The sequence below is a fragment of the Aeromonas sp. R5-4 genome (assembly GCF_040908215.1).
Taxonomy (GTDB): domain Bacteria; phylum Pseudomonadota; class Gammaproteobacteria; order Enterobacterales; family Aeromonadaceae; genus Aeromonas; species Aeromonas veronii.
Window position 1 is genome coordinate 56972 of sequence record NZ_JBFODG010000002.1, and the last position, 51054, is coordinate 108025.

General features: G+C 59.1%; 45 protein-coding genes and 1 tRNA gene (1 of these 46 running past the window's edge). 21 read left to right on the forward strand and 25 right to left on the reverse strand.

Going from position 1 to position 51054, the window contains the following annotated elements:
• Window positions 1-1772: the 5' portion of a polyphosphate kinase 1 gene (gene ppk1, locus AB5Y83_RS01555; protein WP_005350671.1), read on the reverse strand. 298 nt of this gene lie to the left of the window's left edge; 1772 of the gene's 2070 nt are visible here — the first part of the coding sequence; it begins with the start codon at window positions 1770-1772; its stop codon lies beyond the left edge, outside the window.
• A gap of 74 nt (window positions 1773-1846) precedes the next feature.
• Window positions 1847-2362: a glycine cleavage system protein R gene (locus AB5Y83_RS01560; protein ID WP_005334134.1), complete on the reverse strand. Its 516-nt coding sequence runs from the start codon at window positions 2360-2362 to the stop codon at window positions 1847-1849.
• Between the two features lie 196 nt (window positions 2363-2558).
• Between AB5Y83_RS01560 and AB5Y83_RS01565 the strand changes: the two genes are divergently transcribed.
• The 5 genes from AB5Y83_RS01565 to AB5Y83_RS01585 all read left to right on the forward strand — a co-directional run bounded on the left by AB5Y83_RS01565 (window position 2559) and on the right by AB5Y83_RS01585 (window position 8510).
• A complete protein-coding gene (locus AB5Y83_RS01565; protein ID WP_368174578.1) occupies window positions 2559-3437 on the forward strand; it encodes a DUF2726 domain-containing protein in 879 nt (292 codons plus the stop codon).
• A gap of 268 nt (window positions 3438-3705) precedes the next feature.
• Entirely contained in the window at window positions 3706-5127 is a 1422-nt protein-coding gene (locus AB5Y83_RS01570; RefSeq protein ID WP_181222195.1) for a sigma-54 dependent transcriptional regulator, read from the forward strand.
• Window positions 5128-5233: 106 nt separating this feature from the next.
• Window positions 5234-6268, forward strand: coding sequence for a PAS domain-containing sensor histidine kinase (locus AB5Y83_RS01575; protein WP_368174579.1), 1035 nt, complete (start codon window positions 5234-5236; stop codon window positions 6266-6268).
• Complete coding sequence (locus AB5Y83_RS01580; RefSeq protein WP_258721253.1) at window positions 6265-7608, forward strand: sigma-54 dependent transcriptional regulator; 1344 nt, start codon at window positions 6265-6267, stop codon at window positions 7606-7608. The genes AB5Y83_RS01575 and AB5Y83_RS01580 overlap by 4 nt, the downstream gene beginning before the upstream one ends.
• Window positions 7609-7748: 140 nt before the next feature.
• Entirely contained in the window at window positions 7749-8510 is a 762-nt protein-coding gene (locus tag AB5Y83_RS01585; RefSeq protein ID WP_368174580.1) for a Nif3-like dinuclear metal center hexameric protein, read from the forward strand.
• Window positions 8511-8749: 239 nt separating this feature from the next.
• On the opposite strand, the gene purN is transcribed toward AB5Y83_RS01585, so the two are convergent.
• Both purN and purM read right to left on the reverse strand, forming a co-directional pair.
• A complete protein-coding gene (gene purN, locus AB5Y83_RS01590; protein ID WP_368174581.1) occupies window positions 8750-9388 on the reverse strand; it encodes a phosphoribosylglycinamide formyltransferase in 639 nt (212 codons plus the stop codon).
• Entirely contained in the window at window positions 9385-10422 is a 1038-nt protein-coding gene (gene purM, locus AB5Y83_RS01595) for a phosphoribosylformylglycinamidine cyclo-ligase (RefSeq protein ID WP_368174582.1), read from the reverse strand. Before purM ends, purN begins: the two co-directional genes overlap by 4 nt.
• A 176-nt stretch (window positions 10423-10598) precedes the next feature.
• On the opposite strand from purM, the gene upp reads away from it, so the two are divergent.
• The 3 genes from upp (at window position 10599) to hda (ending at window position 13198) form a co-directional block, all read left to right on the forward strand.
• The gene (gene upp, locus AB5Y83_RS01600; protein ID WP_005320172.1) at window positions 10599-11225 is read left to right on the forward strand and encodes a uracil phosphoribosyltransferase; all 627 of its coding nucleotides are present in this window, start codon (window positions 10599-10601) and stop codon (window positions 11223-11225) included.
• Between the two features lie 149 nt (window positions 11226-11374).
• Window positions 11375-12394: a DUF2066 domain-containing protein gene (locus AB5Y83_RS01605; protein WP_216955123.1), complete on the forward strand. Its 1020-nt coding sequence runs from the start codon at window positions 11375-11377 to the stop codon at window positions 12392-12394.
• Between the two features lie 102 nt (window positions 12395-12496).
• Window positions 12497-13198, forward strand: coding sequence for a DnaA inactivator Hda (hda, locus tag AB5Y83_RS01610; protein WP_013723920.1), 702 nt, complete (start codon window positions 12497-12499; stop codon window positions 13196-13198).
• Window positions 13199-13304: 106 nt separating this feature from the next.
• Here the strand turns inward: hda and aceA are convergent, their stop codons facing one another.
• The 4 genes from aceA to AB5Y83_RS01630 all read right to left on the reverse strand — a co-directional run bounded on the left by aceA (window position 13305) and on the right by AB5Y83_RS01630 (window position 17428).
• Window positions 13305-14618, reverse strand: a complete 1314-nt coding sequence (aceA, locus tag AB5Y83_RS01615; RefSeq protein ID WP_088869417.1) for an isocitrate lyase — start codon at window positions 14616-14618, stop codon at window positions 13305-13307.
• A 73-nt stretch (window positions 14619-14691) separates the two neighbouring features.
• Window positions 14692-16299 carry a malate synthase A gene (aceB, locus tag AB5Y83_RS01620; RefSeq protein ID WP_021231043.1) on the reverse strand — a complete coding sequence of 536 codons (1608 nt, stop codon included), beginning with the start codon at window positions 16297-16299 and terminating at the stop codon, window positions 14692-14694.
• A 688-nt stretch (window positions 16300-16987) separates the two neighbouring features.
• Window positions 16988-17128, reverse strand: coding sequence for a hypothetical protein (locus AB5Y83_RS01625; protein WP_005334106.1), 141 nt, complete (start codon window positions 17126-17128; stop codon window positions 16988-16990).
• Between the two features lie 223 nt (window positions 17129-17351).
• Window positions 17352-17428: transfer RNA gene (locus AB5Y83_RS01630), tRNA-Pro, on the reverse strand.
• 255 nt (window positions 17429-17683) lie between these two features.
• Here AB5Y83_RS01630 and tadA point away from each other — a divergent pair.
• The 9 genes from tadA (at window position 17684) to AB5Y83_RS01675 (ending at window position 28809) form a co-directional block, all read left to right on the forward strand.
• Window positions 17684-18232, forward strand: coding sequence for a tRNA adenosine(34) deaminase TadA (tadA, locus tag AB5Y83_RS01635; protein ID WP_368174583.1), 549 nt, complete (start codon window positions 17684-17686; stop codon window positions 18230-18232).
• A 204-nt stretch (window positions 18233-18436) separates the two neighbouring features.
• Window positions 18437-20674, forward strand: coding sequence for an ABC transporter permease subunit (locus tag AB5Y83_RS01640; RefSeq protein WP_139732395.1), 2238 nt, complete (start codon window positions 18437-18439; stop codon window positions 20672-20674).
• Between the two features lie 32 nt (window positions 20675-20706).
• On the forward strand, window positions 20707-22356 hold the full coding sequence (gene pstA / locus AB5Y83_RS01645) for a phosphate ABC transporter permease PstA (RefSeq protein ID WP_106843146.1): 1650 nt from the start codon (window positions 20707-20709) through the stop codon (window positions 22354-22356).
• A 133-nt stretch (window positions 22357-22489) separates the two neighbouring features.
• Window positions 22490-23308 carry a phosphate ABC transporter ATP-binding protein PstB gene (gene pstB, locus AB5Y83_RS01650; protein ID WP_005334102.1) on the forward strand — a complete coding sequence of 273 codons (819 nt, stop codon included), beginning with the start codon at window positions 22490-22492 and terminating at the stop codon, window positions 23306-23308.
• 85 nt (window positions 23309-23393) lie between these two features.
• Complete coding sequence (phoU, locus tag AB5Y83_RS01655; RefSeq protein WP_005334097.1) at window positions 23394-24104, forward strand: phosphate signaling complex protein PhoU; 711 nt, start codon at window positions 23394-23396, stop codon at window positions 24102-24104.
• 190 nt (window positions 24105-24294) lie between these two features.
• Window positions 24295-25614: a hemolysin family protein gene (locus tag AB5Y83_RS01660; protein WP_005334094.1), complete on the forward strand. Its 1320-nt coding sequence runs from the start codon at window positions 24295-24297 to the stop codon at window positions 25612-25614.
• Window positions 25615-25633: 19 nt separating this feature from the next.
• Window positions 25634-26176: a hypothetical protein gene (locus AB5Y83_RS01665; protein ID WP_069555291.1), complete on the forward strand. Its 543-nt coding sequence runs from the start codon at window positions 25634-25636 to the stop codon at window positions 26174-26176.
• A 305-nt stretch (window positions 26177-26481) separates the two neighbouring features.
• Window positions 26482-27384: a homocysteine S-methyltransferase family protein gene (locus AB5Y83_RS01670; RefSeq protein WP_368174584.1), complete on the forward strand. Its 903-nt coding sequence runs from the start codon at window positions 26482-26484 to the stop codon at window positions 27382-27384.
• 9 nt (window positions 27385-27393) lie between these two features.
• Window positions 27394-28809, forward strand: coding sequence for a basic amino acid/polyamine antiporter (locus AB5Y83_RS01675; protein ID WP_368174585.1), 1416 nt, complete (start codon window positions 27394-27396; stop codon window positions 28807-28809).
• A 111-nt stretch (window positions 28810-28920) separates the two neighbouring features.
• Here the strand turns inward: AB5Y83_RS01675 and AB5Y83_RS01680 are convergent, their stop codons facing one another.
• Window positions 28921-29760, reverse strand: a complete 840-nt coding sequence (locus tag AB5Y83_RS01680) for a sterol desaturase family protein (protein ID WP_368174586.1) — start codon at window positions 29758-29760, stop codon at window positions 28921-28923.
• A gap of 168 nt (window positions 29761-29928) precedes the next feature.
• Between AB5Y83_RS01680 and AB5Y83_RS01685 the strand changes: the two genes are divergently transcribed.
• On the forward strand, window positions 29929-30720 hold the full coding sequence (locus AB5Y83_RS01685; RefSeq protein ID WP_168769878.1) for a transporter substrate-binding domain-containing protein: 792 nt from the start codon (window positions 29929-29931) through the stop codon (window positions 30718-30720).
• A gap of 107 nt (window positions 30721-30827) precedes the next feature.
• On the opposite strand, the gene AB5Y83_RS01690 is transcribed toward AB5Y83_RS01685, so the two are convergent.
• The 5 genes from AB5Y83_RS01690 to AB5Y83_RS01710 form a co-directional block, all read right to left on the reverse strand.
• Window positions 30828-31571 (reverse strand): amino acid ABC transporter ATP-binding protein, encoded by a 744-nt coding sequence (locus AB5Y83_RS01690; RefSeq protein WP_058056064.1) that lies wholly within the window; start codon window positions 31569-31571, stop codon window positions 30828-30830.
• Window positions 31555-31677 (reverse strand): hypothetical protein, encoded by a 123-nt coding sequence (locus tag AB5Y83_RS01695; protein WP_265177235.1) that lies wholly within the window; start codon window positions 31675-31677, stop codon window positions 31555-31557. The genes AB5Y83_RS01690 and AB5Y83_RS01695 overlap by 17 nt, the downstream gene beginning before the upstream one ends.
• Window positions 31661-31783, reverse strand: coding sequence for a hypothetical protein (locus AB5Y83_RS01700; protein ID WP_265176575.1), 123 nt, complete (start codon window positions 31781-31783; stop codon window positions 31661-31663). Before AB5Y83_RS01700 ends, AB5Y83_RS01695 begins: the two co-directional genes overlap by 17 nt.
• Window positions 31767-32726 (reverse strand): amino acid ABC transporter permease, encoded by a 960-nt coding sequence (locus AB5Y83_RS01705; RefSeq protein WP_368174587.1) that lies wholly within the window; start codon window positions 32724-32726, stop codon window positions 31767-31769. Before AB5Y83_RS01705 ends, AB5Y83_RS01700 begins: the two co-directional genes overlap by 17 nt.
• 99 nt (window positions 32727-32825) lie before the next feature.
• Window positions 32826-33626: a transporter substrate-binding domain-containing protein gene (locus AB5Y83_RS01710; protein WP_368174588.1), complete on the reverse strand. Its 801-nt coding sequence runs from the start codon at window positions 33624-33626 to the stop codon at window positions 32826-32828.
• Between the two features lie 513 nt (window positions 33627-34139).
• Here AB5Y83_RS01710 and AB5Y83_RS01715 point away from each other — a divergent pair.
• Window positions 34140-35276: a GGDEF domain-containing protein gene (locus AB5Y83_RS01715; RefSeq protein WP_368174589.1), complete on the forward strand. Its 1137-nt coding sequence runs from the start codon at window positions 34140-34142 to the stop codon at window positions 35274-35276.
• A gap of 18 nt (window positions 35277-35294) precedes the next feature.
• Here AB5Y83_RS01715 and AB5Y83_RS01720 read toward each other — a convergent pair whose 3' ends face one another.
• The 8 genes from AB5Y83_RS01720 to AB5Y83_RS01755 all read right to left on the reverse strand — a co-directional run bounded on the left by AB5Y83_RS01720 (window position 35295) and on the right by AB5Y83_RS01755 (window position 43972).
• A complete protein-coding gene (locus tag AB5Y83_RS01720) occupies window positions 35295-36629 on the reverse strand; it encodes an MFS transporter (RefSeq protein WP_107685193.1) in 1335 nt (444 codons plus the stop codon).
• Between the two features lie 21 nt (window positions 36630-36650).
• A complete protein-coding gene (gene uhpB, locus AB5Y83_RS01725) occupies window positions 36651-38171 on the reverse strand; it encodes a signal transduction histidine-protein kinase/phosphatase UhpB (RefSeq protein WP_368174590.1) in 1521 nt (506 codons plus the stop codon).
• Entirely contained in the window at window positions 38168-38758 is a 591-nt protein-coding gene (uhpA, locus tag AB5Y83_RS01730) for a transcriptional regulator UhpA (protein ID WP_005334071.1), read from the reverse strand. The genes uhpB and uhpA overlap by 4 nt, the downstream gene beginning before the upstream one ends.
• A gap of 193 nt (window positions 38759-38951) precedes the next feature.
• A complete protein-coding gene (gene rnk, locus AB5Y83_RS01735; protein ID WP_005334070.1) occupies window positions 38952-39347 on the reverse strand; it encodes a nucleoside diphosphate kinase regulator in 396 nt (131 codons plus the stop codon).
• 245 nt (window positions 39348-39592) lie between these two features.
• Window positions 39593-40330, reverse strand: a complete 738-nt coding sequence (locus AB5Y83_RS01740; protein WP_129504291.1) for an ABC transporter substrate-binding protein — start codon at window positions 40328-40330, stop codon at window positions 39593-39595.
• 82 nt (window positions 40331-40412) lie between these two features.
• Window positions 40413-41099 (reverse strand): hypothetical protein, encoded by a 687-nt coding sequence (locus AB5Y83_RS01745; protein ID WP_304521002.1) that lies wholly within the window; start codon window positions 41097-41099, stop codon window positions 40413-40415.
• Window positions 41100-41171: 72 nt separating this feature from the next.
• Window positions 41172-42563, reverse strand: a complete 1392-nt coding sequence (locus AB5Y83_RS01750) for an alkaline phosphatase (protein WP_368174591.1) — start codon at window positions 42561-42563, stop codon at window positions 41172-41174.
• Window positions 42564-42574: 11 nt separating this feature from the next.
• Complete coding sequence (locus tag AB5Y83_RS01755) at window positions 42575-43972, reverse strand: alkaline phosphatase (protein WP_288729015.1); 1398 nt, start codon at window positions 43970-43972, stop codon at window positions 42575-42577.
• A gap of 323 nt (window positions 43973-44295) precedes the next feature.
• Here AB5Y83_RS01755 and ylqF point away from each other — a divergent pair, with 323 nt between their 5' ends.
• On the forward strand, window positions 44296-45246 hold the full coding sequence (gene ylqF / locus AB5Y83_RS01760) for a ribosome biogenesis GTPase YlqF (protein WP_005334061.1): 951 nt from the start codon (window positions 44296-44298) through the stop codon (window positions 45244-45246).
• Window positions 45247-45404: 158 nt separating this feature from the next.
• Here ylqF and AB5Y83_RS01765 read toward each other — a convergent pair whose 3' ends face one another.
• From AB5Y83_RS01765 to dinG, 3 genes are all read right to left on the reverse strand, one after another.
• Window positions 45405-46301: a histone deacetylase gene (locus AB5Y83_RS01765; RefSeq protein ID WP_368174592.1), complete on the reverse strand. Its 897-nt coding sequence runs from the start codon at window positions 46299-46301 to the stop codon at window positions 45405-45407.
• 181 nt (window positions 46302-46482) lie between these two features.
• Window positions 46483-47142: a DUF2057 family protein gene (locus AB5Y83_RS01770; protein ID WP_368174593.1), complete on the reverse strand. Its 660-nt coding sequence runs from the start codon at window positions 47140-47142 to the stop codon at window positions 46483-46485.
• A 142-nt stretch (window positions 47143-47284) separates the two neighbouring features.
• The gene (gene dinG / locus AB5Y83_RS01775) at window positions 47285-49357 is read right to left on the reverse strand and encodes an ATP-dependent DNA helicase DinG (RefSeq protein ID WP_368174594.1); all 2073 of its coding nucleotides are present in this window, start codon (window positions 49355-49357) and stop codon (window positions 47285-47287) included.
• A 395-nt stretch (window positions 49358-49752) separates the two neighbouring features.
• Between dinG and AB5Y83_RS01780 the strand changes: the two genes are divergently transcribed.
• Complete coding sequence (locus AB5Y83_RS01780) at window positions 49753-50790, forward strand: porin (protein WP_021231018.1); 1038 nt, start codon at window positions 49753-49755, stop codon at window positions 50788-50790.
• The last annotated feature ends 264 nt before the right edge of the window (window positions 50791-51054 follow it).

The window sequence follows — 51054 nt, forward strand, 5'->3', positions numbered from 1 at the left end:
TGCTCGAGGAAGCGGTCGATGATGCTGATCACCTTGATGTTGTCACTGAGGCCCGGTACGCCCGGACGCAGGGCGCACATGCCACGGATGATCATCTGGATCGGCACCCCGGCCTGCCCGGCGGCATAGAGGCGGTTGATGAGATCCTTGTCCACCAGATTGTTGATCTTGAGGATGATGCCGCTCGGCTGGCCCGCCTTGGCGTTGGAGAGCTCGTTGTCGATGAGGCGATAGAGCTGACGGCGGCTGTTGATGGGGGAGACCAGCAGGTGATTGAATTTGTAACGCTTATAGGGGTACTCGATGTATTCAAACACCCCTTCCACTTCGGCGGTGATATCCGGATTGCGGGTGAGCAGCGAGAAGTCGGTGTAGATCTTGGCGGTCTTCTCGTTGAAGTTGCCAGTACCGATATGGGCATAGCGCACCGCCTCGCCATTTTCGTGGCGGGTGATGAGGCAGAGCTTGGAGTGGATCTTGAGGCTCGGCACCCCGAACACCACCTTGACCCCGGCATCGGTAAGGATGTTGGCCCAGTCGATGTTGGCCGCTTCGTCGAAACGGGCGCGCAGCTCGACCACCACGGTCACCTTCTTGCCGTTGTTGGCGGCATCGATGAGGGAGTGGATGATGCGCGACTTCTTGGCCACCCGATAAATGTTGATGCGAATGGCGCTGACCGCAGGATCGAACGCCGCCTGGCGCACCAGCTCGGTGAAGTGGTGGAACTTGTGGTACGGGTAGTAGAGCAGGATATCCTGCTTGGTAATTGCATCGAAGGCGTTGACGAAGCCGTCAAAATCGCGGCAATCCAGGGCCGGCAGCTTGGGGTTTTCCAGATAGTCACGACCCACGTTGGGGAAGCCGATGAAATCCTTGAAGTTATGGTAACGCCCACCCGGCATGATGGCGTCGTAGGAGCTGATCTGCAGCTTGAGCTTGAGGAAGCTAATCATGGCAGCGGGCATCTCCCGCTCGTAGACGAAGCGCACCGGCATGGCGGTGAGGCGCTGCTTCAAGCCGTCACTCATCTTGTCCACCAGGCTCAAGTCCAGCTGGTCGGAGAGATCATATTCGGCATCCCGGGTCAGCTTCACCGCATAGGCGGCAATCTCGTCGTAGTCGAAGAAGCCTTTGAAGATCTCGTCGAGGCAGAAGCGGATGACGTTATCCAGAATGATGATTTGCTTCTTGCGGCGGGTCCCTTCCGGCGGCAGCTGGAAGAAGCGGGGCAGGTCATCGGTCGGCACTTCGACCAAGGCGTACTGGATCACCTGACCGTTCTTCTTCATCTCGATGGCCAGATAGGTGTACTCATCCTTGAGGAATTTGACCGGATTGACCTCTTTGTTGAGCAGGATCGGGATGATGTGACGCAGCACCTTCTCCTTGAAGAAGACCCGCAGCCACTTCTGAATGGCATCGGAGAGCTGGTTCTCGTTGACCAGGAAGATGTTGTGGCGAGCGAGCGCAATCAACAGCTCCTTGTAGGTGTTGTCGAACGCTTCACCGAGCGCCATCACTTTTTGCTGGATGGCGCGCAGCAGCACTTTCGCTTCATCGTCGCCACCATGTACTTCATTGATGAGGATGCGACGCTTGACGTCCGATACCCGTACCTTGAAGAACTCATCCTGGTTGGAGGAGAAGATCCCCAGAAAACGAACCCGCTCGATGAGGGGCACCGTCTTGTCCATTGCCTCTTGCAACACCCGTTCATTGAATGAGAGCCAGCTCAGCTCTTTCTCTTCATACTGCTTGTCGGTGCTCATCTTGTGCCTCTGTTTCAGGTCGCGTCTGCGCGGCAGTTATGGCGTTAATATATGACAAATAAATGACAGTGTTGTTACTGCTCGCTGAACGCTTCGTCGATGTCGACCACCAGATCGTCGGAGAGGGATTCCAGCGCGGTGATCAGCGTATCCATCGCGAGCCCGTCGGGCAGGGCAACCAGCGCATGGGCATAGAAGAGCGGGGCGCCGGAGTGGGGAGCCGGTTCACAGCCGGTGGTGAGATCGGCCACGTTGATCTCGAGCTGGCGCAGGATGCTGGCTACTTCATGGACGATGCCGGGGCGGTCGTTGCCGGTCACTGTCATCATGACTTGATGAGCTGGCTCGGCGGTAGGTGTCCCTTCGGCAAAGCTGATGGTCAGATCCGGTAGCAGGGCCAGTGCTTCGCACAGGCTGCGATAGTGCTCATCGGGGACAGAGACATGGAGGATACCGGCAAATTGGCCCGCCAGTTCGCTCATGGCGCTGCCCAGCCAGTTGCCCTGCTCGCGGCTGATGACTGCTGCCAGACTCTCGACGATCCCGGGTTTGTCTGCACCGATCACGGTGACCACCAATTGTTTTTGCATCCTGCTCTCCTTGAAATGGGATTTCTTGCTCTATCCCTATTGTGCCTGCTGGGGCTGGTCATATGAACCCCCGCCTGCTGACAAATAGATAAAAAGACGGGACTTTTCACTTTCTATACACGGGTCTGCTGCCTTGCTCCGTGGCGGCTGTGGTAAAGTGATTCCCCTTTCGTGTCGTGAACTGGATCGTGCTCTCATGAATACCCTTGTCCTATCGGGATTGTTGTTGCTGGCGCTGCTTGTGCTGGCGATCTTCTGGAGCAGAGGCAGACAGCAAAAGCGCCTGCCCTATGATATGCAGGAGACCCTGTTCAGTCCCGCTGAGCGATCGTTCCTTGGGGTGCTGGATCTGGCGGTGGGTGACAAGGCCCGGGTCTTTGCCAAGGTGCGGGTGGCCGATGTGCTGACGCCGCAGGCCGGGATCGGCAAAAGCAAATGGCAGCAGTACTTCAACAAGATCAGTGCCAAGCATTTCGACTATCTGCTTTGCCACCCCGCGGATCTCTCCTTTATCTGCGCCATCGAACTCGATGACAGCTCCCACCGTCACCAGAAGCGCAAGGCGCGGGATCTCTTTCTGAAAACCGCCTGCGACAGCGCCGGTCTGCCGTTGCTGAAGATCCCGGCAAGTGCCAGCTATCTGGTGGAAGAGCTGCGCGAACAGATCCTGCCGCTGCTGGTCAAAACCAGCGAACCATTGATCGACGATTTGCCGCACGGGGCGCGCCGCGAGCCGACGTTCAACCCTCTGTTGCTGGACGGCGTGGATGTCGGTGCCGGGATGCGTGGTCGCACTGCCCATGCCGAGGCGATCTCGCCTGCGTCGCTCCACGAGCCCGCCATCCAGCCCAAGGGGGTGATGGAGGCGCCACAGAGTGAGGGTGAGCTGATCGATAGCTTGTTCGCCGATGTGGAAGATGATGAAGTGCACGAGGTACACCACTGCCCTCGTTGTGATGCGCCGCTGGTGGAGCGGGAGGCGAAAAAAGGCCCCCACGCCGGTCGACTCTTTCTGGCTTGCAGCCGTTTCCCCGAGTGTCGTTACGCGGCGCCGCACCACCATAATCGCCACTGAATATGCTTCACCGTGTCCCATGCTGCCCTCTGACGAGGGCGGTTTTCTTTCCGCTTTTGGCGGCGTTTGTCAACGGCGCCAATGCAGAAAATTCCTCGGCAAAATTTATCTAATCTCCCGTTTCTGTCGATACACTTAGCCTGAATACGACAATTTTTGACAATGCGTCGGAATTTTGGCACTTTGTGTGCCAGCAAAAAGACAGTCGGTAGCTGTTTTATCATTAAATAAAACAATAAGTTAGTTCAGGACATCGCGAGGAATGGATATGGTGGAGATGGGCGTGTTGATTGTTGATGCCGATGCGCAGCGGCGCCAACAGTTGGGAACCGTGCTCTCGTTTATGGGGATCCCGTGGCAGGAGGTGGCACAAAGCGATTTGGATGTGGCCATCGAATCCTCCGGTCCGCTGCAAGGGGTGCTGGTGGGTGAGCTGACCGACCGTCCCTTGTCAGAGCTGCTGGCTGCTTTCCCCCGTACCCCCTTCCTCTCGCTGGTTGAGGCCGATCTGCCCAACAGCAACTTTATCGGGGTCGCGCTCTCGCCCTTTACCTATGAATCCCTTACCCGTCATCTGCACTTCTGTCAGGCGTTCGTCTCCTTGCATCCTCGTCAGCAGACCCATGACAAGGGTCAGGCCCTGCTGCGTTTGCTGGTGGGCAAAGGGAAGGGGATCCAGGAGGTTCGCCGCCTTATTGGTCAGGTGGCCGAGACCGATGCCAACGTGCTGATCCTTGGGGAGTCTGGTACCGGTAAAGAGGTGGTGGCTCGCGCTATCCACGAACTCTCTTCCCGCAGCAGTGGCCCCTTCGTGCCCATCAACTGCGGCGCCATTCCGGCCGAATTGCTGGAGAGCGAACTGTTCGGTCACGAGAAGGGGGCGTTTACCGGCGCCATCGCGGCTCGTCGCGGTCGCTTCGAGCTGGCGCAGGGGGGCACCCTGTTCCTCGACGAGATCGGCGACATGCCGATGCCGATGCAGGTCAAACTGCTGCGGGTATTGCAGGAGCGGTTGTTCGACCGGGTCGGTGGCGGCAAGCCCATTCAGGCCGATGTGCGCATCATAGCGGCGACCCACCGGGATCTGGAGGCTATGATCCGCACTCAGGGTTTTCGTGAAGATCTCTACTACCGCCTCAACGTTTTCCCCATAGAGACGCCGCCGCTGCGGGATCGCATCGATGACATTCCGCTGCTGCTGCAGGAGCTGCTCAACCGCCATGCCGAGCAGCACCATGGCTTTATCCGGCTGACCCAGCGGGCGCTGGAGTCGCTGATGCAGTACCCCTGGCCCGGTAACGTGCGCGAGCTATCCAACCTGCTGGAGCGGCTGCTGATCCTCTACCCGCACCAGATCGTCGATGTGGCCGATCTGCCGAGCCGTTATCGCCTGCTGCCGAGCGAGCCGCGGGATGAGCGGCTGACCGAGATGGATGAACGGGATGCGCTGGCGGCGGTGTTCCAGGATCCGCCCGAGCTGGATCACGCCCTCGCTTCGGCCCGCACCATGCAGCTGCCGGAGGAGGGGGTCAACCTCAAAGAGATGCTGGCCGACCTTGAAGTGGAGCTGATCCGTCAGGCGCTGGAGTCTCAGGACGGGGTCGTGGCCCGCGCCGCCGATCTGCTCGGTATGCGGCGTACTACCCTGGTGGAGAAGATGAAAAAGTACGGGATGAGCAAGGACGTCTAAGGGTCAAAGCCTTGACGCCAATACGCAATCCATTGTTTTAATTCATATAATTTAGTGGCATGGAAATTGAATAACCTGACCCAATAGCCAGTTTGAGGTCAGGTTTATGACAATCCAGCAGCAGGACATGCCACTCCAGTCCCACGAAGTGAGCCAGCTCTATGCCATCTTCAAGGCGCTCCCCACCGGGGTGTTGCTGCTTGACGGGGCAGGGGTGGTCACCCGCGCGAATCCGGCGGCCATCTCCCTGCTGGGAGAGCCGCTGGAAGGGGAGCTCTGGCGTCACATCATTGCCCGCTGCTTCGAGCCGCGCGAGGATGATGGTCACGAGATCTCCCTGCGTGACGGGCGCCGGGTCCAGCTCTCGACCCAACCGCTGCCGGATCAGCCCGGCCAGCTGGTTTTTATCAATGACCTGACCGAAACCCGTAAACTGCAAGACCGCATCAACCACATGAAGCGGCTGTCGGCGCTGGGCAATATGGCGGCCTCGCTTGCCCACCAGATCCGCACTCCGCTCTCCGCTGCCATGCTCTATGCCGCCAACCTGGCCAACCGCACCCTCAAGCCGGAATCTCGCACTCAGTTTCAGCAAAAGCTGATGGCCCGTTTGCAGGATCTGGAGAAGCAGATCAACGACATCCTGCTGTTCGCCCGCAATGGCGACAATCAGGTGGTCACCCCCATCTCGGTACAAGGGCTGCTGGCCGAAGTGCAGGCCGGTGCCGAGGCCTTCTGCCAGCAACAGGGCTGCGAGCTGCACATGGAGGCGCCGGAGCCCGATCTCTGTCTGCTGGCCAACAGCAGTGCGCTGGCGGGGGCTATCAACAACCTGATTGCCAATGCCCAGCAGGCAGGGGCCACCTCACTCTTGGTCAGCGCGCTGCGCAGCGGTACCCGGGTGGAGATGCGGGTCATCGATAATGGCAAGGGGATCCCTTCCCATCAGCTCGGTCAGGTATTCGAACCCTTCTTTACCACTCGCTCCCAGGGCACAGGTCTCGGGCTGGCGGTGGTGCAATCTGTAGTGCGTGCCCATCAGGGGGAGGTCGGTGTGGCCTCGGTTCCCGGTGAAGGCACCTGCTTTACTCTGTCGTTCCCCCTGCACCAGCAACCGGTGCAGCTTGGAGGTGTAGCATGACACAGGCCAGGATCCTGGTAGTTGAAGATGACAATGGCCTGCGCGAAGCGCTGGTGGATACCCTGTTGCTCGGCGGTTATGAGTGCCGTGAAGCGGACAGCGGCGAGCGGGCTCTGCTGGCCCTCTCCCGTCAGCCGTTTGACATGGTGATCTCCGATATCCAGATGGGGGGGATGGACGGTCTCACTCTGCTGGCTACTATCCGCCAGCAATATCCGCAGATACCTGTGCTGCTGATGACCGCCTACGCCAATATCGACGGCGCGGTGCGCGCCATGCGCGAAGGGGCTATCGACTATCTGGCTAAGCCGTTCTCCCCGGAGGTGCTGCTTAATCAGGTCAGCCGCTATGTGCCCGCCCAGAAGGTGGAGAAGCGCGCCGTGGTTTACGGGGATCCCAAAACTGCCGAGCTGTTCCAGCTGGCGACCCGGGTGGCCAGAAGCGAAGCGACCGTGATGGTGACCGGCCCGAGCGGGACGGGGAAAGAGGTGCTGGCCCGTTACATTCACGATAACTCCAACCGCGCCGAGCAGCCTTTCGTCGCCATCAACTGTGCCGCCATTCCGGAAAACATGCTGGAGGCTACCCTGTTTGGCTACGAGAAGGGCGCCTTCACCGGTGCGGTGCAGGGGTGCCCCGGCAAGTTCGAGCAGGCGCAGGGGGGCACTTTGTTGCTCGACGAGATCACCGAGATGGATCAGGGGCTGCAAGCCAAGTTGCTGCGGGTGTTGCAGGAGAAAGAGGTGGAGCGGCTCGGCAGTCGCAAGATGATCCCGCTGGATGTGCGGGTCATCGCTACCAGCAACCGGGATTTGAAAAAAGCGGTGCAGGATGGCCTGTTTCGCGAAGATCTCTACTATCGCCTCAACGTCTTTCCGCTGCGCTGGTCTGCCCTGAGTGAGCGGCCCGGGGATATTCTGCCGCTGGCGGAGCACCTGCTGGCACTTCATGCCAGTCAGCAGGGGCTACCGACACCACAGTTGACGGACGCCTCGCGGGAGCGGTTGCTGGCCCACCCCTGGCCCGGCAATGTGCGGGAGCTGGATAACGTGGTACAGCGCGCTCTGATCCTCAGCCCCGACGGGGTCATTGATTGTGACCACCTCATTCTGGAGGAGCTGGACGAGCAGGAGATGGAGTTTGTCAGCGTCGAGCGCAGCTATGGCGGCGATCGCCTCGGCAGCGAGCTCAAGCAGCAGGAGCACCAGATCATCCTCGACACCCTGCAAGATTGTAACGGCAGCCGCAAGGCGGTGGCCGACCGGCTCGGCATCAGCCCGCGCACCCTGCGCTACAAGCTGGCCCAGATGCGGGAGGCGGGGATCGACCTGCCAGCCTGAGGCATGTGGGAAACCGTACTGTGTGGGGGCTGTCATGGTCTTGACGGCCCGGCTCGATTATCATGGGGCCCTTGGCGCTTTGAGCCTGGGCCCTGTTTTTATTGGTAAAGCAGGGGACCGAGCCTTAATAAGGGACCCCTATGATCTCTCATCGAAAACTCGAAACCGTACTGAACCATCTGCTCGAACCGCACGCTATCAAGGATTACTGCCCCAACGGCTTGCAAGTGGAGGGGCGTGAGCGTATTCGCAAGGTAGTGACCGGTGTCACCGCCAGTCAGGCGCTTATCGACGCGGCGGTGGCTGCCGAGGCCGATGCCATTCTGGTCCATCACGGCTACTTCTGGAGCGGTGAACCGGCCCAGATCACCGGCATGAAGCAGCGTCGGCTCAAGACCCTGCTGACCCACGATATCAACCTGTTTGCCTACCATTTGCCGCTGGATGTCCATCCTGAGGTGGGTAACAACGCTCAGCTCGCCAAGCTGCTCGACATCAAGGTGCGTCGCGGTCTGGAGCCGTGGAACAGCAAGAGCGTCGCCATGGTGGGCAAGCTGGAAGAGCCGATGAGCGGAGCCGACTTTGCCAAGCTGATTGCCGAGCGCCTTGGCCGCGAACCCCTCTTTTGTGGCGATACCGGTCCCGAGCTTATCCGTTCCGTGGCCTGGTGCACCGGTGGCGGTCAGAGCTACATCAATCTGGCGGCGGAGCAGGGCATCGATGCCTTTATCTCCGGTGAAGCCTCCGAGCAGACCATTCACACCGCCCGCGAGATGGGGATGCACTTCTACGCCGCGGGCCATCACGCCACCGAGCGTTACGGCGTCAAGGCGCTGGGGGAGTGGCTGGCGACCGTGCATGGGTTGGATGTTACCTTTATCGATATCGACAATCCGGTCTAAACCTGTCCACGATCTGGCTACGAAACCGTGATCAAGGCTCATGTGCTGCTCGCTTATGTATACAGCAAAGAGTGCTTACGTATGTCCATACGCTCCGGTTCCTGGGCAGTTTGTAACCTTGTTGACGGTTTCTCGCAGCAGGTCGTGAACAGGTTTAAGCCTGTGCCTGTGGTGGGAAATTTCAGGAAATAAAAAGGAGGCCATCGGCCTCCTTTTTCACATTTCGACAAGACGTCTGCTTACTCGCAGGCGTAACCAGCGGGGCCCAGCAGGGCGCCATCCAGTTGCACGGCGCCATCTACCATCTGCAGCCTGCCTTCGCAGAACCAGCGCACCACCAGCGGGTAGATGCTGTGTTCCTGCGCCTGTACTCGTGCCGCTACCTCGTCCGCCGTGTCCCCTTCAAAGATGGGCACGCGGGCCTGCAGGATAACCGGGCCACCATCCAGCTCTTCGGTGACGAAGTGGACGCTGGCGCCGTGTTCACTGTCACCGGCATCTATGGCGCGCTGGTGGGTGTGCAGGCCCTGATACTTGGGCAGCAGGGAGGGGTGGATATTGATCATCCGCCCGGCGAAATGGCGCACCAGATCGCCGCTCAATATCCGCATAAACCCGGCCAGCACCACCAGATCCGGCTGATAGTCTGCCATCAGCGCCAGCAGGGCGGCGTCATACTCCTCTCGGTTGGCAAACTGCTGCTGGGCCAGAATGGAGGTCGCTACGCCTGCTTCTTTGGCGCGAACCAGACCATAGGCATCGGCCTTGTTGCTGATGACGCCGACCACTTCACCGGCAATCTTGTCGCTGGCGCAGTGGTCGAGGATCGCCTGCAGGTTGCTGCCGCTGCCGGAGATTAGGACGAGGATCCGCATCATTTGATGACGACCTGCTCCTCACCTTCTGCTGCCTTGGCGATATGACCGATGTGCCATGCGTTCTCGCCTTCCGCTTTGAGCAGGGTCAGCGCCTTCTCCAGCTGGTTGGCGGGCAGGGCGATGATCATGCCGACACCGCAGTTGAAGGTGCGATACATCTCGTGACGGGTGACGTTGCCAGCCTGCTGCAGCCAGCTGAACACCGCCGGCCACTGCCAGCTCTGCTCGTCGATCACCGCTTGAGTATTGGCAGGCAATACGCGGGGGATATTCTCCCAGAAGCCACCGCCGGTGATGTGGGACAGGGCGTGGATCTCGCACTCCTTGATGAGCTTGAGCACAGGTTTCACATAGATGCGGGTCGGCTCCAGCAAGGCATCTGCGAGGGTGCGGTCACCCAGCGGCTGATGCACGTCGGCTTTGGAGACTTCCAGAATTTTACGGATCAGGGAGAAGCCGTTGGAGTGAGGGCCGCTGGCGGCCAGGGCGATCAGGGCATCCCCTTCACCGACCTTGCTGCCGTCGATGATTTCGCTCTTCTCCACCACACCGACGCAGAAACCGGCGATGTCGTAGTCTTCCCCTTCATACATACCCGGCATCTCGGCGGTCTCGCCGCCCACCAGGGCACAGCCTGACTGCTCGCAACCGGCACCGATCCCGGTGACCACCGCGGCCGCGGTGTCCACGTCAAGCTTGCCGGTCGCATAGTAGTCGAGGAAGAACAGCGGCTCTGCGCCCTGTACGATCAGGTCATTGACGCACATGGCCACCAGATCGATGCCCACGGTGTCGTGCTTCTTCAGGTCGATGGCCAGCCGCAGCTTGGTGCCCACACCATCGGTACCGGAGACCAGTACCGGCTCCTTGTAGCCCGCAGGGATTTGACACAAGGCCCCAAAGCCGCCAAGACCACCAAGGACTTCAGGACGACGAGTGCGCTTTGACACGCCCTTGATACGTTCAACCAGTGCATTGCCGGCATCGATATCTACGCCAGCATCCTTGTAGCTCAGTGAGGTTTTGTCAGTCACGAGTATTCCCCGTCATGTAAAGAAGTGGAGGGTAAAATTCGGGGCGTATTCTAACAGTGGCGGTGAAAAACCAGAAAGGAAATCGTTTGCGCGTTTTTGCGCGGAAATGCTCTACAAGCGGTGGCTTTTGTTGTATGATTCCGCGATTTTTTTGCGGCAGGTTAGAGGAGATAATAATGAAAGTCGTTGAAGTCAAACACCCCCTGGTCAAACACAAGATCGGTCTGATGCGTGAAGGCGATATCAGCACCAAGCGTTTCCGTGAACTGGCCAAAGAAGTGGGCAGTTTGTTGACCTATGAAGCGACCTCTGACTTCGAAACCGAGAAGGTTACCATCGATGGCTGGAATGGGCCAGTAGAAGTTGACCAGATCAAAGGCAAGAAGGTAACCGTCGTACCTATCCTGCGTGCCGGCCTTGGCATGATGGATGGCGTGCTGGAGCACATGCCGAGCGCCCGCGTCAGCGTGGTCGGTATCTACCGTGATGAAGAGACCCTGCAACCGGTTCCCTATTTCGAAAAGATCGTCAGCAACATCGAAGAGCGTCTGGCGCTGGTCATCGATCCGATGCTGGCCACCGGCGGTTCCATGATCGCCACCATCGATCTGCTGAAGAAGAAAGGCTGCCAATCCATCAAGGTGCTGGTACTGGTTGCCGCGCCGGAAGGGATCAAGGCGCTGGAAGCCGCTCACCCTGACGTAGAGCTCTATTGCGCTTCTGTCGACCAGGGGCTGAACGAGAAAGGCTACATCGTGCCGGGTCTGGGCGATGCCGGCGACAAGATCTTCGGTACCAAATAAGTTTATGCCTTGACCGCTTCCCATGTGGAAGGGGTGATCGGAGCCGGCGCATCGCCGGCTCTGCTGTTTGTGGCCGCTTGTGCCAGCCTTGCCGCAGGATGCGCCTTGCCGCTACCATAAGCACACTCTCCCATTTCGAGACTCTGTTCATGTTCAAACGTGTTGTGACCGCCCTCTGCTGCGGCTTGTCATTTATGGCCTCGGCCGCTCAGGTGGCCGACCTCTATCAGGGCAAGGCCCCGACCAGTGGCGACATGGTGGCCGCTCAAGGGCAGGCACTGGGTCAGGTGCTGATCAAGGTGACCGGCAAGCGCGACATCCTCACCCAGCCGGTGGTGGTCAAGGCGCTAGCGGCCCCGGGCGACTATGTCAAAAGCTATGGCTATCAGGATCAGGACTCCGTCAAGTATCTGAAAGCCGAGTTCAAGAGTGACAAGGTCAACAGCTTGGTCTCCGAGAGCCAGTTTGCCCTGCTTGGCCCGGCGCGTCCCCAGATGGCGATCTGGCTGGTGGTGGATCAGGGGGAGCGTCGCCTGCTGGCGGATCAATCCAGCGATGGTTGGGCGCAAGCCTTGCGCGAGCAGGCCCAGACGCTGGGGCTACCCATCAGCATTCCGCTGATGGATCTCGATGACAACATGGCGGTCAGTGCCACCGACGTCTGGGGACGCTTTGCCGACCCGATTTTGCAGGCAAGCCAGCGCTATGGCGCCGAGATGGTGGTGCTGGGCAAGCTGACTCCTGAAGGTGACAAGTGGAGCATCGATTGGGGACTCTACGGCCCCAAAGCGGCCGGTGAAGTGGCCGAGCTGACCCGTGGCAATAACACCGGCACTCAGGCCGAAGTGGCGCAAGGGTTTGCCGATACCCTGGCGGCCTGGCTAGTGAAAAACTACGGTGCCCGCATTTCTGGTCCGGCAACCAGCCAGACCCTGGTGGTAGATGGCCTCTCCGAAGTGGACAGCATGATCGCCGTGCAGAAGATGCTGCAGGGGATGGCCAACGTCAGCAAGGTGGCGATCGGCAAGCTGGAGGGGGACCAGGTCACCTTCAACTTTACCCTGCAAGGGGAGCAGGCCGAATTGGTGCGGGCGCTGCAACTTGAGAGTCGTTTGCGCAAGGTTGACGATAATGGCAGCGGTTTGCGTTACCAATGGTCGCAGCCCTGATTTTATAAGGCTTTTGTAGACCGCCCGGCTTGCCCGGGCGGTTCTCTATCTGCCTTTGCGATGATACACTTAGCCACAAATGTCACAGTCAAAGCCCAACGAGTGAAGCAACCGGCCCAACTGTCTTTAGCCGTACAACTACCGGATGATGAAACCTTCGTCAGTTTTTATCCCGGCAACAATGCTCATCTGATCACCGCCCTCAAGAATGCGGCCATCGGTCAGGGATCACCTTTCCTCTATTTCTGGGGAGCCAAGGGATCCGGACGCTCTCATCTGCTCCACGCCACCTGTGCCGAGGTCAACGCCCGCGATGCGGCGGCTGCCTATCTTTCCCTCGATCAGTTTGAACAGCTCGATCCCAGTATGCTCGATGCCCTCGAAAGCCTGCCGCTGGTCTGTCTCGACAGCCTTGAGGCGATCGCCGGCAATGCCGTGTGGGAGCGGGCGCTGTTCGATTTCTACAACCGCTGGCAGGAGAAGGGCGAGGGGACGCTGGTGGTCACCGGTTGCAGCGCACCGCGCAAACTGGGGCTGCAACTGCCGGATCTCGCCTCGCGCCTCGACTGGGGGGTGAGTTTCCATCTCGAAGAGCTGGATGATGAAGGCAAGCTCAGTGCCCTGCAACTGCGTGCCGAGTTGCGGGGCTTCAAATTGCCCATCGATGTGGGCCGCTTCCTGCTCAACCGACTCTCCCGCGATATGCGAACCCTGCTCACCACTCTCAATCAGCTCGACAACGCCTCATTTCGCGCCAAGCGCAAGCTCACCATTCCCTTTGTCAAAGAGATCCTCGAGCTTTGATCCTCTCGGTGGTGTGCGGTTGTGCGCCTGACTTTCGTTTGAATGGCAGATAAAAAGAAACCCCGGCTTCAGGCCGGGGTTTTGCTATTTCAAGGCAGCTTTTTTATTAGTGGAACTGATCTTCTTCGGTGGAGCCGGTCAGCGCGGTGACCGAGGATTGGCCGCCCTGAATGACGGTGGTCACCTTGTCGAAGTAACCGGTACCGACCTCCTGCTGGTGGGCCACGAAGGTGTAGCCACGGCTGGCGGCGGCAAATTCCGGCTCCTGCACCATCTCGACGTAGTGCTTCATCCCTTCGCCACGGGCGTACTGGTAGGCCAGCTCGTACATGTGGAACCACATGTTGTGGATACCCGCGAGGGTGATGAACTGGTACTTGTAACCCATATCGGAGAGCGCCTGCTGGAAGCGGGCGATGGTGGCATCGTCCAGATTCTTCTTCCAGTTGAAGCTCGGGGAGCAGTTGTAGGCCAGGATGCGATCCGGGAACTTGGCCTTGATTGCTTCGGCAAATTTACGCGCTTCGTCCAGGTCCGGCTTGGCGGTTTCACACCACACCATGTCGGCGTAGGGGGCGTAAGCCAGACCGCGAGCGATGGCCTGATCGATACCGGCACGCACCTTGTAGAATCCTTCAGCAGTGCGCTCACCAGTCAGGAAGTCTGCATCGTACGGGTCGGCATCAGTGGTCAACAGGTCAGCGGCGTTGGCGTCGGTACGGGCGATCACCAGGGTGGTGGTGCCGCACACATCGGCTGCCAGACGGGCAGCAACCAGCTTCTGCACCGCTTCCTGAGTCGGTACCAGCACCTTGCCACCCATATGGCCGCACTTCTTGACGGAAGCGAGCTGATCTTCGAAGTGCACGCCAGCGGCGCCCGCTTCAATCATTCCCTTCATCAGTTCGAAGGCGTTCAATACGCCACCGAAACCGGCTTCCGCATCGGCCACGATCGGCAGGAAGTAGTCGATAAAGCCCTCATCCTGCGGTCCAACCTTGTTGGCCCACTGGATCTGGTCGGCACGGGCGAAGGAGTTGTTGATGCGCTCCACCACGGACGGTACGGAGTTGGCCGGGTAGAGGGACTGATCCGGATACATGGTGGAGGACAAGTTGTTATCCGCCGCCACCTGCCAGCCGGAGAGGTAGATCGCCTCGATCCCCGCCTTGGCCTGCTGCACCGCCTGACCACCGGTCAGGGCGCCGAGGCAGTTGACGTAGCCTTTCTTGGCGTCGCCGTGGATCAGACCCCACAGCTTGTCGGCACCGCGCTGGGCCAGAGTGTGTACCGGCTGCAAGCTGCCGCGCAGGTTCACCACATCTTCGGCGCTGTAGCCGCGCTTGATCCCTTTCCAGCGGGGGTTTTCCGCCCAGTCTTTCTCGATAGCCTGGATCTGTTGCTCACGGGTCAGTGCCATATCAGTTCCCTCTTTCATTGATTTCACGTTTCCATTGACTTGTTATTGGCGAGCCCCGCCCGGGGCCCGTGATTCAGAGCCGCTCGTAACCGGGCAGCGTCAGAAAATCGATCAGGGTGTCGGCGCAGGTGATCTCTTCCATCAGTTCGCCTGCCTCGGCAAAGCGTCCTGCCTGCCAGCGCGCGGTGCCCACCTCGGCTTTGACCACCTCCAGCTCCTCGGCCAGCATCTGGCGGAACAGCGCCTTGGTCACTACCTTGCCATTAGACAGGCTCTTGCCGTGGCGGATCCACTGCCAGATGGAGGTGCGGGAGATCTCGGCGGTGGCGGCATCTTCCATCAGACCGTAGATGGGCACGCAGCCGTTGCCGTTGATCCAGGCTTCCAGATATTGCAGGGCGACCCGGATATTGGTGCGCATCCCAGCCTCGGTGCGCTCGCCCTCACAGGGGGCCAGCAGGTCAGCTGCGGTGATGGGGGCATCCTGCTCGCGCAGCACGCCAATCTGGTTCTTGGCGCCAGCCGCAATGGTGGCATTGAACACCGCCATGGCGGTGTCGGCGAGGCCAGGGTGGGCGACCCAGGTACCGTCGTGGCCGTTATTGGCTTCGCGCTCCTTGTCCGCTTTGACCTTGGCGAAGACCTGCTCGTTGACGGTCGCGTCCTTGGCCGGAATAAAGGCGGCCATGCCACCCATCGCCAGCGCACCGCGCTTGTGACAGGTCTTGATCAGCAGCCGCGAGTAGGCGGAGAGGAATGGCTTGTCCATGGTCACCACCTGGCGGTCGGGCAGAACGCGATCCGGATGGTTCTTCAAGGTTTTGATATAGCTGAAGATGTAGTCCCAGCGGCCGCAGTTGAGGGCGACGATGTGATCCTTCATCTGATAGAGCAGCTCATCCATCTCGAATACGGCTGGCAGGGTTTCAATCAGCACGGTGGCCTTGATGGTGCCACGGGGCAGACCAAACTTGTCCTCGGTCCAGGCGAACACTTCGCTCCACCAGCGCCCTTCCAGATGGCTCTGCAACTTGGGCACGTAGAAATAGGGGCCCGAGCCTTTGGCCAGCAGCGCCTGATAGTTGTGCAGGAAATAGAGGGCAAAATCGAACAGGCCGCCGGGGATGGGCTCGCCATCGAAAGTGACATGTTTTTCCGGCAGGTGCAGACCGCGCACCCGGCAGATAAGGACGGCCGGATTGGGGTTAAGGGTATAGGCCTTTCCTTCCGGACTGGTGTAAGAAATGGTCTCGTTGACCGCATCGCGCAGGTTGATTTGACCCTCGATCACTTTATTCCAGGCGGGGGCCAGTGAGTCCTCGAAGTCCGCCATGAACACCTTGACGTTGGCATTGAGGGCGTTGATCACCATCTTGCGCTCGACCGGGCCTGTGATCTCCACACGGCGGTCTTGCAGGTCGGCGGGAATGCCGCGAATGGTCCAGTCACCTTCACGGATGTGGGCGGTTTCCGGCAGGAAGTCCGGCAGCTCGCCGCCATCGATACGGGCCTGGCGTGCCACACGTTGTTTCAGCAATTCCCCCCTTTGGGGAGCAAAACGTTCCACCAGTTCGGAGACCAGAGCCACCGCGTCCGGCGTCAGAATTTGCGCGTATTCGGGCAGCATCTCGCCCTGGATGCGAAGGCGGGCGCTGCAGTGGGTCTGAGCCGGTGCCGACATAAGGTTCACTCCTTTGAGAATTACATTTTGAACTTACTAACTACGACTAAAGTCGAATCGCTGTTCCTGAAACGTTCCCGCAACAACGGGATAACACGATTGATAAGGTGCGAAATATTGTTGATTACGTCAACAGTTTTTTTTAAACGCCTGTTTTTACGATATGGCTAAGTTGATGTTTTTTATTGCTTTATTTGGTTGGTATAAAAACTCTACGCAGATGGTTATGCTCCTGCTTTTTCCCCTCGGACAACGGCTAATTTGGGCCGTTACCTTGCCCCTTGTTCTGTAATTTATTACGTAATAAAATTACAAATGCAAAAACAAATCCCGACCTAACTCCAGGCTTTGCCAAAACAGCTGTATAAATTGCGTTTGAATGTGGCAATGAATGTTTTGCTATTGCTAGACCTGATTGGTGAACGCGTGTTTTAAACTTTATGTGGTGACGCAGGCTCTGTTGGCACCAGCGGTTGCAGCGATGGAAAGTGAAGTGCAATAACGTAGGTTTGTATCAGTTGTCGGGGGGGATGCTGGAGAGGGAAGGGGGAGACGCATCAGTCAATAATACTGCCATCCTTGATAGAATTAGCAGTTTGTCGTTTTTTGCAGATTTCTCGCCAAGGGGGTGAAACTGAGTGTGTTGTACAGGCGATGCCCCAGTGATTGAGCGGCCATCTGGCCGGGCTCAATAGTCATCATCCGGTTCGGCCAGATCGATCACATCCAGCTGGATGACCTGTTCATTTTCGCTTTCGGTGTGGCAAGGGGTGTCGTGAGGAACGGAATAAAGCGTAATGGCGGGTGCGAAATCGGTGTTCTGGTTCATGCCTGGTCCTGTGTTGCACGCAAGCCGGACAGTGATCCCTTCACTCGTGTTTCCACCTCCCTGTGTTGTCTACCGGCGGAAAGTTGCGCATCTTAATGAGTTCGGCAAAAAGATTCAAGTGGTTCTGAGTGTTTTTTGTTCTTGGTGGGCTGGCATCGTCAGGAGGATAAATCGGAGGCAAAAAAATAGCCCAGTCGTTTGACTGGGCTATTCTCGGGGAAAATGGTCGGTGTGAGAGGATTCGAACCTCCGACCCTCTACACCCCATGCAGATGCGCTACCTGGCTGCGCTACACACCGACGGAGTCAGACTCGGCTGACGGGGAGGAAGTCTAATAGCATGACCAAACGGGTGCAACTCCTTTTTTATCATAGAGATGCCGATTGCTTCTTTATTGCTCAGTCGGGATGCGGCTTGGGTCTGACGTGCAGATTTGGCATAATCGCCGCCCTGTCACTGCGAGCTATCATGCCTGCTATCTATGGATTCATCTGACAGGTATGGATAGCTGGAATGTAAACAGCACAATTGAACAATATAAAGAGGGGATGGGCGTGAAACCATCAGAGGTCCCAGAAATACCGAGTCAGACCGAGCAGACCGAGCAGGACGAACAGTGGATGCGCCATGCCATGGCATTGGCCGCCCGGGCCGAAGGGATTGGCGAGATCCCGGTCGGTGCCGTACTGGTGCTGGATGGTCAGGTGGTGGGAGAGGGGTGGAACCGCTCCATCAGCGAACACGATGCCTGTGCCCATGCCGAGGTGATGGCAATCCGGGCGGCGGGCAAGCAGCTGGCGAACTACCGGCTGCTCGACACCACTCTTTATGTGACGCTGGAGCCCTGCTGCATGTGTGCCGGTGCGCTGATCCATAGCCGGGTCAAGCGGGTGGTTTACGGCGCTCGAGATCTCAAGACCGGTGCCGCGGGGTCGGTGTTCGAGATCTTGCAGGACCCGCGCCACAACCACAGTGTCGAGCTGACCGGCGGTGTGCTGGCCGATGCCTGCTCGGCCCAGTTGTCGGCCTTCTTCAAGCGCCGCCGCGCCGAGAAAAAGGCGGCCAAACTGGCGTTGCAACAATCAAGCGATGCCCTTTCCTGAATCATTCGGGGGCAGTGCAGGCTGCCCTTGCTGATTACCATCATAAATATCCCTTTATAAACAATATATTGCGTTCACCTGTCTTCGAAAGAGTCCCCGCTCATTTTTCCGCTAACAACCTCGGTTAAAGCGCTCTCGATGTAACAAAACTGTCATGCAACCGCCATATAATGCCGCGAAGCCTAGCTTACATTGAGGTCTTGCATGTCATCGGAATCGTTAAACCTGGTCATGGCGGGCAGTAGAAAACGCCGGATCAAGGATAAATTGGCCAAATATGGCGTCACCACAGGCGGAGCCCTGGTACTGGTGGCGCTGCTGCTTATCTTCTTTTATCTGCTCTATGTGGTGAAACCCATCTTCAATGGCGCCTCCATGGAGCCGACCGCCTCGTTTACCCTGCCTGCCGCAGGGAAGACCGCCTGGCTCGGCGTGGAAGAGCAGAACGAGATTGGCTATCGCTTCAGCGATAAAGGGCAGGTCAACTTCTTTGCGGTGCAGGGAGATGACAAGATCAAGGTCGGCCAGTCACTGGGTCAGGCCCAGGTTGCTGGTGACATCACCACGGTAGCGACCCCTGCTCCTGGTCAGCGGCTGATCGCCTACGGCTTTGCCGATGGTAAGGCGCAGGTCGTCCAGCCAGCGTTCAAGGTCTCCTATCCCAACGATGTGCGGGTGATTGAACCCAGCCTGCAATATCCCTTTGGCGAAGAGCCTGTGGTGATCGACCCGCAAGGGAAGGCACTGCAACTGATGGTGTTCGAAGCCACCAAGGACAAGATGGCGACCGCCGCCGTGACCGAAGATGGTCGTGGCGTGATGACGGTGATGAGCGGTGAGGAGAACTTCATCTCCGGGGAGATTGAGTGGAGCAGTGAAAACTATACGATTCCCTCCCTGCCGCGCCATGTGGATCAGATGTTGCTGACCCCCAATCTGCGGATCCTGTTCGTGCGCGAGGGCAATCGCCTCTCCGTCTATGACATTCATAACCTGAGCGAAATCTCCCTGCGCAACGTGCTGGAGATCAATGCCCCCAACGCCAATGTGACCCGGGTTCAGCTGCTCTCCGGCGCCTCTTCACTGCTGGTGGGTAATGACAACGGCGTGATTTCCCAGTGGTTCGAAGTGGCGAAGGATGGCAAACGCCAGTTCACCCAAATTCGTGACTTCAAGGGCGATGGCGCGGTAGATCTGCTGACTCCCGAGCACTTTCGCAAAGGCTTCATCAGTGCCGACAAGGATGGCATCATCAGCTTCTTCCACGCCACCGGCGAGACCAAGCTGCTGACCGAGACGGTGGAAGGGGGCGAACTCTCTGCCCTGGCCATCTCCCCCCGTCACAACCTGTTGCTGATGCAGCAAGGGAACAGCTTCAAGCTCTTCTCGGTGGAGAACGAACACCCCGAAGTGACCTGGTCTGCCCTCTGGCAACAGGTGTGGTATGAAGGCTATCCGGAGCCCCAGTATGTGTGGCAATCCACCTCCGCCAGCAACGACTTTGAAGCCAAACTGAGTTTGGTGCCGCTGGTCTTCGGTACGCTGAAAGCCTCTTTCTACGCCATGGTGTTTGCTGTGCCGCTCGGCGTGGCCGGTGCCATCTATACCGCCTACTTCATGTCGGCGGGGCTGCGCAAATACGTCAAGCCGACGGTCGAGATCATGGCGGCGCTGCCGACCGTTATCCTGGGCTTCCTGGCGGGTCTGTGGTTGGCGCCGATCATCGAGGGGGCGCTGCCCGGGGTGATCCTGCTGCTGGTATTGCTGCCGATGGGGATGCTGCTGACTGCACTGCTCTGGAACTATCTGCCGGAGCGCGGCAAGTCATGGCTGCCGGAGGGGTGGCACGCCATCCTGCTGATCCCGGTGCTGCTGCTGATTGGCTGGGGGGCCTTCGCCCTGAGCCCGCTCATCGAGAATGCTTTTATGCACGGCGATTCGCGCATCTGGCTGACTCACGAAATGGGCATCAAGTTTGACCAGCGCAACTCGCTGGTGGTCGGTATCGCCATGGGCTTTGCGGTCATCCCCACCATCTTCTCCATCGCTGAAGATGCGGTCTTCTCGGTGCCCAAGCACCTGACCCAGGGCTCGCTGGCGCTGGGGGCCACCCCGTGGCAGACCCTGAGCCGGGTGGTGATCCTCACGGCCAGCCCGGGCATCTTCTCTGCGGTGATGATGGGTCTTGGCCGCGCCGTGGGCGAGACCATGATCGTGCTGATGGCTACCGGCAACACCCCCATCATGGACTTCTCCATGTTCCAGGGGCTGCGCACCCTCGCCGCCAACATCGCGGTGGAGATGCCGGAATCGGAAGTGGGCAGCTCCCACTATCGGGTACTGTTCCTCGCGGCCTTCGTCCTGTTTGTGTTCACCTTTTTGTTCAACACCCTGGCCGAGTTTGTCCGTCAGCGGTTGCGTGAAAAATACAGCTCGATGTAAGGGGCGACTCTGTAATGGACAAGGAATCGACAATGGGTAAGTGGTTTAAATCAGGGGCCCCCTGGATCTGGATGACCGGCGGTGCCGTCAGCCTGAGTCTGGTGGCGGTACTGGGTCTGCTGCTGCTGATCGGCTGGCGTGGTCTGGTCTACTTCTGGCCGCACCCCATCTATGAGTGGCAGCTTGAAGACGCAAATGGCAACAAGAGCGTACTGATCGGCGAAATCAACGATCGCGAGCAGGTTCCGGTGGAGCGACTGCGCGCCGCAGGGCTGCCATTGGAAGGGGAAGAGCGCGAGCTGCTGACCCGCTATCTGGTCAAGACCGGCAACCGCGAGTTTGTTGACCTCGATTTTCGCTGGGTGCTGGAGACGGACATCAAGTCCCAGAGCCAGCCGGCTGAGCTGGCCATGGTTGAGCGTGCCACCAACGGCAACTTCTATGGCTATATCGTCGGGGTGAAAGAGGATGGCCGCGAGCTCACCTCTGATCTGCATCCTGCCCTGCAGCGGGTGCTGGCGCGAGCCAATGCCCTTTCAGAACAGGCCAACGATCTGCAAAAAGGGGACATCGGCAGCATCAACTATCAACTGGAGCGGCTGCGCCTGAAAGAGCGCAAGGCCGAGCTGGATGACAAGCTGACCGATCAGCTCAAAGCCGAACTGGCCAGCGAGCGTCAGGCCCTCAACGATCGCTATCAGGTGCTGGAAAAAGAGCTCTTCTCACTGCGTAGCCAAGCGGACCGCGACGCCATCACCGTCAAGGATATGCGTGGCGAGCTGGTGACCATGCCGATGTCCAAGGTACTGGACGTGGTATGGCCCAACGACATGAGCCTGCTGGCCAAGGTGGGTCACTGGTTCCACCAGATCGGCAAGTTCGTCTCTGACGATCCCCGTGAAGCTAACACCGAGGGCGGGGTGTTCCCGGCCATCTTCGGCACTGTGTTCATGGTGTTCCTGATGGCGATCATCGTGACCCCGCTGGGGGTGGTAGCGGCAGTCTACCTGCACGAATATGCTGGCAAGAACAGTCTGACCAAGATCATCCGCATTGCGGTGATCAACCTGGCGGGCGTGCCCTCCATCGTTTACGGCGTGTTTGGTCTGGGCTTCTTCGTCTACACACTCGGCGGTTCGTTAGACCAGCTGTTCTACCCGGAAGCGCTGCCGAGCCCGACCTTTGGTTCACCCGGCGTGATCTGGTCGGCGCTGACCCTGGCTATCCTGACCCTCCCGGTGGTGATCGTCTCCACCGAAGAGGGGCTGGCGCGGATCCCGAGCACCATCCGTCAGGGCTCGCTGGCACTGGGCGCGACCCAGGCCGAAACCCTGTGGCGCATCGTGCTGCCGATGGCGAGCCCGGCCATCATGACCGGCCTTATTCTGGCGATTGCCCGTGCGGCCGGTGAAGTGGCGCCGCTGATGCTGGTGGGGGTGGTGAAACTGGCGCCGACCCTGCCGATGGATGGCAACTTCCCGTATCTGCATGTGGAGCGCAAGTTCATGCACCTGGGCTTCCACATCTATGACGTCGGCTTCCAGAGCCCCAACGTCGAAGCGGCCCGCCCGCTGGTCTACGCCACCTCCTTCCTGCTGGTGACGGTGATCGTGGGTCTGAACCTGACCGCTATCGGTATTCGTAACCACTTGCGCGAGAAATTCCGGTCGCTGGAGCATTAATCCGGCGCCGCTTGAGTGATACAAGAGTGAGATAACAGAGGGGCGGCCGAGCGCGAGCCGCCATCTCTCTGCACCAATACGTGAGGGGCGCCGGCAGCTGTCCGGCCACTCCAGATAGATTTTGAGGTAACAGATGATCAACGTAACGACCACGTCTACCCAGCACACCGCGCTGGACCTGCTCAACCTGACCCCGGAGCAGACCGCGCTGGAGGTGAAGGATCTCAACCTGTACTACGGCAGCAAGCAGGCGCTGTTCAACGTCAACATGAAGATCCCCAAAGGGCAGGTGACCGCCTTTATCGGCCCGTCAGGCTGTGGTAAATCGACCCTGCTGCGCTGCATCAACCGGATGAACGATCTGGTGGAGATCTGCCGCATCGAGGGGGAAATCCAGCTGCATGGCCACAACATCTATGACAAGAGCGTCGATGTTTCCGCCCTGCGCCGTCAGGTGGGCATGGTGTTCCAGCGCCCGAACCCGTTCCCCAAGTCCATCTACGAGAACGTGGTCTATGGTCTGCGCCTGCAGGGGATCAACGATCGTCGCACTCTGGATGAGGCCGCCGAGCGCTCCCTGCGCGGTGCGGCCCTGTGGGACGAGGTGAAGGATCGTCTGCACGACAACGCCTTCGGTCTCTCCGGTGGTCAGCAGCAGCGTCTGGTGATTGCCCGTGCCATCGCCATCGAGCCGGAAGTGTTGCTGCTCGACGAGCCGACCTCGGCGCTCGACCCCATCTCCACCCTCACCATCGAGGAGCTGATCAACGAGCTCAAGAGCCAGTTCACCGTGGTGATCGTGACCCACAACATGCAACAGGCTGCGCGCGTGTCGGATCAGACCGCCTTCATGTATATGGGTGAGCTTATCGAGTACTCGGATACCAACACCATTTTCACCACCCCGGCCAAGAAAAAGACCGAAGATTACATTACCGGTCGTTACGGCTAAGGAGAGGAGAGGATGAATCTCAGCAAACAGATTGGCAGTCGGTTCAACGGCTAAGGCATAATCGGAGCAATCAAGGATTATTTGTATGGACAATATGAACCTCAATAAACACATCTCCGGTCAGTTCAATGCCGAGCTAGAGAGCGTGCGCAACCAGGTGCTGGTGATGGGCGGTCTGGTTGAGCAGCAGCTCACCGACGCCATTGCGGCGATCCACGATCAGGATCTCGATGCGGCCCGCAAAATCGTGGCCAACGACCACAAGGTCAACGCGATGGAAGTGGCGATCGACGAGGAGTGCACCCGCATCATCGCCAAGCGTCAGCCGACAGCCTCAGACCTGCGACTGGTGATGGCCATTATCAAGACCATCACCGACCTGGAGCGCATTGGCGACGTGGCCGACAAGATCGCCCGCATGCTGACCGACAACGCCAACAAGCCGCAGCCGCCGCTGGTGTCGCTGGAGAACATGGGCCGTCGTACCATCAAGATGCTGCACGATGTGCTCGACGCTTTCGCCCGCATGGATCTGGATGCGGCGCTGGCGGTCTACAAGGAAGATGACAAGGTAGACCGGGAGTACGAGTCCATCATCCGCGAGCTGATGACCTATATGATGGAAGATCCCCGCACCATCCCCCAGGTTCTCAACGTCCTGTGGGCGGCGCGTGCCATCGAGCGGGTCGGCGATCGCTGCCAGCACATCTGCGAGTACATCGTCTACTACGTGAAAGGCAAGGATGTGCGCCATACCAAGGCGGACGATCTGGGCACCCTGCTGGGCAAGGGCTAACCGGAAGTGAATAAAAAGGCGCGTGAAGCGCCTTTTTTGTTGCATAACTGGTCGGAGTAAGATAAAGCCCCCAACTGGCTGTTTTCTGATAGAATACTCCCCCTGTGTGAGTCCCGGATGGGCTCACGGTCCGGTCTCCCGGGCCCAGTTTGCCGTCTTGTGCTAAGGCGGGTGTAGCAATAGGTTAATCATGAGTTTTGCCGATAGTTTGTTCTTTTTAATGCTGCTGGTTGGCGGCAGTGTGTTCTTCTCCCTCTCCGAGATCTCTCTCGCCGCGTCTCGCAAAATCAAATTGCAGGTGATGGCGGATGAAGGCAATCGCCAGGCCGAAAAGGTGCTGGCCCTGCAGGCCCAGCCGGGCAACTTTTTCACCGTGGTGCAGATTGGCCTCAATACCGTCGCCATTCTGGGCGGTATCCTGGGTGAGTCTGCCCTCAACCCCGCCATCAAGGGGATTGTCTCCCAGTTCTACCAGGGCCCCTGGCTTGGCGAGATCAGCTCCGGTGCCTCCTTCGTGTTCGTCACCGGCATGTTTATCCTGATCGCCGATCTGATGCCCAAGCGTCTGGCCATGACCATGCCCGAGCAGATTGCCGTGGTGGTGGTACGCCCCATGCTCTTCTTCGTCACCGTGTTGATGCCGCTGGTGTGGGTCTTCAACGGATTGGCGAACTCCCTGTTCCGTCTGATGCGTGTCTCCACGGTGCGCAACGACGAGATCACCTCCGACGATATCTATGCCGTGATGGATGCCGGTGCCGAGGCAGGGGTTATCCAGCGTGAGGAGCATCAGCTCATCGAGAACGTATTCGAGTTGCAGTCCCTTGGTGTCACCTCCGCCATGACGGCCCGCGAGAGCCTCATCTACTTCACCCTGCAAGAGAGTGAAGAGAGCATCAAGGCCAAGATTGCCGAGCATCCCCACAACAAGTTTCTGGTCTGTGACCACAACCTCGACAGCATCAAGGGCTTTGTTGATGCCAAAGAGCTGCTGATCCGCGTTATCGGCGGCCAGAGCATCGACCTGATCGGTGGCAACCTGGTGCAGAACGTCATCATCATCCCCGATACCCTGAACCTCTATGAGGCGATGGAGTACTTCAAGAATCATCGTGGCGACTTTGCCGTGGTGATGAACGAGTACGCGCTGGTGGTGGGGATCGTCACCATGAACGACCTGATGAGCACCGTCATGGGCGAGTGGGCCACCCACGTGGTGGAAGAGCAGATCGTCCAGCGCGACGAGAACTCCTGGCTGGTGGACGGGGTCACCCCCATCTCCGACGTGATGCGCGCCTTCGATATCGAAGAGTTCCCCGAGAACCAGAACTACGAGACCATCGCCGGCTTTATCATGTATATGCTGCGCAAGATCCCCAAGCGCACTGACTCGGTCAAATACGCCGGTTACAAGTTCGAAGTGGTCGATATCGACAGTTACAAGATTGATCAGCTGCTGGTTACCCGGGTCGAACCGGCTGTTGCCGAGAAGCCAGCTCAGGAATCGTAAAAGGAGCGACATAAGAGTCATGAAGATGCAGTCTCATTCCCGTGCGCTGGCCTGTGTCGCGCTCGCCCTGGCACTGGGTGCCTGTAGTCAGAGTGCGCCGCGCAAAGCCACAGTGGCAGCCAAGCCGGTTGCCCCCAAGCCTGCCGTGGTCGTGCCGCAGCCGGATCCCGACGCGGTGGTGCAAAGTGGCATGGCCGAGCCGAGCCCGGTCTTTGACGAGCAGTATCACGGCCCGGATCAGGGGTCGCTGGAGTCGGTGACCGCCCTGTTTGCCCGTGGTTACATCGAGTCCGCCATGCGCGAGACCATGCTGGCGGCGGTGCACAACGACTATCCGCTGCTCGGCATGCGGGATGTGCGGTTGACCGATCCGGTCTCCAAATTCCTCACTTCCGAGCATGCGGCCACCACGGCCCATGACTACCTCTATGCAGGCGTGCAGCGTCGCCTCGGTCGTCCGCTCAGCCCTGCCCAGTGGGAGCAGATCTGGCGCGGTTTGCCGCAGCAGGGTCGGGTCTCCGACTGGGTCAAACAGATTAAGCGAGTGCTGGCCGGGCGTTAAGTCGCCAGCGGATCAAGATAGTGATGAGGCCACCTTCGGGTGGCCTCTTGCATTTCTGCGTTTGCCTCGCCGTTTGCCTCGCCGTTTGCACGCTGATTTCTGCTGATACTGATTGCCGCCCGTGGCACTTTGTTTTATCTTGATTTGGCCATCTAAACATCCATATGTTTTTATGGCTGCATAATAAAAGGGCTTCCCAAGATGAAGCGGGACGATCTGCAGCGATTCGATGCGAAACCGCAGATCAACAAAACAAACAGATAAATACGCAAATAAACAACGCATATAACAAAGAGACACGACAGATGGAAACCAGGGAATTGTGGGTGCTGGATGGGGGTATGGGGCGCGAGTTGGCACGGCGGGGGGCACCGTTTCGTCAGCCCGAGTGGTCGGCGCTGGCCTTGATGGAGGCGCCAGAGACGGTGCGTGACGTGCATCAGGCCTATGTGGCTAGCGGTGCCCGGGTCATCACCACCAACAGCTATGCGCTGGTGCCGTTTCATATCGGCGATGAGCGTTTCTTTGCCGACGGGGAGGGGTTGGCAGCGCTGGCTGGTCAGCTGGCCCGTGAGGTGGCTGACGAGCAGAAGTGCGCCGTGCAGGTGGCGGGTTCTCTGCCACCGCTCTTTGGCTCCTACCGTGCCGACCTGTTCAAGGCGGACCGGGTGAGCGAGCTGGCGACGCCGCTTATCCGGGCGCTATCCCCTCATGTGGATATCTGGCTGGCCGAGACCATGAGCCTGATTGCTGAGCCACTGGCTCTGAAAGCGCTGCTGCCTGATGACGGCAAGCCGTTCTGGGTCTCCTTCACGCTGGAAGATGAGGCGCCGGGCAACGAGCCGCGACTGCGCTCCGGCGAACAGGTGGCTGATGCGGTTAGCGCGCTGGTGGCGGCCGGAGCCGATGCCATCCTGTTCAACTGCTGTCAGCCTGAGGTAATTGAGGGGGCGCTCGAGGTGGCCAGCGCCCGATTGCAGGCGCTGGGCCGCGCTGACATTCGCCTCGGTGCTTACGCCAACGCCTTCCCGCCGCAACCCAAGGAGGCCACCGCCAATGATGGGCTGGACGAGATCCGCGCCGATCTGGGGCCGCTGGATTACCTTGGCTGGGCCGAGCGCTGGCGCGCAGCCGGTGCGAACTTGATCGGCGGTTGCTGCGGCATCGGCCCCGAGCATATTCAGGCGCTGAGCAGCCGGTTGCGCTAAGGAGCTTCCATGAAAGAGAGCAAGATTGGGCTCTGGTCCCTCACCGCGCTGGTGTTCAGCTCCATGGTGGGGGCGGGGATTTTTAGCCTGCCCCAGAACATGGCCGAGGTGGCAGGCGCCCGCGCCGTGCTGATCGGCTGGGGCGTGACGGGGGTGGGTATCCTGGCGCTCGCCATGAGTTTTCTCTATCTGTCGCGGTTAAGGCCGGATCTCGACGGCGGTATCTACAGCTACGCCCGCGCCGGTTTTGGCGAGCTGGTGGGATTCTTCTCCGCCTGGGGTTATTGGCTCTGCGCCACCATCGGCGTGGTGGGCTATCTGGTGATCGCCTTTGCCGCGCTGGGCAGCTTTGTCGACACCCCCGAGCAGATCTGGTTTGGCGAGGGAAACACTTTGGCGGCGTTTGTCGGTGAGTCTTGCATCCTCTGGGCGGTGCACCTGCTGGTGGCCCGCGGCGTGCAGCAGGCGGCGCTATTCAATCTGGTGGCGACCCTGGCCAAGAGCCTGCCACTGCTGCTGTTTATCCTGTTCGCCTGTTACTGGTTCGATCCGGTCACCTTCGCGGCGGATCAGCAGGGCAGCACCCTGGCGGTGCCGGTCTCCGAGCAGGTGCGCAATACCATGCTCATCACTCTCTGGGTCTTCACCGGTATCGAGGGGGCGGCGGTGTTGTCGGCCCGCGCCAGAAACCGGCGGGATGTGGGCACGGCCACCGTGCTTGGAGTGCTATTGGCGCTGCTGCTCTATGTGCTTATCTCGGTGCTGGCGCTGGGGATATTGAGCCGACCCGAGCTGGCGGCGCTGCCCAACCCCTCCATGGCAGGGCTGATGGCTCAGATGACCGGCTCATGGGGCAAGCTGCTCATCAGCGTCGGCCTGATCGTCTCGGTGCTTGCCTCCTACGTGAGCTGGACCCTCTTCTCCGCGGAGGTTCCGTTCAGCGCGGCCCGACACGGTGCGTTTCCCGCCATCTTCCGGCGCCAGAACCCCAACGGGACGCCTATAGCATCGCTCTGGCTCACCAGCTTGACGGTGCAGACTTGCCTGCTGCTGGTATGGCTGCTCGGCAAGGGCTACACCAGTCTGCTGCTTATATCGACCTCGATGATTTTGGTGCCTTACCTGCTGATCGGCCTGTTCTTGTTCAAGCTCTCGTTCAGCAAGAAGGGTGAGGGTGGTCAGGGCCGCGGTCTGATGCGGGCGGTGGCACTGATGTCGAGCGGTTACGGCTTCTGGCTACTCTATGCCGCCGGGGTGGAGTATCTGCTGCTGTCGTTGTTGCTCTACGGGCCGGGTCTGCTGCTGTTTCTCTACAGCCGTCGTCAGCTGGGCGCAGATCTTTGCCTGAGTGGTCGCGAGCGGCTGTTGGCCGGAGTGACCTTGCTGAGCCTGATCCCCGCCGTCTGGTCGTTCGCCCATCTCTGACATCGAAGATGTGACTGATCATAAAAGAGAGCGCCGCCGTGGCGCTCTCTTGTTATCAGGGACTGGTTATCAGGGGCTTGCTATCCGGGAGTTGTGACCCGGGGAGAAGGCTTAGCGGCTGGCAGGCCCAGCCGGTTTGCCAAACAGCACTGCGAGCTTTTGTCGCCAGGGTAGGCCACGGGCGTCGTGCAGCATGTCGCGCCACTCGTGGAAGGTGAGGGTGAGGGGATTGAAGCTGTGGATCGGCTTGGTGATGCCAAAGCGACACGGCTCGGCCGGATCTTCTTCGACAAAGGTTCCGAACAGCCGATCCCAGATGATCAACACCCCGGCAAAGTTGCGGTCTATGTACTTGGCGTTGCTGGCGTGGTGCACCCTGTGGTGGGAGGGGGTGTTGAAGACCCACTCAAGCCAGCCGAGTTTGCCCACCACCTGGGTGTGGACGAAGAACTGGAAGCCCAGACTCAGCAGCACGGTGGCGACCACCGCCTCAGGCGGGAAGCCGATGACAATCATCGGGATCCAGAACAGCCACATGCCGGAGATGGGATACATCAGGCTCTGGCGAAAGGCGGTGGAGAGATTGAGCCGCTCCGAGCTGTGATGTACCACGTGGGAAGCCCACAGCCAGCGCACATGGTGGCTGGTGAAGTGGAACAGCCAGTAGCAGAGATCCTGCAACAGGAACAGCAGTAGCACACTCCAGAGATTCAGCTCGATATCGAACAGTCGCCAGCCCCAGAGGGTGTCATACAGATAAGCAATGGCGATGGCCGCCAGCGCATCTCCCCCCTGATGCATCAGGGCCAGGGCGGCGTTGGCGAACAGATCCCGCCACTGGTAGGTGGCAGTGGGAAAGGCCGCGCCATGTTTGCGCAGGTAGAGCATCTCCCAGCCGATAAAGGCCAGAAAAATCGGGGAGAGGTAGAGCAGAAGCAGTTGCACATCCATATGCGGCCATCCATTCAGAGCAATTGCTCTCCAGCATAAAGGATGGTTTTAATATTTCATTAACATTTTTCAGCCAACGAAGAGATGGCATGAAATATGGCGCGGCAGCAGAGGAAGGCGCGCTGGATGGCTATGCTTGATGCAGGCTTTTTCAGGAGGTGCTGGCTTATGCGCGTCTGGTGTTGCTTGTTGCTGGGGTTGTGCATGATGGCGCACGCCAAGACCCGGGTCGAGATCCTGGCGGATGCCGCCTATCCCCCCTACTCCTGGCAGGAAGGGGAGGAGGTCAGGGGGATCTATGCTGACATCATCCGCGAGGTGACCTCTGCCATGCCTGACTATGAGGTGGTGCTCAAGCCCATGCCGTGGCGGCGCGGTCTGAGCATGTTGGAACAGGGGGCCGCCTTCGCCATTTTTCCACCTTACTACATGCCCGATACCCGCCCTTACATGTGGCCCTACTCCCAGCCGATGCTGGATGAAGAGCTGGTGGTGATGTGCGGCGCCAGTGTGGCGGCCAATACCCCGCAGGCCAGGTTTCCGCTCGACTATCACGGTTTACGCTTTGGCATGAACGCCGGTTTTGCCGTCGGCGGCGATGCCTTCTGGCAGGCGGTAAAAGAGAAGCAGATCGACGTGGAGGAGGTGAAAAGCAATCGGGAGAACCTGCTCAAGATTGTCCGCGGCCGGGTCGATTGCACCATCAATGATCGCCTCTCCCTGCTCTATGAGTTGCTCAACATGATAAAGGCCGATCAGCTGGCGGTGGCCGATATGTCCCTGCTCAAACAGGGGCCGGTGCTCAGCAAGGAGCAGGGGTTTCTCGGCTACAGCCGCAAGGGGGAGTACCCCTACAAACAGGCCTTTATCGACCAGTTTGACAAGGAGCTCTATCAGCTCAAAAAACGTGACGGGGTGAAAGTGATCGTGGAGCGCTATCTGGGAAAGTCCCCGCGCTGAGCCGATGAGATGGGCACTCGGGTTCAGCTGGGTTAAGCCTGCTCAGCGTGACACACAAGCAGAGGGACCTTGCGATCCCTCTTCGTTTATCCAGCAGAGCATGTTGGCTACAGCACCTGACTCAGGAACTGGCGCAGACGCGGGGAGGGGGGATTGTCGAAGAAATCGGCGGGTTTTTCATCTACCAGCAGTTCGCCACTCTCCATAAATAGCACCCGATCCGCCACCTCGCGGGCAAAGCCCATCTCATGGGTCACCACCACCATGGTCATCCCTTCGCGGGCCAGCCCCTTCATCACATCCAGCACTTCCCCCACCATTTCGGGGTCGAGCGCACTGGTGGGCTCGTCAAACAGCATGATGCGTGGCTGCATGGCGAGCGCCCGGGCAATGGCTACCCGCTGTTGCTGACCACCGGAGAGCTGGGAGGGATAGCTGGCTGCTTTCACCGACAGCCCCACTTTCAGCAGCAGCGCCTTGGCTCTGTCTTCGGCCTCACGGCGCGACAGGCCACGCACCTTCTGCGGAGCGAGGCAGATATTATCCAGCACCGTCAGGTGGGGAAAGAGGTTGAAGGACTGGAACACCATGCCCACCTCTTCCCGCAGCTTGTTGACATCGCCCGGCTCGGTCAGGCTGATGCCGTCGACTACTATGTTGCCGTCGTTGATGGTCTCCAGCTGGTTGAGGGTGCGCAGGAAGGTGGACTTGCCCGAGCCACTGGGGCCGACGATCACCACCACTTCCCCTTCGGCGACCTCGGTGCTGACATTTTTCAGGGCATGCACTTCGCTGCCGTAGAACTTCTCTACGCCGGTCGCTTTGATGATGGGATCAGTTGCTGCGCGCATATTTCGCCTCCAGAAAACGAACCGGGAAGGCGAAGGGGGTGCCGGTGATGGCTGCACTTCTCGACGCCCGTTGCACCTTGATGATGGGATCAGTTACTGCGTGCATATTTCACCTCCAGAAAACGAACCGGGAAGGCGAAGAGGGTGTCGGTGATGGCTGCACTTCTCGATGCCTGTTGCACCTTGATGATGGGATCAGTTACTGCGTGCATATTTCACCTCGAGACGGCGTACCAAGAAGGAGAGGGTGCCGGTCAGCACCAGATAGAGCAAGGCGACGGTAAACCACACCTCGAACGGACTGAAGGTGGAGCTGACTACCTCGCGACCGGCCTTGGTCAGATCGGTGATGGAGATGACCGAGACCAGCGAGGAGTCCTTGATCAGGTTGATGAATTGGCCTGCCAGCGGTGGCAGTACCCGCTTGAACGCCTGCGGCAGGATGACATAGCGCATGGTCTGGGCCGAGGTCATACCCAGGCTGCGACCCGCCTCCATCTGCCCCTTGTGGATGGAGCTGATACCGGCGCGGACGATCTCCGCCACATAGGCCCCGGTAAAGACGGCCAGCGCGGCGACCCCGGCGGTGAAGCGGTCGAGGTTCAGCACGGTGCCGATAAAGAAGTAGACGATGAAGATCTGCACCAGCAGCGGCGTGCCGCGGATGAGCTCAACGTAGGTGACCGCCAGATTGCGCAGGGCGGGATTGGGGGAGAGGCGCGCCAGCCCGGCCAGGGTGCCGAGCAGGATGGCGAAGATGCCTGCTACCAGCGAGAGCTTGACGGTGACCCAGACGCCCCAGGCGATGGGGCCTGCGGTCCAGCTCAGTTGGGTGTCGAGGGTATCGCCACGAAAAATGGTATCCCCTTCGGCGACTTGTACGCCGGTACTGGCGATGGCTTGCCGCAGATTGGGATCGAGATCGTCTTGCAGGAACAGCTTGCCCTTCTCGGCCTCGCTGGTGCCCGCCATCACAGTGCCGTCAAATTCGGCCAGATTCTTCTGCTCCGCCTGATAGGCGATGTATTGGGGAATGCGTTCCCAGCGCCAGGTGTAATCCACTGACTGGACAGCCTTATAGATGCCGAATACGGCAACCAGCAGCATCAGCAGGAAAGCCCCATGCCAGAGTAGCTGATTGGGCTGTTTTTCCATCTGTCTTGTCGGTTTGGGTGTGTGCACAGTCACAACCTCTTCTCGTTATTGTGTGGGGAGCTGCGTGGTGCAGGGGCGGCATGTGCCGCCCCCGGGAGGTTATTTGAGCTGATTCAGCCAGGCGTTGGATTCGAACCATTTCTTGTAGATACGGTCGTAGCTGCCATCGCCCTTGATCTGGCGCAGGTAGTTGTTGAACCAGTTGAGGGTGTCCTGATCCCCTTTGCGGATGGCCCAGGCCAGCGGCTCGAAGGTGAACGGCTTGTCGAGGTGCACCACGGCGCCCTGATTCTGGGAGGCGAAAATAGCGTTGTAGGGCAGGTCATAGACGAACGCATCGACCTTGCCGTTGATCACCTCCAGCTTGGCGTCATCCTGGGTTTCAAACTGCAGCAGGGTGGCTTTGGGGATCAGGCGCTTGACTGCCTGCTCGCCGGTGGTGCCGAGCTTGACCGCGATCTTGTATTTCGGGTCGTTGAGGTCGGTGAAGGATTTGATTTCGCCCGCCTTCTCTTTACGCAGGACTATGGTCTGGCCGACCACGATGTAGGGATCGGCAAAGTTGACCCGCAGGTTGCGCTGGGGAGTGACGGTCATGCCGCCCATGATGACGTCGAACTTGTTGGTCAGCAGCGCCGGAATGATGCCATCCCAGGCGGTGTTGACGAACTCGACCTTCACGCCCATCTCTTTGGCGACCATCTTGGCGAGATCCACATCAAAGCCAATGTATTGGCCCTGCTTGTTGGTCATCTCGAAGGGTTGATAGCCGGCATCAAAGCCGACTCGCAGCACGCCGCGTTCGAGCACGGCATCCAGGGTGGAGGTGGGGGCTGGGGTCGGGGCCGCCGTGGCGATCCCGCAAAACAGCAGGGTAGAAAGAATCAGTTTTTTGATCATAAGTGACGTCTCTGTCGGTGGTGTGTTCGGCCTTGAACCTGATCCCGTGCGACTCCGTGGCACAAGAGACTGCTGCATCCGGCAACAGGCAAGACAGGATGAATGTCTTGAGCGGGACAAAAGCCCCATATGAGATGCTATGAATAGTGGTTGAGTGAAAAATGTACCAAAAACAGATTGTGTCAGAAGACTCAACAGGTTAGAGACATTTATTGCTCATGGCTTCATTCATAAAATCACACGAAAACAACATATCTATCTAATTGAGTGGGTTCAAGCCCAAATTATCCCCAAGACATTTTGTTACATAGAGAGGGGCTCGTATGTGGCTTTATTCTGGTTGGGCTTATCTTTCTTGCATATCTCAAACCTGCTATAGCGGAATGGTGTGAGTTATCTGGTGGTGTGAAAAACAGACGAACAATATGTTTTTATTGTGAAAACAGTCAGGGTCTCTGGGTCTTGGCAAACGGTTCTCATATACTCACTTACCTCCCTCTGCTTGGTTTTGATATGGATGTCTCGTTGTTGCTGAAGCTGGATGTATTTACCCTGATGGTGATGGCATTGGGGGGATATAGCCTCGGGTTTATCACGCTCTCCATTATCTGGTCGACTCACCGGGAGATCCCGGGCATCGGGTTATGGTGGTGGTCCAGTCTCTGTGCGCTGGTGGCCCAGATACTTTTCTCGTTACAGGCATTTTTCCCCAGCCCCTCCGGCATCTGGCTGGCCAATACCCTGATCACGCTCTGCATTGTGTTGATGCCGCCGGCGCTGCAGCGCTTTTTCGGACAGCCCCCGAACTGGCGTACCGGGGGGCTCTTCATGCTGGTCTATCTGCTGCTTCTGAGCTGGTGCATTGTGGAGGGGGGGATGGCATCCCGGGTGTTGCTGGCTTGCCTGAGTTACATGGTGCTGGGTGCTGTGATCGTCTATCTGGTCTGGCGCCACGGTTACCCCCACTATCTGCCGGCGGTGATGGTCTTTACCCTGGTCAACGTGCTGCTCTACGCCTTCTACTTGATGCGGCTCTGGTTCCTCTGGCAGGACAACGTACAGATGCTGATGGATAAGAGTGGGGTCAATGTGCTGCCCTTCCTCTCCATGTTGATGGGGAGTTATCTCTCCACCTTCGGGGTGTTGCTGCTCTGTACCCAATACCGGGCGCTGGCGCTGCGCCAGCAGGCGAGCCACGATCCTCTCACCGGCCTGCTCAACCGGCGCGGCTTTATGGAGCAGCTGAAGCAGCAAAAGTTGGGTGACGGCGGCGCGCTGGCCGTGCTCGACATCGATGATTTCAAGCAGATCAATGACCAGCATGGCCATGAGGTGGGTGATCGGGTGCTGGCCGAGCTCGGTGCCTATCTGGGTAGTCAGCCCGATCTGGTGTGCAGTCGTTTCGGTGGCGAGGAGTTTGTGCTGCTCTTCTCGCAGCCCGGCGTGCTGGCCCTGCAGCGCTGCGAGGGATTACTGGAGGAGGTCGCGAACCGCAACATGGGCGGCCTCTCCATCACGGTCAGCATGGGACTCTCCCACTGGCAAGGGGAGTGGCACTTTGACCCTCTGTTCACTCAGGCCGACCATGCGCTCTACAGCGCCAAGCGGCAAGGCAAGAACCGGGTCTGTCAGGCTGGTCGGGAGGTATAACTCCCGTTCAGTCCGGTATTACGTTATCTCGGCAGGCTGGGGGCGCGGTGCCTGCGCCTTGAGGAAGGGGAGCAGCAGCAGGGCCGAGACGCCCGCCGCCACCGAGATCACCACGAAGAAGCCGTTCCAGTGCCAGATCTCCATCACCTTGGCCAGCGGATAACCTGACAGCGCCGCCCCCATGTATGCAAAGAGACCGACAAAGCCGGTGGCCGCTCCCGCCGAGTTTTTGTGGGAGCACTCCGCCGCCGCCATACCGATCAGCATCTGGGGGCCAAACACGAAGAAGCCGATGGTGAAGAAGCAGGCCGCCTGCATCACATAGCTGAAGAAGGGCATCAGCCAGAGCGATCCCACCGCCAGCAGGATCCCCACCGCAAAGATGAGGTTCATCGGGCCACGGTTGCCGTTGAACAGCTTGTCCGATCCCCAGCCCGCCACCAGCGCACCGATAAAGCCTCCCACCTCGAACATGGAGATGGCCGAGTTGGCGCTCATAAGATTGAAGCCGCGCTGCTCGGTCATGTAGAGGTTGCCCCAGTCATTGATGGCTGTACGCACCACATAGACCAGCACGTAACAGCAGGCGAGCAGCCAGATATAGGGGTTACCCAGCACATATTTGCGCAGGATCTGGCGATGGGAGAGCCCCGCATCCTGAGTCTGCTGGGCCAGCTCCATGGCATCCTTGCGCCACTCGCCCACCGTTGGCAATCCCATGGCGCTCGGGGTATCCCGCAGTCGCCAGCAGAGGAACAATCCCGCGATGATGGCGATAAGGCCGGGCACTATCATGCCGTAGCGCCAGCCATGCTGCAGGGCGATGGTGCTGACGATAAGGGGGATGAGCGCCCCGCCCACGTTGTGAGCGGTGTTCCAGGCCGACCACCAGACCCCGCGCTCGGTGCGCGAATACCAGCTGGTGAGCAGCTTGGAGCAGGGGGGCCAACCCCAGCCCTGGAAGAAGGCGTTGGCGACCCAGAGGGCGGCAAACATCCAGAGTGCCGACGAGAGGCCGAACAGGATATTGATAACGCCGGTGGCCATCAGTCCGACACCCATAAAGTAGCGCGGGTTGGCGCGGTCACTGATGATGCCGGAGAAGAACTTGGAGCAACCGTAGGTGATGTAGAACAGGGTCCAGAGCATGCCGATATCGGACTTGTCCAGCATGCCGCTCGCCAGCATGTCCGGCATGGCGAAGTTGAAACTCTTGCGGGTGAAGTAGAAGACCGCATAGCCCAGATACATGGTCAGCAGCAGGTGCAGCCGCCAGTGGCGATAGGTGGTGTCGATCTCGGCCTGATCCCGGATAAGGGGCCGGGGCGGTGCGCTTCTCATAAAACTCAGCACAGGCAGGCCCTCTGGTGGTGATTAGCCATGACTCTCCTCCCGTCTACGACTGGGCAGGTTGACCGTCAGCTGGGTGCCGTGGATGCAGGAGAGTTGCAGACTGCCACCGAGGGCCTGTACTCGCTCGCGAATGCCGAGCAGGCCATAGCCCTGCTGCGGGCGGCTTTCCGGCAGACCGCGGCCATCATCTTCCAGTACCAGTTGCAACAGCTCGCCGCTGGCCCGGGCGCGAATGGTGACCGAGTGGGCGTTGGCATGTTTTACTACGTTGTTGAGCCCCTCCTGACAGACCCGGAACAGGGTGACCCGCTGGGCATCGGAGAGATCCCCATCTGCCAGCTGCCACTCCAGCCGGGTGACGATGCCGTGACGCTCCAGCTCCAGCTCCCTCAGCAGTGCCCGTACCGCCTGTTCCAGAGTCATGTCGTCGAGCTGGCGCGGGCGCAGCCGCCCGAGCAGGCCGCGCACCGCGTCATAGATCCCGAGCGACAGGGTGTCGATCAGGGTACTGCTCTGGCCCACACCGGCATTATCGGGGGCGAGGCGGCGCACGATCCCGGCCTGGGTACGAATGGCTGTGATGGTCTGGCCGATGTCGTCGTGCAGCTCGCGCGCCACCTCCTTGCGGATGCTCTCCTCGGTCTCCAGCAGCCGCTCGGTGAGCTGGCGATTGTGGGCGAGCTGGCGGGTCAGCGCCTGATTGAGTTCGCGCTGGCGCTGGATCCCGGCGCCGAGCAGCAGGCCGGTGAGGCTCTGGGCCAGCAGGGAGAGCAGCAGATCGAGGGGGTGATCGTGCCAGGCCTGACTGGCCAGCAGGGCGATGGTGTTCATCAGGGTGGCGAGCAGCGCCCCCTGCCAGCCGTAGCGCCACGCCATGGCGATGATGGGGATGGCGAGACAAAACGGGGTGAAGCGCACCAGCGAGTTGGGCAATCCCAGTTGCAGCCAGAGGCTCAATACGAACAGCAGCAGATACCAGACCAGATGGCGAAAGCGCCACTCTACCGGCTGATCCACCAGCGCAGGCCCCAGTGGCACCCAAGTGGCGCGGGTGAGGTAGTGCCAGATCAGCATACAGGTGGAGGTCAGCGTCAGCCCGCCGGTCAGGCTGAGCAGCAGGGCCGAGAGGCCATCTTCCCCGGCCAGATGCCAGAGCAGGGCTTGCAGCAGCGCCGCCGCCGTGACGGTGGCGAGCAGCAGCAACAGTTGCTGCCAGTCGTTGCGCACCTGCTGGCGACGGGCAATCAGCAGCGGTAGCAGGGTCAGCAGACTGCCCGCGACCAGCCAAGGCCAGTGGGGCAGCCCCACTTCCAGATTGAGCCAGTAGAGCAGCAGCCCTTCGCACAGCAACAGCGGCGGCCAGTAGTGGCCGGGACTTTGCAGCAGCAACCCGAGGCGCAGGCCGAAGGGGAACAGCAGCACCGCCAGCGCTGGGCCACCCGCCAGATGCAGGCTGATGCTCCAGAGGCAAAACCAGCCGGCGGCAAAGATGAAGCAGGCCGCCAGCGCGATGGCGACATAGCTGGCAAGACGGGAGATCACCAGCTATCCAGCATGCGGTGGGCCAGCTCGACGTTGTTGCTGACCTTGAGCTTGTCCATCAGGTTGGCGCGATGGACGTGAACCGTCTTGGGGGAGAGTCCAAGCTGCTCGGCGATGGCTTTCACCTCCAGCCCCTGTGCCAGCAACTGGGCAATCTCCCGCTCCCGATTGGTGAGGGGATCCCGGCTGCTGCTGGCCAGTTTCTGGGCGATGTCCGGCGTCAGATAACACCCCCCCTGTGCGGCGGTGCGCACGGCGGCGATCAGCTCGTCCGGACTGCAGCGCTTGGAGAGAAATCCCTTGGCACCGGTCTGCAGTGCCTGCTCGATGAGGGCGGGGCTGTCGTGTACCGAGAGCATCACCACCGCGAGACCGGAGGGGAGCTGCTTGAGCAGATCCAGCCCCGATTGGTCGGGCATCGAGATGTCGCAGACGCAGACCCGCGCCCCGCTGCCGGGCAGGCCGGCAAGGGCATCGCTGGCGGAGCCGAATTCGGCGACCACCTGCAGGTCGGGCTCCAGATTGAGCAGTTGGGCAAAACCGGATCGGACGATCTGGTGATCGTCGATGAGGGCAATTTTTATCATGATGTCAGCCTGAAATTCGGTGCGTCATGACCATGACGCGGCCAACAAGATACCTGCCCCCCGAGTCAGGCTCAAGCAGCAGCAGGAAAAGGGGCTAAAAACCGGGGGGCAAGGTGCGCAAAGCTTGATCGGGATCAGCTGGCAAGGGCTAATAAGCGGGCTGATCAACAGGGGGATGACCAGCCCGGGGGACTCAGCGGTGCAGCTCGCCGGCGCGTTCGGGCTGATAGACCACTTCCAGAATTTCTACCTCGATGGTGCGACCGGCCGGGCCTGGCCAGGCGATGCTGTCGCCCACTTTCAGACCGAGCAGGGCGCTGCCCACCGGCGCCAGTACCGAGATGTTGCTCTCGTCGCCCTTGGCATCGCGCGGGTAGACCAGGGTGAGGCAGAACTCGTTGCCGCTGCTCTGCATCTTGAAACGCACCTTGCTGTTCATGGTGACCACGTCCGGCGGCATGTCGGCCGGTTCGCGGATCTCGGCGCGGTCCAGCTCCTCTTGCAGGGCCAGATGCTGCGGGTGGTTGCCGAGCAGTTGTTCGATACGATCCAGATCAAGGCTGGAGATAACCAGATGAGGTTGTTTCATAAGATATTCCTTATCAATAGCGGATAGGCCCATACCGGCGGGTGCAGGTTGGCCATCACGCAAAGTGTTACAAAAATGGATTCAACAGGTTCAATCGATTGAAAATGCCATGCCCCCAAGCGACTCGCGGCCGAAGGAGCGAGGCGGGGGCTCAGCAGGGTGTGAGCAAGTGCGAGGAAATAGCGAGTATTTTCATGGGGCTACCATAACCATTCTGGCTGGCCTTGGCAACCGCGATTGAGTGACTACTCAGGAGCCTGATAGTTGTACTGACGGATGATCCGCGCCAGTGTGCCATCATGGCGCATCTCGTCGATCACGGCTTGCCAGCGCTGCGCTTGTTTGAAGGGGAAATCCTTGTGAGCGGCCAGGAACAGTTGGGTGTTCATCAACACTTCCCCGCGAACCAGCTGCTGTGATGAGCGTTTGTCTTGTTGTTGGGCATACAGGATGACATTCCATGCGGCGACCCAGGCATCAATGCGACCGCGATGGAGTTTATGAGCGTTGAGTTGCTCATCTGCCACTGTCTCTCCCCGGATCCCGATGCGTTGTTTGAGTAGGTGTTGACCAAACGAGTAGCGCAGCACGCCCACATCAAGGTTTTTCAAATCGCTGCTTTTCAGTGCTTTTGGGTGAAACCGGCGATCGCTGACGATCAAAAACTGCTCATCGAGGATGGGCGTTACCCACTGGTAGAGGTGCTCTCGCTGACTGCTTCGCACGGGCGGTATCATCAATACATCGGGACGGTGAATTGTCTGGGTCAGTGCACGTGGAAGTGGCATCAGCTCGATAGTAAGCGGCTCGCCTAGACGGCGGGCTGCTTCCTCCATGATCTCGATACCCACCCCGCTGGGTTTACCATGGGAGGACTGAATGACGTAAGGGGGCAGCTCGGCCGCCACCAGCACAATAGCCTGGGCACCGGTGTGTACCAGCAATAACAGCAGGGCAAAAAAGGGCAGGCAGAGAGCGCGCATCAAGGTCGTGAGCCAGAGTCGAATATGCAGAGTGTAACATTCCTGCCTGCGTTGTCGTTGTGCCCGCTGAGGGGTTGGGATCTCAGTCGAAGAAATCCCGCAGATCGCGCACTTCGTAATCAGCGAGTTGCTGCCAGGGGAGCTGAGCAGGCAGCTTGCGCAGGGTCACCTCCATCCGGTAGCTGCGATAGCCATCGAGGCTGGCCGACTCGACCACCAGCGGGATCTGCCACTGACTCGACCAGAGAATGCGGGTTCGTTGCTGCCCTTCGCGCTTTTCATACCAGCGGGCCTGCTCGGGGGCGGCCTCATCCAGTGGAGTCATCCCCTCGATCAGCACCGGGTTGACGAGATGGCGGATCCGCAGCCAGTCGGGTTTGAAGGCCACCTGGCCATACTCTTCCACCGGCACCTCAACCAGCTGGTTGTGCCAGCTGTCGGCATAGCGCAGCTGAATTTCACCCTCATCACTGCGGCTGACCCAGCGGGCCGCCATCTGGTGGGTAAAGTGCTTGTGGCCGGGGGGGGCGTCGTGAGTGGCGTGATAGGCACGGGCAAGGGGGAGGGGAATGAGCCGCTGGCTCCACACCTGATTGCCCACGCGCAGCCACTTCTCTTGCCAGACACTCTCTCTGGCGATGCCATCGCTGCCGGTGTTCCGGTCGTGATAGCTGATCCGGGCGGCGAGATCCGGGGGCGTGTCGTCAGCATGCAGGGGGAAGGCGAGGGTGCTGCCAAGCAGCCATAACGAAAGCAAAAGTCGCATCATCATCTGTCGCTCGAAAGAGCCGGGGCCCGGGCCGCTGAGTCTATTGCTCAGATGCACCCGGGCCCCTGCTGCTTACAGGCCGAGCGCCTCCCGCAGTTTGCCAAACACCTTGGTGTTATCCAGTGTGCCTTTGAAGCGGTTGCTGCCGGCGCCATCGGCAAACAGCATAACATCGCCGCCGCCATGGGTTTCCGATGTCAGTTTGACGCCGGTCTCCTGCAGATAGTTATTGGCCATCACCTGATCGCTGGTGAGGACCGGGCGCACGGCCGCACGATTGGGGCCGTTACCGAACACCAGGGTGGTGAAGGGCTTGCCATCCACGTCGTTCTGGGTCGAGCCGTCGCCATTTTTCACCAGATCCAGCACCGGATTGCCCTTGGCTGAGTAGCCGTTAATGGTCATGGTGTGGTCATGGTCGGCGGTGACCACGATCAGGGTATTGTTGAGATCCACTTTACCCAGCGCCGTCTTGACAGCCTCATCCAGAGCCACTGCGTCGGTGAGCGAGCGCTTGGCGTTGGTGCCGTGCAGGGCATGATCGATCCGGCCGCCTTCTACCATCAGGAAATAACCCTGACTGTTCTTGCTCAGCAGGTCGATCGCCTTGGCGGTCATTTCGGAGAGGGACGGCTGGGTATTGGCAGCCCCCTTGGCGACCCGATCCAGCTCGTAGTCGAGGTGGGATTTGCTGCTGAACAGACCGAGCACCTTGCCGCTGGTGACCTTGGCCAGTTCACTTTGGGTGGTGACATAGCTGTATCCCTGCGCCTTCATCTCGGCGGTCAGGTCGCGGTTGTCATTGCGACCGCCCTTGTTGCTGGCGCTGTAGGGGGTCCAGTGGTTGGCACCACCGCCCATCAGCACATCGACCCCATCCTTGAGGGCACTGTTATAGCCAGCGCCTCCCGGGACTGCCTGGGCGGCGATGTCATAAGCGGCATCCCGATGGCAGATGTGGGCGTAGGTAGCCGCCGGGGTCGCGTGGGTCAGCTCGGTGGTGGTGACGGCCCCGACCGATTTGCCTGCCGCCTTGGCCAGCTCGAGGATGGTGGGCACCGGCTTGCCGTTATCGCTGCTGCAATTGTTGACTGTTTTGTTGCCATTGACGTCTTTGCCGGGGGCGACGGCTTTGGTGTCGCTGCTCATGGCGATCACCTCGTTGTTCATCTTGACCCCGGTGGTGTAGGCCGCCATGGAGGGGGCCGAGTCGGTGGTCTGGGCATCGTTGGAGAAGGTCTTGATGCGGGCACTGCGCGGCAGTTTCATCATCTCCAGATTGCCCTCTTCTCCCACCTTGAACAGGCGGGTGGCGGTGAGCACGGTGGGGCCCATGCCATCACCGATAAAGAGAATGACGTTTTTGGCATCACCGGCCTGTGCCTGGGAGGTTGCGCCCAGCGCACTGAACAGGGCGGCGCAGACCAGCGTGTGCTTGATGGATGTGTTCATCTGTTTGCTCATGAAAGTGCTCCTTACAGCTTGGCCGCAGCCTTGATCTTGCCGAACACGGCGGTGTTATCGAGTGAGCCATGGAAGCTGTCAGCCCCCTTGCCGATGGCGCCGAGGAAGACATCGGTGCCGCCGTGGGTCTCGTTGCCGATTTCGCCTACCTTGACCACCACTTCCTGGTGGTAGTCATTGGCGGAGACGGTGGCATCGTCGAGCGGGGCGACGCTGCTGCGCGGGCCATCCACCCGGTTGTAGCCGTTGCCAAAACCTATGATGGTGTAGGGCATGCCCTCGCTATCCTTGCTTGGCTCGCCAGTCTCGTAGTTCTTCACCAGCCCGAGTACGCCGGGGTTGTCGGCGGTGGTCTTGCCGGTGCGCTTGGCATAACCGTTGAGCACTAGCGTGTGGTCGTGATCGGCGGTAACCACGATCAGGGTGTTTTTCAGCTCGGGGTCGCTCTTTTTCACCTCGTCGATGGCAGCCTTGATGGCGTTGTCGAAGGCGATGGTGTCCTGCAGCGCCCGCTTGGCGTTGGTGTCGTGCAGGGCGTGGTCGATACGGCCCCCTTCCACCATCAGGAAGTAACCCTTCTCTTTGCCCTTGAGCTGCTTGATGGCGGCCAGGGTCATCTGGGCCAGTGACGGCTCGCTGGCAGGGCGGTCCAGGTCATATTTCATGTGACTGGAACCAAACAGTCCCAGCAGCGGCTTGCCCGCATCGGCCTTGTTCAGCTCATCCAGATTGCTGGCAAACTGGTAGCCCTTGGCCTGCATTTCGCTGATGAGGTTGCGCCCATCCTCCCGCTTGCCCTTGTCGGTTTTGGGCAGGAAGAAACTGCTGCCGCCACCGAGCACCACATCCAGCCCCTCTTTGAGGGCGCTGTTGTAGCCTTTGCCGCCCGGTACCAGCTGGACGGCGATATCCGCTTCCAGATCCCGGTTGCAGATATGGGCATAGGTAGCCGCTGGGGTGGCGTGGGTTACCCGGGTGCTGGTTACCACACCGGTACCGCGGCCATCGGCTTTGGCCAGCTCCAGCAGGGTGGTCACCGGCTTGCCGGCGCTCTTGCTGCAGTCGCTCTCATAGGTGGCGTCGCCGTCCATGCTGATGACGCCGTTGTTGCTCTTGACCCCGGTCATGTAGGCCGCCATGGAGGGGGCCGAGTCAGTGACCTGGGCATCATGGGAGAAGGTCTTGATAAAGGCCGTCTCTGGCAGGGTATCGATGGTGAGATCACCCTCTTCGCCGACACCGTAGATGCGGGCGGCCGTCAGGGTGTTGAGGCCCATGCCGTCGCCGAGGAAGAAGATAACGTTGGTGGGTTGGGCTGCGGGCTTGGTCGCCACCGTGTCATTGTCTGATTTGCAGCCGGCAGCCAGGGCGGCGCCGATCATCACTGCAAGTCCTGCCATTTTTCTCATTGGGGTTCGCTCCTTGTAAAACCTGAGCGCAGCCTAGAGGGGGCAGATGACACTTTTACTGACTATCGGTGACGGTTGTGTGAAAAAGTGATGAAAATGTTACACTATATCAATGTGTTATCTATCAATTGAGCCAGTTGGTCCGGTCGCTTCCGGCAAGGTTGCTCCGCCTCGGCGGTTTGCTGATTTGATGAGGTGATGGTTAGAATGACCTGTCAAAAGAGGCCCGCAGCAGGTAAAATGCGCCCCCTTCGTTCGATGCCCGCGGCAGAGCGCCTGTTGTTCCATGCGCGCGCCCGCAGCCCCCACAGAGAGTAACGGATATGTCCATCAACTGGTTCCCCGGTCACATGCACAAGGCCCGCAAAGAGATTGCCGAGGTCATGCCCCAGGTCGATGTGATCATCGAGATGCTCGATGCCCGCATCCCCTTCTCCAGCGAAAACCCGCTGGTGCCCGAGCTGCGTGGTGATACCCCGGTGATCAAGGTGCTGAACAAGGCGGACCTGGCCGATCCGGCGATCACCGATCTGTGGGTGGCGCACATGGAAAAAGAGAAGGGGATCAAGGCGCTGCCGTTGACACAACAAGAGCCGGAGAAGATCAAGCAACTGCTGACCCTCTGCCATGAGATGCTGCCGGAGCGCAATTTTGAGCTGCGCGGCGTGCGGGCGATGATCATGGGGATCCCCAACGTGGGCAAGTCCACCCTGATCAATACTCTGGCGGGGCGCATCATCGCCCGTACCGGCAACGAGGCGGGGGTGACCAAGTCCCAGCAGCGGATCAAGCTGGATAACAACGTTATCCTGACCGATACCCCGGGTTTCCTCTGGCCCAAGCTCAACCCGCCCTCCTGTGGTTATCGTCTGGCCATCACCGCGGCCATCAAGGACACGGTGTTCGACTATGCCGATATCGCCATGTTCGCCGCTGACTACTTCATCAAGGCCTATCCGGAGCGGATCAAGGCGCGCTACCAGATTGACGAGCTGCCCGAGACCGAGATCGAACTGCTGGAGATGATCGCCCGCCAGCGGGCGTTTATGCGCAAAGGGGGGCTGGCCGACCTGCACAAGGCGTCCGAGATCCTGATCAACGAGTTCCGCTCCGGCTTGCTTGGCCGCATCTCGCTGGAGACGCCGGAGATGGTGAGCGTCGAGATTGTCGAAGCCGCCGCAGAAGCCGAGCAAAAAGCCAAAGAGAAGGCCGAGCGGGAAGAGGAGCGTCAGGCCCGCGCCCGTCGCAAGTACGCCCGCAAGCGTCAGAAATAGTTATACTCAGGCGTCCCGAGCTTGCCTGGCAACGAGCGAGCTTGTGTGACCCAGATGACGAAACACGAAGAGGCGACCCCAGGGGTCGCCTCTTCTGTTTTATCTGGTGAAGTGCCCGCCCACTTCTGATGGGGTGTCCGCGCTATAAAGCCATGCCATCAGCCAAAACGGTGGCATGCCGTCTCAAACAGCGACATATGAAGCGGGATCAGCTGCTGCCAGTCGCGGCGATAGCCGCCACCGGGCACCGCCGCGATGGGCAACCCATGCTTGATTGCACAGTCAAATACCATGGCATCGCGCAGGCGAACCCCTGCATCGCTCAAGGAGAGATAACCAAGCTCGTCGGCATGATGCACATCGACGCCCGCCTGATAGAGGATGAGATCCGGCGAATAGAGCCGCAGTGCCAGCGAGAGTGCCTGTTGCAGTGTGGTGAGATAGGCATCGTCCGTCATGCCGCTTGGCAGCGGAAAGTCGAGGTGAGAGGCGGCTTTGTGATGGGGAAAGTTGTGCTCCCCATGGAGGGAGAGGGTGATGATATCGCGCCTTCCGGCGCACAGGGTCGCACTGCCATCTCCCTGATGTACATCGAGATCGACGATCAGCACCTGTTCACAGCGCCCCTCGTCGAGGCAAGCCTGGGCGGCAATCACCAGATCGTTGAACAGACAAAAACCGCTGCCGTGATCCCGATGGGCGTGGTGGTAGCCACCGGAGATCTGCAAGCCGCATCCCTGCTCAAGAGCATGGCGGCTGGCGGCAACGGTGGCACCCACCGAGCGCAAGGTGCGCTCTATCAGCATGGGTGACCAGGGAAAACCGATCTTGCGGATGGCGCGAGCTTCAAGCTGGCCGCTCAGGGCCGCCGCGACATAATCGGCATCGTGAATGCGACAGATTTGCTCCCGGGTGGCCGCTGGCGCTTCGCCCAGGGGGTAACCCTGCGCCTGCAACTGCTCAAACAGCCCCTGATACTTGGCCAGCGGGAAGCGATGGCGCTCGGGTAGCGTCAGGGAGGAGTAGAGGGGGTGATAGAAAATGCGCAACGACATGGTGCCATTCTCCCTGGCAAGGTGGCGCTTTCTATATATGAAATCAGCAGATGAATCCATATATACACTCCCTATATAAAGGGGAAGTGGCAGCGCATAAATCAAGACGCGTCGTGAGTGAGACCGCAGGATATGGAAAAGGGGAGCTTGGCTCCCCTTTCAGTCAATCTCTCAGCCCGGCTTATTGCTGCTGGATAACCCAGATCTGGAAGGCTTTGCGGGTTTCCGCATCTGCCTTGTTGTACCAGTTTTGCAACTGGGTCAGCGCTTCCGGATTGCTTTGAGCCTTGCTGGGGGCAACCTGAACCGGTGCGCTGGCGGCAGCCATCACGGCAGCAGAAGAGACGGCCACTGCTTTGGGCTGGTTGAAGGCTTTCCCCATGTTGATCAGCTCTTGCTGATAGTCACGGGTCAGCTGGAAGCCCTCTACTTTCGGCATCACGAACTGTTCGCTGCTCACTTGCTGACCACTGACCTTGTCTTTCAGCGCCACTTTCTGCTCTTTGACAAACTGCTTGGCTTCGGCTTCGTTGCGGGGCTTTTTATAGTCCAGCACCAGCTTTTGGTTGTCGGCAGCAGTGAAGTTCAGCACCAGCGGCTCGGCGGTCACCAGCTTGATTTCGTTACGGCTGGAGTAGTTGCCTTCAAAGGCGACGACCAACTGGTGTTTGCCGGCAGAGAGGGGGAAGGTGCTGGTTTTGTCGAGCAGCTTGGGGTTGATGGATTGACCATCGATCAGCTGGACGACATAAGGGGTGGACACTTCCAATTGGGCATCAGCAAGGGCACTACCGGCCCACAACAGACCAGCCAGGGCCGGTACCAGAACAGTCAGTTTCATTTCATCTCCTTGAACAGTCAGGCGATTGCCCACTGAAAACAGGGGCTCATTTTTACAGGTTTGGCCTACTGCGGCAATGGCTCTTTCTGGTGCTCGATGTTTGCGCAGCTGTCAGTTTGCTTATCAATAGCGGCCGACTTATTTATTCGATCCGCCGTGTAAACGGGGGGAGGGCATCAAGTAACCCCTTGCCATAACGCTTGGTCAGCAGACGCCGGTCAAGAATGGTGACTCGTCCCCGATCGGCCTCTTTACGGATGAGGCGGCCACAGGCCTGGATCAGTTTGCGCGATGCCTCCGGCACTGTCAGTTGCAGGAAAGGGTTGCCGCCTCGTTGCTCCACCCACTCGGCGGTGGCCTCCTCGACCGGCGAGTTGGGCACCGCAAAGGGGAGTTTGGTGATCACCAGATTGGTAAGATAGTGACCCGGCAGATCCAGCCCCTCCGAGAAGCTGCCGGTACCAAACAGGATGCTGGCCTGACCGCCATCGCATTTTTGTTTGTGCAGGGTGAGCAGGGCATTGCGGGAGGCTTCCCCCTGCACCAGCAGTGACAGCCCCTTGGCTCGCAAGCCAATGGTCACCTCATTCATCTGGCGGTAGGAGGAGAAGAGCACCAGACTCGCCTCCTTGCCCGCCAAAATGCGTGGCAGTACGCTGATGAGCTCGTTGGTAAAGGCCGGCGAGTTGGGTTCGTGCTCCATTTTGGGCAGATAGAGCTCGGCTTTCTGATAGTCAAAGGGGGAGCGCAGGCGCAGATAGCGGGTGCCGTCGTGCTCCTTGAGCCCCACCTGATGGCGAAAATAACTAAAGGAAGAGAGTGCGGTGAGGGTCGCGGAGACCAGTACGGCTCCCAGACATTTTGACCAGAGCCACTCCTCCAGCAGATAGCCCACCTCAATCGGTGAGGCGTGCAGCCAGATATCGCCGTCATCGCTCTTGGCCATCCAGCGGGCGAGCGGGGTTTTGCCGGTCGGCACATGGCGCCCCAGCATCTCCCAGAGGGCGCAGAAACTCTCCAGCCGCTGTAGATGAAAACCGCTCTCGGCCAGCAGGGGTTCGGCCTCCTTGCGGCGGATCTCGCCATCTTTCAGCGCTTCACCGATGGCTCCTTGCATCCGATCCAGCGCCCGCAGCGCCTTCTTGCTCGACTCCTTGAGATTCTCCGCCAGCATGGGCAGGGGATCCGGCAATACCCCTTCGGCGAAGCGGTAGTGGGGTTCCGTGCCAAACAGCCGATCGTTGGTGCTGAGCCACTGCTCGACCGCCTTCAGGTCGGGCTGGATGGAGGCCAGTGCATCCTGCAGTTTGAGTTGGGGGTCGAGCAGGCTCTCCTTATTAAGAGTCCGCGCCAGCTTGCCTGCACTTTGTACCAGCTTCTCCAGCCAGCGACGCGAGCCTTTGACGCTGGCCGACGCTGCGCCGTGATCCCGGGCGATGGTGGGCAGGTGATGGGCCTCATCCAGCACATAGATGCACTCATCGGGGGGCGGCAGAATGATGCCGCCGCCCATGGTGAGATCGGAGAGCAGCAGTGCATGGTTGACGACCAGCACATCGGCGCTCTCCATGTCGTTGCGGGCGCGATGAAAGGGGCAGTGCTGGTGATGGCTCAGCGCCTTGTTGCAGGTGTGGCGGTCGGCGGCGATGCGATCCCAGCAAGTGTCGGGAATGGGCTCTGGCCAGTTGTCCCGATCCCCGTCCCATTTGCCATTGGTGTAGGCCTGCCACAGCGCCTGGTAGCGATCTTTGTCGCTGTCAGATGGCTTGGATTTGCTCAGACTGCCAAAGTCGAGCTCGAAGTTGGCCATCTCGGCACCACTGGCTGCCTGCTCAAGCAGATGTTCGCAGCAGTAGCGCTGACGTCCCTTGACCAACATAAAGCGAAACGGCAGCTCGCTGTGGCGATGGTAAAAAGGAAGGTCTTTGTGGATCAACTGCTCTTGCAGGGCCACGGTGGCGGTAGAGATCACCAGCTTCTTCTGGGTGAGTCGCGCCACCGGGATGGCACCTTGCGCATAGGAGAGGGATTTGCCGATACCGGTTCCTGCTTCGGCAACAAGAATACGGCGCTGTTTGTCGTACTCGCCGGTCAGGGTTTTGGCTATCTCTGCCACCAGAAAGTTCTGCTCTTTGCGCGGCACAAAACCGGGTAATCCATCCGAAATCTGGCGATAGGTTTGACGAATGGTGGCTTTAAGACGAGTAGAGAGCATGAAGAGAGGGCCAGTTAGGGGTTAATCGAAGGACAAGGATACCCGCAACCCCTTGGTGAGGTCGAGGCAACAGCCATTATCACGGCAGTTTTACGCTGATCAGACCACTTTGGTTGTTTATCAGGTAGTTAGCGTCATTTGCATGCAAAATAGACTATTTGAGTCCAAATAATCAGCAGGATTCATTGTAAACGTTTTCCTTTTGCCTTGCTGTCAGGTGAGACTTGGCTCACATTTTTGCCTCCATGACTATGGTTTCCGTAAAAAGTTCCAAGTTTTTTCATTGCGGTTCAAAAAATCCGGTGCTAGTCTCGGCGGCATAGTGATGCAAAGAACATCGCTAACACAGGGAATAACAACAACTTAGTGTTTAATTACAGTAGGCATTGGAAACTATGAAAAAGACAATTCTGGCTATTGCTATTCCGGCTCTGTTTGCATCCGCTGCTAACGCCGCAGTGATCTATGACAAAGACGGTACCACTTTCGACGTATACGGCCGTGTACAGGCTAACTACTACGGCGAAGCTAACGACAAATCAGCAGAACTGGTTGGTGCAACCCGTCTGGGCTGGTCTGGTAAAGTAGCTCTGAACAACACTTGGTCTGCCATTGCTAAAACCGAGTGGCAAGTAGCTGCTGAAAACTCTGGTAGCAATACCAGCGACATCGATCCGCGTCACATCTATGCCGGTTTTGATGGTTCCCAGTACGGTAAAATCATCTTCGGTCAGACCGATACTGCTTTCTACGACGTACTCGAGCCGACCGATATTTTCAACGAGTGGGGCGATGCCGGTAACTTCTATGACGGTCGTCAAGAAGGTCAAATCATCTACTCCAACACCTTCGGTGGTTTCAAAGGTAAAGTTTCCTACCAAACCAACGATGACGTAGCGGTCAAAATCACTGACGTTGGTCAGAAGATCAAAGAAGACGCTATTTGGGGTAAAGACGTTAAGCGTAAGAAAGCTTACGGCGTAGCTGCTGGTTATGACTTTGACTTCGGTCTGGGCTTCAATGCCGGTTATGCCTACTCTGACCTGCAAAACAAAGTTAATGGCCACACTGGTAAGAAAGACGAGTGGGCTGTCGGCGCGCACTACGCTATCAATGGTTTCTACTTCGCTGGTGTTTACACTGAAGGCGAAGTGAAGAACAAGAGCCTGGGCATGAAAGATGACGGCCGTGGTTACGAGCTGGCTGCTTCTTACAACGTAGACGCTTGGACCTTCCTGGCTGGCTACAACTTCAAAGAAGGCAAGGCTAACGCTCAAGCTGCCGGTTCTACTTACAAGGACTTGGTTGACGAGACCCTGCTGGGTGTTCAGTATGCCTTCACTCCGAAGCTGAAAGCTTACACCGAGTACAAGATCCAGGGCATCGACAAGCAAGACGACGAGTGGACTGTTGCTCTGCAGTACAACTTCTAATAAGTTGCACATGAGTAATATCCAGGCTTGAGTCTTTGACCAAGCTACGAATGGCCGAGATAATTTCTCGGCCATTTTCTTTTTTGGCGACCGCGGATTGGCGCCATGATAAATCGCCGGATTGCTGTGTTAAATGATATTTGGCAAGCCGCCTGTCTCGGCTAATCTATCCTGCTTCCTGCTTCCTGCTTCCTGCTTCCTGCTTCCTGCTTCCTGCTTCCTGCTTCCTGCTTCCTGCTTCCTGCTTCCTGCTTCCTGCTTCCT

What these genes read in the sequence shown, in the direction of transcription:
- AB5Y83_RS01690 (WP_058056064.1), bottom strand. Translation starts at nt 31,571, where the DNA reads ATGCGCGCAGCAACTGATCCCATCATCAAAGCGACCGGCGTAGAGAAG.
- dinG (WP_368174594.1), bottom strand. Translation starts at nt 49,357, where the DNA reads ATGCTCTCTACTCGTCTTAAAGCCACCATTCGTCAAACCTATCGCCAG.
- ylqF (WP_005334061.1), top strand. Translation starts at nt 44,296, where the DNA reads ATGTCCATCAACTGGTTCCCCGGTCACATGCACAAGGCCCGCAAAGAG.
- pstA (WP_106843146.1), top strand. Translation starts at nt 20,707, where the DNA reads ATGGGTAAGTGGTTTAAATCAGGGGCCCCCTGGATCTGGATGACCGGC.
- AB5Y83_RS01575 (WP_368174579.1), top strand. Translation starts at nt 5,234, where the DNA reads ATGACAATCCAGCAGCAGGACATGCCACTCCAGTCCCACGAAGTGAGC.
- phoU (WP_005334097.1), top strand. Translation starts at nt 23,394, where the DNA reads ATGGACAATATGAACCTCAATAAACACATCTCCGGTCAGTTCAATGCC.
- rnk (WP_005334070.1), bottom strand. Translation starts at nt 39,347, where the DNA reads ATGAAACAACCTCATCTGGTTATCTCCAGCCTTGATCTGGATCGTATC.
- AB5Y83_RS01685 (WP_168769878.1), top strand. Translation starts at nt 29,929, where the DNA reads ATGCGCGTCTGGTGTTGCTTGTTGCTGGGGTTGTGCATGATGGCGCAC.
- AB5Y83_RS01695 (WP_265177235.1), bottom strand. Translation starts at nt 31,677, where the DNA reads ATGCACGCAGTAACTGATCCCATCATCAAGGTGCAACGGGCGTCGAGA.
- AB5Y83_RS01570 (WP_181222195.1), top strand. Translation starts at nt 3,706, where the DNA reads ATGGTGGAGATGGGCGTGTTGATTGTTGATGCCGATGCGCAGCGGCGC.
- AB5Y83_RS01580 (WP_258721253.1), top strand. Translation starts at nt 6,265, where the DNA reads ATGACACAGGCCAGGATCCTGGTAGTTGAAGATGACAATGGCCTGCGC.
- AB5Y83_RS01770 (WP_368174593.1), bottom strand. Translation starts at nt 47,142, where the DNA reads ATGAAACTGACTGTTCTGGTACCGGCCCTGGCTGGTCTGTTGTGGGCC.
- AB5Y83_RS01675 (WP_368174585.1), top strand. Translation starts at nt 27,394, where the DNA reads ATGAAAGAGAGCAAGATTGGGCTCTGGTCCCTCACCGCGCTGGTGTTC.
- AB5Y83_RS01560 (WP_005334134.1), bottom strand. Translation starts at nt 2,362, where the DNA reads ATGCAAAAACAATTGGTGGTCACCGTGATCGGTGCAGACAAACCCGGG.
- AB5Y83_RS01755 (WP_288729015.1), bottom strand. Translation starts at nt 43,972, where the DNA reads ATGAGAAAAATGGCAGGACTTGCAGTGATGATCGGCGCCGCCCTGGCT.
- AB5Y83_RS01765 (WP_368174592.1), bottom strand. Translation starts at nt 46,301, where the DNA reads ATGTCGTTGCGCATTTTCTATCACCCCCTCTACTCCTCCCTGACGCTA.
- AB5Y83_RS01640 (WP_139732395.1), top strand. Translation starts at nt 18,437, where the DNA reads ATGTCATCGGAATCGTTAAACCTGGTCATGGCGGGCAGTAGAAAACGC.
- AB5Y83_RS01715 (WP_368174589.1), top strand. Translation starts at nt 34,140, where the DNA reads ATGGATGTCTCGTTGTTGCTGAAGCTGGATGTATTTACCCTGATGGTG.
- AB5Y83_RS01700 (WP_265176575.1), bottom strand. Translation starts at nt 31,783, where the DNA reads ATGCACGCAGTAACTGATCCCATCATCAAGGTGCAACAGGCATCGAGA.
- AB5Y83_RS01710 (WP_368174588.1), bottom strand. Translation starts at nt 33,626, where the DNA reads ATGATCAAAAAACTGATTCTTTCTACCCTGCTGTTTTGCGGGATCGCC.
- AB5Y83_RS01705 (WP_368174587.1), bottom strand. Translation starts at nt 32,726, where the DNA reads ATGGAAAAACAGCCCAATCAGCTACTCTGGCATGGGGCTTTCCTGCTG.
- AB5Y83_RS01665 (WP_069555291.1), top strand. Translation starts at nt 25,634, where the DNA reads ATGAAGATGCAGTCTCATTCCCGTGCGCTGGCCTGTGTCGCGCTCGCC.
- AB5Y83_RS01625 (WP_005334106.1), bottom strand. Translation starts at nt 17,128, where the DNA reads ATGAACCAGAACACCGATTTCGCACCCGCCATTACGCTTTATTCCGTT.
- uhpA (WP_005334071.1), bottom strand. Translation starts at nt 38,758, where the DNA reads ATGATAAAAATTGCCCTCATCGACGATCACCAGATCGTCCGATCCGGT.
- aceB (WP_021231043.1), bottom strand. Translation starts at nt 16,299, where the DNA reads ATGTCGGCACCGGCTCAGACCCACTGCAGCGCCCGCCTTCGCATCCAG.
- purN (WP_368174581.1), bottom strand. Translation starts at nt 9,388, where the DNA reads ATGATGCGGATCCTCGTCCTAATCTCCGGCAGCGGCAGCAACCTGCAG.
- AB5Y83_RS01660 (WP_005334094.1), top strand. Translation starts at nt 24,295, where the DNA reads ATGAGTTTTGCCGATAGTTTGTTCTTTTTAATGCTGCTGGTTGGCGGC.
- AB5Y83_RS01585 (WP_368174580.1), top strand. Translation starts at nt 7,749, where the DNA reads ATGATCTCTCATCGAAAACTCGAAACCGTACTGAACCATCTGCTCGAA.
- AB5Y83_RS01605 (WP_216955123.1), top strand. Translation starts at nt 11,375, where the DNA reads ATGTTCAAACGTGTTGTGACCGCCCTCTGCTGCGGCTTGTCATTTATG.
- AB5Y83_RS01670 (WP_368174584.1), top strand. Translation starts at nt 26,482, where the DNA reads ATGGAAACCAGGGAATTGTGGGTGCTGGATGGGGGTATGGGGCGCGAG.
- AB5Y83_RS01740 (WP_129504291.1), bottom strand. Translation starts at nt 40,330, where the DNA reads ATGCGCGCTCTCTGCCTGCCCTTTTTTGCCCTGCTGTTATTGCTGGTA.
- upp (WP_005320172.1), top strand. Translation starts at nt 10,599, where the DNA reads ATGAAAGTCGTTGAAGTCAAACACCCCCTGGTCAAACACAAGATCGGT.
- AB5Y83_RS01745 (WP_304521002.1), bottom strand. Translation starts at nt 41,099, where the DNA reads ATGATGCGACTTTTGCTTTCGTTATGGCTGCTTGGCAGCACCCTCGCC.
- AB5Y83_RS01750 (WP_368174591.1), bottom strand. Translation starts at nt 42,563, where the DNA reads ATGAGCAAACAGATGAACACATCCATCAAGCACACGCTGGTCTGCGCC.
- AB5Y83_RS01680 (WP_368174586.1), bottom strand. Translation starts at nt 29,760, where the DNA reads ATGGATGTGCAACTGCTTCTGCTCTACCTCTCCCCGATTTTTCTGGCC.
- AB5Y83_RS01565 (WP_368174578.1), top strand. Translation starts at nt 2,559, where the DNA reads ATGAATACCCTTGTCCTATCGGGATTGTTGTTGCTGGCGCTGCTTGTG.
- pstB (WP_005334102.1), top strand. Translation starts at nt 22,490, where the DNA reads ATGATCAACGTAACGACCACGTCTACCCAGCACACCGCGCTGGACCTG.
- aceA (WP_088869417.1), bottom strand. Translation starts at nt 14,618, where the DNA reads ATGGCACTGACCCGTGAGCAACAGATCCAGGCTATCGAGAAAGACTGG.
- AB5Y83_RS01780 (WP_021231018.1), top strand. Translation starts at nt 49,753, where the DNA reads ATGAAAAAGACAATTCTGGCTATTGCTATTCCGGCTCTGTTTGCATCC.